Origin of the sequence: Corallibacter sp. (assembly GCF_048381695.1) — a bacterium.
Lineage (GTDB): Bacteria > Bacteroidota > Bacteroidia > Flavobacteriales > Flavobacteriaceae > Corallibacter > Corallibacter vietnamensis.
This window is the reverse complement of sequence record NZ_JBLXHI010000004.1, coordinates 173,014-230,397: the sequence shown is the minus strand read 5'-3', so window position 1 is coordinate 230,397 and position 57,384 is coordinate 173,014. Positions and strand designations below refer to the sequence as shown.

General features: G+C 31.7%; 55 protein-coding genes and 1 pseudogene (1 of these 56 only partly in view). 28 read left to right on the top strand and 28 right to left on the bottom strand.

Going from position 1 to position 57,384, the window contains the following annotated elements:
• Window positions 1-560: pseudogene (locus ACN5J3_RS08505) on the top strand (acyl-CoA dehydrogenase); the annotation flags it as partial.
• Between the two features lie 88 nt (window positions 561-648).
• The gene (locus tag ACN5J3_RS08500) at window positions 649-1,407 is read left to right on the top strand and encodes a sugar-binding protein (protein ID WP_417290044.1); all 759 of its coding nucleotides are present in this window, start codon (window positions 649-651) and stop codon (window positions 1,405-1,407) included.
• Here ACN5J3_RS08500 and ACN5J3_RS08495 read toward each other — a convergent pair whose 3' ends face one another.
• Window positions 1,408-3,210: a glycoside hydrolase family 15 protein gene (locus ACN5J3_RS08495; protein WP_418511452.1), complete on the bottom strand. Its 1,803-nt coding sequence runs from the start codon at window positions 3,208-3,210 to the stop codon at window positions 1,408-1,410.
• 78 nt (window positions 3,211-3,288) lie between these two features.
• Between ACN5J3_RS08495 and ACN5J3_RS08490 the strand changes: the two genes are divergently transcribed.
• From ACN5J3_RS08490 to ACN5J3_RS08480, 3 genes are read left to right on the top strand one after another with little or no spacing between them, the layout of a single operon-like run.
• The gene (locus ACN5J3_RS08490) at window positions 3,289-5,496 is read left to right on the top strand and encodes a bifunctional alpha,alpha-trehalose-phosphate synthase (UDP-forming)/trehalose-phosphatase (protein WP_418511451.1); all 2,208 of its coding nucleotides are present in this window, start codon (window positions 3,289-3,291) and stop codon (window positions 5,494-5,496) included.
• A 21-nt stretch (window positions 5,497-5,517) separates the two neighbouring features.
• Complete coding sequence (locus ACN5J3_RS08485) at window positions 5,518-7,155, top strand: M1 family metallopeptidase (RefSeq protein ID WP_418511450.1); 1,638 nt, start codon at window positions 5,518-5,520, stop codon at window positions 7,153-7,155.
• 6 nt (window positions 7,156-7,161) lie between these two features.
• On the top strand, window positions 7,162-7,734 hold the full coding sequence (locus ACN5J3_RS08480; protein ID WP_418511449.1) for a YdeI/OmpD-associated family protein: 573 nt from the start codon (window positions 7,162-7,164) through the stop codon (window positions 7,732-7,734).
• Here ACN5J3_RS08480 and ACN5J3_RS08475 read toward each other — a convergent pair whose 3' ends face one another.
• Window positions 7,735-8,412, bottom strand: coding sequence for a Crp/Fnr family transcriptional regulator (locus ACN5J3_RS08475; RefSeq protein WP_418509670.1), 678 nt, complete (start codon window positions 8,410-8,412; stop codon window positions 7,735-7,737). It abuts the gene before it with no gap.
• Window positions 8,413-8,517: 105 nt separating this feature from the next.
• Between ACN5J3_RS08475 and ACN5J3_RS08470 the strand changes: the two genes are divergently transcribed.
• The 9 genes from ACN5J3_RS08470 to ACN5J3_RS08430 all read left to right on the top strand — a co-directional run bounded on the left by ACN5J3_RS08470 (window position 8,518) and on the right by ACN5J3_RS08430 (window position 17,973).
• Window positions 8,518-10,884, top strand: coding sequence for a heavy metal translocating P-type ATPase (locus tag ACN5J3_RS08470; RefSeq protein WP_418511448.1), 2,367 nt, complete (start codon window positions 8,518-8,520; stop codon window positions 10,882-10,884).
• An 82-nt stretch (window positions 10,885-10,966) separates the two neighbouring features.
• Window positions 10,967-11,155 (top strand): cbb3-type cytochrome oxidase assembly protein CcoS, encoded by a 189-nt coding sequence (ccoS, locus tag ACN5J3_RS08465; RefSeq protein ID WP_344729804.1) that lies wholly within the window; start codon window positions 10,967-10,969, stop codon window positions 11,153-11,155.
• A gap of 5 nt (window positions 11,156-11,160) precedes the next feature.
• Window positions 11,161-13,365 (top strand): cytochrome-c oxidase, cbb3-type subunit I, encoded by a 2,205-nt coding sequence (ccoN, locus tag ACN5J3_RS08460; protein WP_417290037.1) that lies wholly within the window; start codon window positions 11,161-11,163, stop codon window positions 13,363-13,365.
• A 3-nt stretch (window positions 13,366-13,368) separates the two neighbouring features.
• Window positions 13,369-13,557 carry a CcoQ/FixQ family Cbb3-type cytochrome c oxidase assembly chaperone gene (locus ACN5J3_RS08455; RefSeq protein ID WP_344729800.1) on the top strand — a complete coding sequence of 63 codons (189 nt, stop codon included), beginning with the start codon at window positions 13,369-13,371 and terminating at the stop codon, window positions 13,555-13,557.
• Window positions 13,554-14,501 (top strand): cbb3-type cytochrome c oxidase N-terminal domain-containing protein, encoded by a 948-nt coding sequence (locus tag ACN5J3_RS08450; protein ID WP_417290036.1) that lies wholly within the window; start codon window positions 13,554-13,556, stop codon window positions 14,499-14,501. The genes ACN5J3_RS08455 and ACN5J3_RS08450 overlap by 4 nt, the downstream gene beginning before the upstream one ends.
• A gap of 12 nt (window positions 14,502-14,513) precedes the next feature.
• The gene (gene ccoG / locus ACN5J3_RS08445) at window positions 14,514-15,938 is read left to right on the top strand and encodes a cytochrome c oxidase accessory protein CcoG (protein ID WP_418511447.1); all 1,425 of its coding nucleotides are present in this window, start codon (window positions 14,514-14,516) and stop codon (window positions 15,936-15,938) included.
• A gap of 13 nt (window positions 15,939-15,951) precedes the next feature.
• Window positions 15,952-16,398 (top strand): FixH family protein, encoded by a 447-nt coding sequence (locus ACN5J3_RS08440; protein WP_344729794.1) that lies wholly within the window; start codon window positions 15,952-15,954, stop codon window positions 16,396-16,398.
• A 2-nt stretch (window positions 16,399-16,400) separates the two neighbouring features.
• A complete protein-coding gene (locus ACN5J3_RS08435) occupies window positions 16,401-17,102 on the top strand; it encodes a sulfite exporter TauE/SafE family protein (RefSeq protein ID WP_418511446.1) in 702 nt (233 codons plus the stop codon).
• Between the two features lie 49 nt (window positions 17,103-17,151).
• Window positions 17,152-17,973 (top strand): universal stress protein, encoded by an 822-nt coding sequence (locus ACN5J3_RS08430; protein WP_418511445.1) that lies wholly within the window; start codon window positions 17,152-17,154, stop codon window positions 17,971-17,973.
• 16 nt (window positions 17,974-17,989) lie between these two features.
• Here ACN5J3_RS08430 and ACN5J3_RS08425 read toward each other — a convergent pair whose 3' ends face one another.
• Both ACN5J3_RS08425 and hemN read right to left on the bottom strand, forming a co-directional pair.
• The gene (locus ACN5J3_RS08425) at window positions 17,990-18,823 is read right to left on the bottom strand and encodes a universal stress protein (RefSeq protein WP_418511444.1); all 834 of its coding nucleotides are present in this window, start codon (window positions 18,821-18,823) and stop codon (window positions 17,990-17,992) included.
• Window positions 18,824-18,947: 124 nt separating this feature from the next.
• Window positions 18,948-20,312, bottom strand: coding sequence for an oxygen-independent coproporphyrinogen III oxidase (gene hemN, locus ACN5J3_RS08420; RefSeq protein WP_418511443.1), 1,365 nt, complete (start codon window positions 20,310-20,312; stop codon window positions 18,948-18,950).
• 135 nt (window positions 20,313-20,447) lie between these two features.
• Between hemN and ACN5J3_RS08415 the strand changes: the two genes are divergently transcribed.
• The 4 genes from ACN5J3_RS08415 (at window position 20,448) to ACN5J3_RS08400 (ending at window position 22,751) form a co-directional block, all read left to right on the top strand.
• Complete coding sequence (locus ACN5J3_RS08415; protein WP_417290031.1) at window positions 20,448-21,035, top strand: superoxide dismutase family protein; 588 nt, start codon at window positions 20,448-20,450, stop codon at window positions 21,033-21,035.
• Between the two features lie 95 nt (window positions 21,036-21,130).
• A complete protein-coding gene (locus ACN5J3_RS08410) occupies window positions 21,131-21,664 on the top strand; it encodes an RNA polymerase sigma factor (RefSeq protein ID WP_418511442.1) in 534 nt (177 codons plus the stop codon).
• Entirely contained in the window at window positions 21,665-22,468 is an 804-nt protein-coding gene (locus tag ACN5J3_RS08405; protein WP_418511441.1) for an anti-sigma factor, read from the top strand.
• Window positions 22,469-22,595: 127 nt separating this feature from the next.
• Window positions 22,596-22,751 carry a hypothetical protein gene (locus ACN5J3_RS08400; RefSeq protein WP_418511439.1) on the top strand — a complete coding sequence of 52 codons (156 nt, stop codon included), beginning with the start codon at window positions 22,596-22,598 and terminating at the stop codon, window positions 22,749-22,751.
• Between the two features lie 126 nt (window positions 22,752-22,877).
• Here ACN5J3_RS08400 and ACN5J3_RS08395 read toward each other — a convergent pair whose 3' ends face one another.
• The 4 genes from ACN5J3_RS08395 to ACN5J3_RS08380 form a co-directional block, all read right to left on the bottom strand.
• The gene (locus ACN5J3_RS08395) at window positions 22,878-25,112 is read right to left on the bottom strand and encodes a TonB-dependent receptor (RefSeq protein WP_418511438.1); all 2,235 of its coding nucleotides are present in this window, start codon (window positions 25,110-25,112) and stop codon (window positions 22,878-22,880) included.
• Between the two features lie 39 nt (window positions 25,113-25,151).
• The gene (locus ACN5J3_RS08390) at window positions 25,152-26,450 is read right to left on the bottom strand and encodes a cell surface protein (protein WP_418511437.1); all 1,299 of its coding nucleotides are present in this window, start codon (window positions 26,448-26,450) and stop codon (window positions 25,152-25,154) included.
• Window positions 26,451-26,581: 131 nt separating this feature from the next.
• A complete protein-coding gene (locus ACN5J3_RS08385) occupies window positions 26,582-27,151 on the bottom strand; it encodes a DUF4331 family protein (RefSeq protein ID WP_417290027.1) in 570 nt (189 codons plus the stop codon).
• Between the two features lie 25 nt (window positions 27,152-27,176).
• A complete protein-coding gene (locus tag ACN5J3_RS08380; RefSeq protein WP_344729773.1) occupies window positions 27,177-27,824 on the bottom strand; it encodes a DUF4331 family protein in 648 nt (215 codons plus the stop codon).
• Window positions 27,825-27,981: 157 nt separating this feature from the next.
• On the opposite strand from ACN5J3_RS08380, the gene ACN5J3_RS08375 reads away from it, so the two are divergent.
• Complete coding sequence (locus ACN5J3_RS08375) at window positions 27,982-29,160, top strand: LETM1-related biofilm-associated protein (protein WP_417290026.1); 1,179 nt, start codon at window positions 27,982-27,984, stop codon at window positions 29,158-29,160.
• On the opposite strand, the gene ACN5J3_RS08370 is transcribed toward ACN5J3_RS08375, so the two are convergent.
• The 9 genes from ACN5J3_RS08370 to bshC all read right to left on the bottom strand — a co-directional run bounded on the left by ACN5J3_RS08370 (window position 29,161) and on the right by bshC (window position 39,226).
• A complete protein-coding gene (locus ACN5J3_RS08370; RefSeq protein ID WP_418511436.1) occupies window positions 29,161-29,919 on the bottom strand; it encodes a LytR/AlgR family response regulator transcription factor in 759 nt (252 codons plus the stop codon).
• A gap of 116 nt (window positions 29,920-30,035) precedes the next feature.
• On the bottom strand, window positions 30,036-30,341 hold the full coding sequence (locus tag ACN5J3_RS08365) for a 2TM domain-containing protein (protein ID WP_418511435.1): 306 nt from the start codon (window positions 30,339-30,341) through the stop codon (window positions 30,036-30,038).
• Window positions 30,342-30,343: 2 nt separating this feature from the next.
• A complete protein-coding gene (locus tag ACN5J3_RS08360) occupies window positions 30,344-31,678 on the bottom strand; it encodes a 2TM domain-containing protein (protein ID WP_418511434.1) in 1,335 nt (444 codons plus the stop codon).
• 163 nt (window positions 31,679-31,841) lie between these two features.
• Window positions 31,842-32,081 carry a DUF3820 family protein gene (locus tag ACN5J3_RS08355; RefSeq protein WP_417290023.1) on the bottom strand — a complete coding sequence of 80 codons (240 nt, stop codon included), beginning with the start codon at window positions 32,079-32,081 and terminating at the stop codon, window positions 31,842-31,844.
• Window positions 32,082-32,086: 5 nt separating this feature from the next.
• Window positions 32,087-32,626 carry a DUF922 domain-containing protein gene (locus ACN5J3_RS08350; protein WP_418511433.1) on the bottom strand — a complete coding sequence of 180 codons (540 nt, stop codon included), beginning with the start codon at window positions 32,624-32,626 and terminating at the stop codon, window positions 32,087-32,089.
• A 27-nt stretch (window positions 32,627-32,653) separates the two neighbouring features.
• The gene (locus ACN5J3_RS08345) at window positions 32,654-34,576 is read right to left on the bottom strand and encodes a PBP1 and LysM peptidoglycan-binding domain-containing protein (protein ID WP_418511432.1); all 1,923 of its coding nucleotides are present in this window, start codon (window positions 34,574-34,576) and stop codon (window positions 32,654-32,656) included.
• Between the two features lie 77 nt (window positions 34,577-34,653).
• Window positions 34,654-36,186 carry a glutamine-hydrolyzing GMP synthase gene (gene guaA / locus ACN5J3_RS08340; protein ID WP_418511431.1) on the bottom strand — a complete coding sequence of 511 codons (1,533 nt, stop codon included), beginning with the start codon at window positions 36,184-36,186 and terminating at the stop codon, window positions 34,654-34,656.
• Between the two features lie 61 nt (window positions 36,187-36,247).
• Window positions 36,248-37,618, bottom strand: coding sequence for a pyridoxal phosphate-dependent decarboxylase family protein (locus ACN5J3_RS08335; RefSeq protein WP_418511430.1), 1,371 nt, complete (start codon window positions 37,616-37,618; stop codon window positions 36,248-36,250).
• Between the two features lie 3 nt (window positions 37,619-37,621).
• Entirely contained in the window at window positions 37,622-39,226 is a 1,605-nt protein-coding gene (gene bshC, locus ACN5J3_RS08330; protein ID WP_418511428.1) for a bacillithiol biosynthesis cysteine-adding enzyme BshC, read from the bottom strand.
• Window positions 39,227-39,409: 183 nt separating this feature from the next.
• Between bshC and ACN5J3_RS08325 the strand changes: the two genes are divergently transcribed.
• Window positions 39,410-40,699, top strand: coding sequence for a carboxypeptidase-like regulatory domain-containing protein (locus ACN5J3_RS08325; RefSeq protein WP_418511427.1), 1,290 nt, complete (start codon window positions 39,410-39,412; stop codon window positions 40,697-40,699).
• A gap of 75 nt (window positions 40,700-40,774) precedes the next feature.
• Here ACN5J3_RS08325 and rimO read toward each other — a convergent pair whose 3' ends face one another.
• Window positions 40,775-42,079: a 30S ribosomal protein S12 methylthiotransferase RimO gene (rimO, locus tag ACN5J3_RS08320; protein ID WP_418511426.1), complete on the bottom strand. Its 1,305-nt coding sequence runs from the start codon at window positions 42,077-42,079 to the stop codon at window positions 40,775-40,777.
• Between the two features lie 76 nt (window positions 42,080-42,155).
• Here rimO and ACN5J3_RS08315 point away from each other — a divergent pair, with 76 nt between their 5' ends.
• Together ACN5J3_RS08315 and ACN5J3_RS08310 are read left to right on the top strand one after the other, a co-directional pair.
• Window positions 42,156-43,241, top strand: a complete 1,086-nt coding sequence (locus tag ACN5J3_RS08315; RefSeq protein ID WP_418511425.1) for a serine hydrolase domain-containing protein — start codon at window positions 42,156-42,158, stop codon at window positions 43,239-43,241.
• Window positions 43,242-43,299: 58 nt separating this feature from the next.
• On the top strand, window positions 43,300-43,668 hold the full coding sequence (locus tag ACN5J3_RS08310) for a fibronectin type III domain-containing protein (protein ID WP_417290015.1): 369 nt from the start codon (window positions 43,300-43,302) through the stop codon (window positions 43,666-43,668).
• A 38-nt stretch (window positions 43,669-43,706) separates the two neighbouring features.
• Here the strand turns inward: ACN5J3_RS08310 and ftsY are convergent, their stop codons facing one another.
• From ftsY to ACN5J3_RS08260, 10 genes are all read right to left on the bottom strand, one after another.
• Window positions 43,707-44,660, bottom strand: a complete 954-nt coding sequence (gene ftsY, locus ACN5J3_RS08305) for a signal recognition particle-docking protein FtsY (protein ID WP_344729743.1) — start codon at window positions 44,658-44,660, stop codon at window positions 43,707-43,709.
• Window positions 44,661-44,802: 142 nt separating this feature from the next.
• Entirely contained in the window at window positions 44,803-44,955 is a 153-nt protein-coding gene (locus ACN5J3_RS08300) for a DUF4295 domain-containing protein (protein WP_008271041.1), read from the bottom strand.
• 7 nt (window positions 44,956-44,962) lie between these two features.
• Window positions 44,963-45,145 (bottom strand): 50S ribosomal protein L33, encoded by a 183-nt coding sequence (gene rpmG / locus ACN5J3_RS08295; protein ID WP_007648529.1) that lies wholly within the window; start codon window positions 45,143-45,145, stop codon window positions 44,963-44,965.
• A 25-nt stretch (window positions 45,146-45,170) separates the two neighbouring features.
• Entirely contained in the window at window positions 45,171-45,407 is a 237-nt protein-coding gene (gene rpmB, locus ACN5J3_RS08290) for a 50S ribosomal protein L28 (protein ID WP_344729718.1), read from the bottom strand.
• Window positions 45,408-45,486: 79 nt separating this feature from the next.
• Window positions 45,487-46,737: a CinA family nicotinamide mononucleotide deamidase-related protein gene (locus tag ACN5J3_RS08285; protein ID WP_418511424.1), complete on the bottom strand. Its 1,251-nt coding sequence runs from the start codon at window positions 46,735-46,737 to the stop codon at window positions 45,487-45,489.
• Window positions 46,737-47,078, bottom strand: coding sequence for an Hpt domain-containing protein (locus tag ACN5J3_RS08280; RefSeq protein ID WP_417290013.1), 342 nt, complete (start codon window positions 47,076-47,078; stop codon window positions 46,737-46,739). Before ACN5J3_RS08280 ends, ACN5J3_RS08285 begins: the two co-directional genes overlap by 1 nt.
• Complete coding sequence (locus ACN5J3_RS08275; RefSeq protein ID WP_418509654.1) at window positions 47,079-47,690, bottom strand: fumarylacetoacetate hydrolase family protein; 612 nt, start codon at window positions 47,688-47,690, stop codon at window positions 47,079-47,081. It abuts the gene before it with no gap.
• Between the two features lie 10 nt (window positions 47,691-47,700).
• Window positions 47,701-48,477, bottom strand: a complete 777-nt coding sequence (locus ACN5J3_RS08270; RefSeq protein ID WP_417290011.1) for an exonuclease domain-containing protein — start codon at window positions 48,475-48,477, stop codon at window positions 47,701-47,703.
• Window positions 48,478-48,609: 132 nt separating this feature from the next.
• Window positions 48,610-49,929 carry a dihydrolipoamide acetyltransferase family protein gene (locus ACN5J3_RS08265; RefSeq protein WP_418511423.1) on the bottom strand — a complete coding sequence of 440 codons (1,320 nt, stop codon included), beginning with the start codon at window positions 49,927-49,929 and terminating at the stop codon, window positions 48,610-48,612.
• Between the two features lie 90 nt (window positions 49,930-50,019).
• The gene (locus ACN5J3_RS08260) at window positions 50,020-51,117 is read right to left on the bottom strand and encodes a glycosyltransferase family 2 protein (protein ID WP_418511422.1); all 1,098 of its coding nucleotides are present in this window, start codon (window positions 51,115-51,117) and stop codon (window positions 50,020-50,022) included.
• A gap of 150 nt (window positions 51,118-51,267) precedes the next feature.
• Here ACN5J3_RS08260 and ACN5J3_RS08255 point away from each other — a divergent pair, with 150 nt between their 5' ends.
• The 6 genes in view from ACN5J3_RS08255 to ACN5J3_RS08230 are tightly spaced (at most 38 nt apart) and all read left to right on the top strand, a layout consistent with a single transcriptional unit that may run on beyond the window.
• Window positions 51,268-52,680: an MBOAT family O-acyltransferase gene (locus ACN5J3_RS08255; RefSeq protein ID WP_418509650.1), complete on the top strand. Its 1,413-nt coding sequence runs from the start codon at window positions 51,268-51,270 to the stop codon at window positions 52,678-52,680.
• 16 nt (window positions 52,681-52,696) lie between these two features.
• Complete coding sequence (locus tag ACN5J3_RS08250; protein ID WP_417290007.1) at window positions 52,697-53,770, top strand: alginate O-acetyltransferase AlgX-related protein; 1,074 nt, start codon at window positions 52,697-52,699, stop codon at window positions 53,768-53,770.
• Window positions 53,771-53,808: 38 nt separating this feature from the next.
• Window positions 53,809-54,846, top strand: coding sequence for a glycosyltransferase family 2 protein (locus ACN5J3_RS08245; protein ID WP_418511421.1), 1,038 nt, complete (start codon window positions 53,809-53,811; stop codon window positions 54,844-54,846).
• Window positions 54,847-54,856: 10 nt separating this feature from the next.
• Window positions 54,857-55,750: a glycosyltransferase family 2 protein gene (locus ACN5J3_RS08240; RefSeq protein WP_418511420.1), complete on the top strand. Its 894-nt coding sequence runs from the start codon at window positions 54,857-54,859 to the stop codon at window positions 55,748-55,750.
• A gap of 4 nt (window positions 55,751-55,754) precedes the next feature.
• Window positions 55,755-56,717, top strand: coding sequence for a hypothetical protein (locus ACN5J3_RS08235; protein ID WP_418511419.1), 963 nt, complete (start codon window positions 55,755-55,757; stop codon window positions 56,715-56,717).
• A gap of 2 nt (window positions 56,718-56,719) precedes the next feature.
• On the top strand, window positions 56,720-57,384 hold the 5' portion of the coding sequence (locus ACN5J3_RS08230) for a glycosyltransferase family 2 protein (RefSeq protein ID WP_418511418.1). It continues 118 nt past the right edge of the window; 665 of the gene's 783 nt are visible here — the first part of the coding sequence; the start codon lies at window positions 56,720-56,722; its stop codon lies beyond the right edge, outside the window.

Below are 57,384 nucleotides of genomic sequence, written 5' to 3'. Positions count from 1 at the left end.
GTATGCTTTCTGTAGGTATGTTAGTTAAAAAAGCAATGAAAGGTCACGTAGACTTATTAGGTCCTGCAATGAAAGTTCAAGAAGAATTAATGGGTATTCCTTCTTTTGATACACCAGATTATTCTGAACTATTTTCTGAAGAAAAAGAAATGATTGTAAAACTTAAGAAAACCTTCTTAATGGTTGCTGGTGCTGCGGTGCAAAAATTTGGACCAGATTTAGAACAACACCAACAATTACTAGTTGCTGCTGCAGATATTTTAATTGAAATCTACATGGCAGAATCTGCTATTTTACGTACAGAGAAAAACGCAAAACGATTTGGAGAAGAGTCTCAATCTGCACAAATCGCTATGTCTAAATTATACTTATATCACGCTGTAGAAACTATAGAGAAAAAAGGAAAAGAAAGCATTATTTCTTTTGCTGAAGGTGATGAGCAACGTATGATGCTAATGGGACTTAAGCGTTTTACTAAATATCAGAACTATCCGGATATAGTAGACTTAAGACACGAAATCGCTGAAAAAATAAAGGCTGAAAACAAATACTGTTTTTAGGTTAATTTAAGTTTAGTTAGAAGTGAAAAGCCGTTTCTAGTAATTGAAGCGGCTTTTTTATGTAAATTTGCTGCTTAAAATTCAACAAATGAAGATTAACTTCTCCCTACTATTTTTCTTGATAATATTAACTTCTTGCAAAAACACAAAAGAACCAACCATAACTTTTGAGCCTAAAAAGGAAACACAACTGATTTTAGTAAATAAAACAACTGATTTTATTACTATTGACGGACATGCTGATGAAGTTATTTGGCAAACAGAACCTTGGTTTAATATAGATCAATTATGGTTAGGACAACCTTATGACTCTACAGATTTTAACGGACGCTATAAACTAACTTGGAAAGATGATGCACTTTACGCATTAGTAGAAATTCATGATGACACGCTTTATGATCAATATTCAGACCCTTTAAAACTATGGTGGGACGATGATTGTGTTGAAGTTTTTATAGACGAAGATAATAGCGGCGGAGAACATCAATACAATCATAATGCCTTTGCCTATCACGTGGCTTTGGACGGTAATGTTGTAGATATTGCACCAGGTGAAATACCTACGCTTTATAACGATCATGTTATCTCAAAACGCACAACAGTTGGTAACATTTCTCTTTGGGAAATGAAAATTAAACTATTTGATGACACCTTCATTGATGGGCAACAAAACAAACCAAAAACTTTAAAAGCTAACAAAAAAATAGGTTTTGCTATAGCTTATTGTGACAACGATTCTAGCAAAGAGCGTGAAAACTTTATAGGCTCTATTTTTGTTCCTGGTAAAGATAAAAATCAAGGGTGGATTAATGCCAACATTTTTGGCACCTTACAACTAGTTGATTAATTATCTAATAGTTTCTTTTATCCTTTCTTGATCTGTAACTTTAGATAAATTTATAGCTGTTTCAATAAGAGCTAAATGCGAATACGCTTGAGGGAAATTACCTAATAAGCGTTTTGTTTTAAAGTCAATATCTTCACTAAACAAGCCTAAATGGTTACTGTATGACAATAGTTTATCAAACATACGTTTAGCTTTTTGCACCTCTCCTATTTTGTATAAACTATTTATAAACCAAAATGTACAAATGGTAAATGAAGAAGATGGCAACCCAAAATCGTCTTGGTTTTTATAACGATATAACAGTCCGTCATTGCTTAACTCTCGCTCTATAGCATTTACAGTGCTTACATATTTAGGGTCTCTAGCATCAATAAACCCATAAGGCTCCATTAATAATACAGAGGCATCTAAATCATTAGAACCGTAAGATTGAGTAAATGCTTTAACGTCATTATTCCAAGCATGCTCCATGATATCCTCACGAATTTCACTTTCAATAAGTTTCCACTTGGTAATTTTTGATGTTTTACCTAATAGTTCAGCTACTTTTATAGCTTTATCTACAGCCTCCCAGCATAACACTTTTGAGAACGTGAAATGTCTGTCTTCAGTTCTAAATTCCCAAATACCTTTATCAGGTTCTTTCCAGTGCTTGTTAACAACCCAAACAATGCCTTTTGTAATGGTCCATAACTCTTCAGTATTTTCTATATCTATTGAAAAATTTAAAAACTGCTGATGAATCACATCCATCAAGATGCCATAAATATCATTCTGTCGTTGCTTATATGCAGCATTACCAACGCGCACTGGACTTGAATTATGGTAACCACTTAAATGATCTAATGTTTCTTCGGTGAGTTTCTTTTCTTTATTAATACCATACATTATTTGGAGCTTCTCGTCCTTATCTGGTATTAAATCCATAATGAATTTTAAATAGCGTTTGGCTATATTTTTATGTCCTAATTGCGATACCACTTTTATAACCATTGATGCATCTCGTATCCAACAAAAACGGTAATCCCAGTTTCTAACTTCACCAATAGTTTCTGGTAATGATGTTGTTGCTGCTGCTAAAACGGCTCCTGTTTTGTCATAAGTAAGCAACTTGAGTGTCATAGCACTTCGCGCTATCTCTTTATTATATAAATTGTATGAAGGTGTTCTGTCCATCCAATTTAGCCAATACACTTTGGTTCTTTGATGCTCTAGAAACATACTATCTACAGTTGTTTCAAAAACTTTTTCATTGTAACCTATTAAAAAGTAGCCATCAGAAGTTAATGTCATTTCTTCACCTTTAACTACCTTTTGTTTATCAAAGCTTGTATAAAGAAATAAAGTGTCAAACTTGTCGCCATAAGTTAAACTTGCAATAAAGTGATCCTTCACATACATTTCGGTTTTTCCTTTAGCGTATTCTAATTTTGGGTCGTAAAGCACTTTAAAAGTTGGTTTACCTGAAATGTATTTAAAATATCTAATTATTTCTGGTGGTGCTTGGTAACTTCCGTTTGCTTTATAATACCTAGGCATAAAGTCATGAACCTCAAAAGCATCAATGCCGTTACTAAACTTTGTAACAAGTATGGTTGTGTTATCTATATATTTTTGAGTAATTTGGAAACTATCATCTGTAATAATTTCAAAACTTCCTCCTATTTTTTCATCTAACAGTTTTGCAAAAACTGATGACGAGTCAAATTCTGGCAAACAACACCAATCTAAAGATCCTGTTTTAGATATTAAAGCAGCGCTTCTACAATTTCCTATAATTCCGTAATCTAAATTATTTGTCAAATCAAGTAGTTTATTATAGTTACAAGCTAATTTTTCATTAAATTAACAAAATAATCGTCGTTAAACCAAAACACATTCATGAATAAAACCATAATCGTTTCAAATAGACTACCATTACAAATACAAATAGAAAATAATATACTTAAAACAAAACCTAGTGTTGGTGGTTTGGCTACAGGAATGAAGTCGGTTCATGAAGATGGTAATGGACTTTGGATCGGTTGGTCTGGACTTACCGAAGAAGAACTAAATGAAGACTTAAGTAACAAAGTAAAAAATGCTGTTTCAAAACAAAAGTGTGCTACAGTACCATTAACACAATATGATGTAAATAATTTTTATTTTGGGTTTAGTAATAAAACACTTTGGCCACTTTTTCATTACTTCATGGAGTATACCGAATTTGAAAACAGCCAATGGGAATCATATAAAACAGTTAATCAAAAATTTGCTGATGTTGTTTTAGAAAACATTAATGACGGTGATACTGTTTGGGTTCATGATTATCAATTACTTCTACTACCCAAGCTTATTCGAGATAAAAAACCCAATGTAACTATAGGTTTCTTTTTACACATTCCGTTTCCTTCTTATGAAATTTTCAGAACATTTCCTTGGCGTGAAGAACTACTAAACGGTATGCTAGGATCAGATTTATTAGGGTTTCATACTTATGATTATGAGCGTCATTTTTTAAGTTCTATAAAACGTATTTTAAGACTCGATGTTAAGTTTAATGACATACAATATCATGACAGAATAGTTAAGGTAGATTCTTTTCCTATGGGAATAGATTATGATAAATTTCATGATGCAGCTTTAAAACATGCTAGTCTTAAAAAAGAAGAAAAATCAGAGTTACAGCGTCGTTTAGATGATCATATTCAAGCTGGTTCTAATGCAAAACTCATTTTATCTATAGATAGAATGGATTATACCAAAGGCATACCTAATCGAATTAAAGCCTTTGAATATTTTTTAAACAAATATCCTGAATTTAAAGAAAAAGTACGTTTAGTCATGCTTGCAGTACCATCTAGATCTGATGTGCCGCAATACCAAAAATTAAAAAGAGAAACAGACGAATTGGTAGGCCGAATAAATGGCCAATTTGCAACCGTAAGTTGGACACCTATATGGTATTTCTATAGATCTATGCCTTTTGATAATTTAATTGATTTATACGTTTCTTCTCATGTTGCTATGATTACTCCTATTAGAGATGGAATGAATCTGGTAGCAAAAGAATACATTGCTACAAGAACAAACCAAGATGGCGTGCTTATTTTAAGCGAAATGGCTGGTGCTTCAAAAGAGATGAACGAAGCGCTCCTGATAAACCCAAACAATTTTGAAGAAATTGCAGACACTTTAAAGTTTGCGCTTGAAATGCCCGCTCAAGAACAGCAAAGCCGTATAAAAATACTTCAAAAACGCCTACAGCGATATAGTGTTGAAAAATGGGCAAAAGAGTTTATGAAGTCATTAAATGCTACCAAAAATATTGGTGCTGTTATAGTCGCTAAAAGGATGAATGACGAAAACCAAGACACGATGCTATCGGCCTTTAAAAAAGCAAAAAAACGATTATTACTTCTAGACTACGATGGCACATTGGTTGGTTTTAAAAACAATCCTTTAGATGCTAAACCAGACACAAACTTAATAGCAACATTAGATAAACTTAACAACCAGGAGCAAACGGATGTTGTAATAATAAGTGGCAGAGATAGAGAAACATTTGAAAAATGGTTTGCCAATAAAAACTACAATCTTATTACAGACCATGGTGTTTGGCTAAAGTCAAAAGCCAATGACTGGAACATGCTTGAAAGGCTTAAAACTGATTGGATGGAAAACATCACTCCTATTCTAGAAACGTTTGTAGATAGAACACCAGGAACTTTTATAGAAAAGAAAAAATATTCTTTAGCGTGGCATTACAGAAAAGCAGATCCTGAATTAGCTCAAATACGAACCATAGAGCTTAACACTGTACTTACAAGTTTAATTTCTAATAATGATTTATCTGTTTTAAAAGGCAATAAAGTAATCGAAATAAAAAGTAGCAGTGTAAATAAAGGACGAGCAGCTTCAAGGTGGCTTGCTCAAAAAAACTATGACTTTATTTTTGCTATTGGAGATGACTGGACAGATGAATATATGTTTGAAGAACTTCCTGAAACAGCATTTACTGTAAAAGTTGGCTTTAAAAAGACACAAGCTAAATATTATGTAAAAGGCACAGAAATTGTACGAGATTTATTAAGTAAATTTACAAACTAATAACACTTATATTAAATCATAATGAGATTTGCCAAAATACTTTTAGCTGTTTTCTTTTTATCTGTAACAATGACCAATGCGCAGTCTTTGCTATCTAACAAAGAAAAATTCACACATCAAGACACCTTACGCGGTACTATAACTCCTGAACGTGAGTGGTGGGATTTAACATACTATCATTTAGATATTGAAGTATTTCCTGAAACTAAAACAATAGCGGGAAAAAACACCATTAAATATCGTGTTTTAAAACCACACCAAGTTTTACAAATAGATTTACAGGAGCCAATGAAAATTGAACAAGTAACTCAAAATGGTAAAGCTCTAAAAGTAAAACATGATGGTAATGCTCATTTTATAACGTTACAAGACAATCAAAAAACAAATAGTATAAACACTATTGAAGTCACATATTCTGGTAAACCAAGAGAAGCTGTTAGAGCGCCTTGGGATGGTGGACTTTCTTGGAAAAAAGATAAAAATGGAAAAGACTTTATTGCAACCTCATGTCAAGGTTTAGGCGCTAGTGTTTGGTGGCCTTGCAAAGACCATATGTATGATGAAGTAGATAGTATGGATATTAGTGTTACTGTTCCTAAAGGACTAACTGATGTGTCAAACGGACGATTAAAAAGCATAAAAGAAAACAAAAAAACAACCACCTTTAATTGGACTGTAAAAAACCCAATAAATAATTATGGTGTCAATGTAAATATTGGTGATTATGTAAACTTTTCTGAAATATATAAAGGAGAAAAAGGTCCTTTAGACATGGATTATTACGTGCTTCGAGATAATTTAGATTTGGCAAAAGAACACTTTAAAGATGCTCCTAAAATGATGGAAGCTTTTGAATACTGGTTTGGACCTTACCCTTTTTATGAAGACAGCTTTAAGCTAGTTGAAGTTCCTTATTTAGGCATGGAGCATCAAAGCTCTGTAACATATGGAAACCAATACAAAAAAGGCTATTTAGGTAGTGATTTATCAAGAACTGGTTGGGGATTAAAATTTGATTTTATTATTATTCACGAGGCAGGACATGAATGGTTTGCTAACAACATTACCAATAAAGACATTGCAGATATGTGGATTCATGAAAGCTTTACAGCATATTCTGAAAATCTATTTCTAGATTATTATTACGGTAAAAAAGCTTCAGCAGAATACGTAATAGGAACTAGAGCTTCTATAAGAAATGACAAGCCTATGATAGGCCACTATAATGTAAACAGCGAAGGTTCTGGTGATATGTATTACAAAGGAGCTAATATGCTGCACACCTTACGTCAGCTAATTGAAGATGATGAAAAATGGCGTCAAATTTTACGTGGGTTAAACAAAACATTTTACCATAAAACCGTAACTACAAAACAAATTGAAGATTACATTAGTGAACAATCTGGTATTGATTTAACCGAATTTTTCAATCAATATTTACGCACTACAAAAATTCCTACTTTAGAGTACGAAATAAAAGACAACACCTTAAAATATCGTTGGATAAACATTGTTGATAATTTTGATATGCCTATTCAAGTAACCATTAATGATAAAGAACAATGGCTATTTCCTAAAGCCGACTGGAAAACAATGAAATTACAAGGAAACTCAATTTCTGTAGATGCTGATTTTTATATTAAAACATCAAAAATTTAATTACTGTTGAGCTTTCCTAAACTCTATTTCAAAACCGATAAAGATTGGCGAGACTGGTTACATAATAACCATGACACCTCAAAAGGTGTTTATTTAATTTTTTATAAAGTAGACCACGAAAAAGAAAGTATGCGATGGGAAGAAGCCGTTAAAGTTGCTTTATGCTATGGCTGGATAGATGCTACAGTAAAAAGTTTAGGCAATGGTAAACGCCGACAATATTTTACACCTAGAAATCCTAAAAGTGTTTGGAGCGCTGTAAACAAAACATATATTGACACACTTATTAGCGACAATTTAATGCACGAAAGTGGTTTTAAAACCATTGAAATAGCTAAAGAAAATGGTAGTTGGTCTGCACTAGATGATGTAGAAAATGGTGTTATCCCAGAGGATTTACAAAGTGCTTTTAATAAAAATGCAAATGCTTTTAAAAACTACAAAAACTTTGCGCCTTCTTATAGAAAAGGATATTTATACTGGTTAAATCAAGCTAAAAGAACAGCTACTAGAGAAAAAAGGATTATAGAAATAATAAAGTTTTGTGAAGCCAATGTGAAGTCTCGAGGAAACTGGTAGTTACTCAACATGTTGCAATCCTTTTAAGTCCTTTATTATAATTTGCTTTCCCTTTGTTGCAATAAGGTTTTCTTTTTTAAATTGTGATAAGATTCTTATGGCAGATTCTGTTGCTGTCCCTACAATATTGGCATAATCCTCACGAGATAAAATAACATTCAAAGCGCCTTCATCATCTACACCAAAGTTATCATAAATATACAGTAATGTTTCTGCCAAACGTTGTTTAACAGACTTTTGAGCCATGTTTACTATAACATCGTCTGATGATTTTAAATCATGAGCCATTTGCTGTAAAACATGCATAGAAAAATTACTATTATTCTGTAAGTCTGTAATTATTTCTGCTTTAGGAATAAAACAAACTTCCATATCGTTTAATGCAACGGCACTTAAATTAGCAGATTCATCTCCTAGTAATGAACGTTGACCTAATAAATCTCCTTTTATAACAAGTTTTACTATCTGGTCTCTACCATTAGCACTTAATTTAGATAATTTGCAAATACCATCCTTAATGCAAAAAATACCATTTAGAGTATCACCTTCTTCAAAGATAAGTTCTCCTTTTTTTATATGCTTTGATGTTTTACACCCCGAAATACGTATTAACTCATCTTTAGTTAATGCCTTAAGAGAATTAAACTGCCTTACTATACATTGTTCACATTTACTCATACCTTGTTTTCGTGTTTTGTAAAAATACTTAAAACATGACAAATATCATATTTTTTCTTGGTTCAAAATGTAACCTTTGTTACAGGTATAAATGAGCAAATAATTATGGAACAAACGCATTGTTTCCACTGTGGTGATTTGTGTAAATCAGATCATATAGTTTATCACAACAAAGACTTTTGTTGCAATGGCTGTAAAACAGTCTACGAAATTTTTTCTGAAAATGATTTAACATGCTATTATGACTTGCAGCAAGCACCTGGTGCTACGCCTAAAGTAATAGAAGGCAAGTATGAGTTTTTAAAACAAGAAAATATTATTGAAAAACTCACAGAGTTTAATGATAATAAAACACAAATTGTAACCTTAAGCATTCCTCATATACATTGTAGTTCTTGTATATGGATATTAGAAAACCTTAACAAGCTTTCTTCTCACATTACCGCATCCCAAGTAAATTTTGGTAAGAAAACAGTAAGAGTTACATACCATACAAGTGATTTTTCACTAAAAGAATTGGTCTTACTTTTAAGTCGAATAGGTTACGAGCCTTATATATCGCTAGAAGATTACGATACTGGCAAAAACAAAGTAAACAGACAGCTTATTTATAAATTAGGAATTGCTGGTTTTGCTTTTGGTAATGTTATGTTTTTATCATTCCCAGAATATTTTGAGGTTAATGAATTCTGGCTTGAACAATATAAACCGCTATTTAGATGGTTAATGTTTTCTTTTTCTTTACCGGTTGTTTTTTATGCCGCTCAAGATTATTTTGTATCGGCATATAAAGGTTTAAAATCTGGCTTACTTAACATTGATGTTCCTATTGCGCTAGGTATTGTTGTTTTATTTTTAAGAAGCACCTCCGATATTCTTTTTAATTTAGGATCTGGCTTTTTTGACAGTTTAACAGGTCTAGTCTTCTTTCTGCTTTTGGGGAAGTTTTTTCAACAAAAAACCTATGCCTTTTTATCTTTTGAACGCGATTATAAATCATACTTTCCAATTGCCATAACAAAAATTGAAAACTCTGAAGAGACACCTATTCAAATTTATGATATAAAAAAAGGTGATCGTTTACTTATTAGAAATGAAGAACTAATTCCTGTTGATGGTATTTTAATAAATGGCAAAGCCCGAATAGATTATAGCTTTGTTACAGGAGAATCTGAAACAATAAGCAAAAAATCTGGTGATAAAGTATTTGCTGGAGGCAAACAAACCTCTGGTGTTATTGAAATGGAAGCATTAAAATCTGTTGAGCAAAGTTATCTTACACAACTTTGGAGCAATGATGTTTTTAATAAGAAAAAAGAAGATTCCTTTACAAACATAACCAATACAATAAGTAAACGGTTTACAATTTTTGTTTTAACCATAGCATTTGTATCTACAGCTTATTGGTTGGTTACAGATGCTTCAAAAGCGCTCAATGTTTTTACTGCTGTTCTTATAATTGCTTGTCCTTGTGCTATTGCGCTATCAGCTCCTTTTACTTTTGGTAACCTTTTAAGGTTGTTTGGTAAGTTTAAATTTTACGTAAAAAACGCCTCTGTTATAGAGCAACTAGCATCTATAAACACCATAATATTTGATAAAACAGGAACCATTACCTCAAATAAAAAAAGTACTGTTACTTATGATGGCGATATGCTTTCAATCAACGAAGAAGCGTTACTAAAAAACACCTTGAGAGGCTCAAATCACCCCTTAAGTCGCTCACTGTACAACATCCTTAATGAGCATAATATAATTACTTTAAATCATTTTGAAGAGCATATCGGCAAAGGTATTGAGGCATCTCATCATGCTGATCATATTAAAATTGGGTCGGCAAAATTTGTAGGTATCAACGAAACCACCGCGCTTAACACAACTGTACATATAAGTACTAACAATAATTACAAAGGAAAATATATTTTTTACAACAGCTATAGAAAAGGATTATCTAAACTCTTTAACCAACTAAAAAAAGATTTTGATTTGGTTATTCTCTCTGGTGATAATGAAGGTGAGTATGAGAACTTAAAAAAACTTTTACCTTCAAAAACCAAACTAATATTTAATCAAAAGCCAAACGATAAGTTAGAATATATAAAGTATCACCAAACTGAAGGCGCTAAAATTTTAATGGTTGGTGACGGATTAAACGATGCTGGAGCATTAGCTCAAAGCAATGTTGGTATTGCTATTTCAGAAAACATTAATGTGTTCTCTCCTGCTTGTGACGCCATTCTTGATGCTTCAAAACTTAATAAACTACATCTTTTCATAAAAGCTTCAAAAAGTGCTTTAAAAATTATTAAGTGGAGTTTTGTCTTGTCATTTATATACAATATCATTGGCCTTTACTTTGCTGTTACCGGACAACTATCTCCTGTTATAGCTGCTATTTTAATGCCTTTAAGCTCCATTAGCATTGTGGTTTTCACAACAATATCTACAAATTTTTTAAACAGGAAATTATGATACAAAAAATGCTCAAACATGATAAAAATCATGTTTTAAGAAACCTCATCGCGGTAATTTTGAACTATAACTTCAATTAGGTATGAGTGTTATATATATACTATTAACTATTAGCATCATCGTTGCTATAATTTTTTTCGTAGCCTTCATTTTGGCAGTAAAAAACGGTCAATATGACGATGATTATACGCCATCTGTAAGAATGCTTTTTGAAGATGAATTAGTAAAAGAAAAAACAAAATCAACTATAAAAACCAATAAGACTAATTAATTATTATGGAAGTACAACAATTTTATTACGACAACAAGATTGTTAAAAAATTCTTACTAGCCACTATGGTTTGGGGTGTTGTAGGAATGCTTGTAGGCTTGCTCCTAGCCTTTATGTTCTTGTTTCCAAATTTAACCGATGGAATTCCATGGTTAAGTTTTGGCCGATTAAGACCATTACACACAAACGCTGTTATTTTTGCCTTTGTTGGTAATGCCATTTTTGCTGGTGTTTATTATTCATCACAAAGACTTTTAAAAGCAAGAATGTTTAGCGATGCCTTAAGTAACATAAATTTTTGGGGCTGGCAACTTATTATTGTTGGCGCTGCTATTACATTACCGTTAGGAATAACAACTTCAAAAGAGTATGCTGAACTTGAATGGCCTTTTGATATTGCTATTGCTGTTGTTTGGGTTGCATTTGGCTGGAACTTAATTGGTACAATATTAAGACGTCGCCAACGCCATATGTATGTCGCTATTTGGTTTTACCTAGGTACTTTTGTTACTGTAGCTGTACTTCATATATTCAACAGTTTAGAACTTCCTGTGAGTGCTTTTAAAAGTTACTCGGTTTATGCAGGCGTTCAAGATGCTCTTGTACAATGGTGGTATGGTCATAATGCTGTTGCTTTTTTCTTAACAACTCCTTTTTTAGGACTAATGTATTATTTTGTACCTAAAGCGGCTGATAGACCTATTTATTCATACAGACTTTCAATAGTACACTTTTGGTCATTAATATTTATATACATCTGGGCTGGACCTCATCATTTATTATATACTGCGTTACCTGAATGGGCTCAAAATTTAGGTGTTGCCTTTTCAGTTATGCTACTTATGCCTTCTTGGGGCGGTATGATAAACGGACTTCTAACACTTCGTGGCGCTTGGGATAAAGTACGTACAGACCCTGTTTTAAAATTTATGGTTGTAGCCATTACTGGTTATGGTATGGCAACTTTTGAAGGCCCTATGCTTTCACTTAAAAATGTAAATGCTATTGCTCACTTTACTGATTGGGTTATTGCTCACGTACACGTTGGTGCACTTGCTTGGAATGGCTTTTTAGCATTTGGAATGATCTATTGGCTAATACCTAGATTATTTAAAACCGAACTTTATTCAAAAAAATTAGCCAATGCCCATTTCTGGATTGGAACATTAGGTATTATCATGTATGCATTACCAATGTATGTAGCTGGTTTTGTTCAAGCTAGTATGTGGAAACAATTTAATCCTGACGGAACATTGGTTTATGGAAATTTCCTAGAAACTGTTTCTGAAATCATCCCCATGTACTGGATGCGTGCTATAGGTGGTTCGCTATACATTTTCGGAATGTTTATCCTTGCTTATAACATCATTGCTACTATGAAAAAAGGTAGTGCTGTTACTGACGAATTAGCAGAAGCTCCTGCTCTTAAACGTGTTTCAAAAAGACGTATTGCTGGTGAAGGTTTCCATACATGGCTAGAGCGTAAACCGGTACAGTTAACCATTTTGGCAACCATAACAATATTAATTGGTGGTGTTATTCAAATCATTCCTACCATTATGGTAAAATCTAATATACCAACAATTAGCAGTGTTAAACCATATACACCATTAGAGTTAGAAGGACGTGATATTTACATAAGAGAAGGTTGTGTAAGTTGCCACTCTCAAATGGTACGTCCATTTAGAAGTGAAGTTGAACGTTATGGTGAATATTCAAAAGCTGGCGAGTTTGTATATGACCATCCATTTTTATGGGGAAGTAAACGAACTGGTCCTGACTTACACCGAGTTGGTGGCAAATATTCTGACAACTGGCATTTAAACCATATGTATGACCCACAAAGCACGTCTTCTGGCTCTATCATGCCAGCATACCAATGGTTAGTAAAAAATGAGCTAGACAAATCTAAAACTGAAGATAAAATGCGTGCCATGGTTCAGCTAGGTGTGCCTTATACTGAAGATGATATTGCTAATGCTCAAAACCAAATGCTAGAACAAGGTACACAAATTGAAAAAAACCTTTATACAGATCCTGATTTTGCTCAAACCTATGAAGCCGATAAAAAAGCTGGAGGAACAGCCTTTATAGAAATGAGAAACCGAGAAATAACAGCTTTAATTGCCTATTTACAACGTCTAGGAACCGATGTAAAAGTAAGCGAGTTAGAAGCTCAATTAAGTAACACACAACAACAAAATCAATAAGTCATGCTAAAATTTGTAAAAAACCACATGGAAAGTATTTCTGGTATAGAAATATATCCACTTATATCATTACTCATATTTTTCATCTTTTTTGTAGTCTTATTTTGGTGGGTTGCTACAGCAAAAAAAGAATACATAAAAACGGTAAGCCACTTACCATTAGACAACCATAAAAATCAAATAGAATTATGAGACAGTTTTTTCCTTCATGGATACGCGTACCTGTTGTATTCTTCTTTATTTTCGGATTATCAGAATATCTAATAGATTCAGGAGGTAAACCAGCTTTTATTGAGTATCCTCTTATTAGTTTATTTTTACTATTAGTGCTTTTAATTCTTATTGCTATCGAAGCTATTATTGGTGCTATGGATAATGTTTTATACCAAAGCCTAGATGCTGAAGCCAAGGCTCGTTATGATGCAAAAAGAACACAAACTCCAACATTTATTACTTGGGTTGAAAAAACTTACAAAAAACTACTAGGCTCAAAACCTATTGAGGAAGAGCATGAAATTATTCTTGATCATAATTATGATGGCATTCGCGAGCTAGATAACTCTTTACCGCCATGGTGGTTATATGGGTTTTATGCTTCAATTGTTTTTGCTTGTATTTACTTAATTAGATTTCATGTATTCAATGGTGATAATCAATATGACGAGTTAGAAACAGAATATGCCGAAGCCAAAATAGCTATTGAAGAATACAAGAAAACTGCAAAAGATCTTGTTGACTTTAATACAGTTGAAGTCCTTACAGAAATATCAGACCTAAAAGCAGGTGAAACATTATTTACTGAAAACTGTGTTGCCTGCCATAAAGCAGATGGTGGCGGCGGTATTGGTCCAAACTTAACTGATAATCATTGGATATTAGGAGGTGGCATTAAAAATGTATTCAAAACCATCTCTGAAGGAGGTCGAAACGGTAAAGGTATGATTGCATGGAAACAAAACTTAAAACCTTCAGAAATAGCACAAGTAGCTAGTTATGTACTAACATTTCAAGGAACAACACCGGCCGAACCTAAAGAAGCCGAAGGTAATATTATTTGGCCTGAAAATAATGAGATAACAACTGATACAACAGTAGAAGACTCAACAAAAGTGACAGATTCTGTAACAATCAAATAAGTTAATGCCAACGTGAAATCGCCAGAAAAAGACATATTTAGAGACTCAATAGGTACCATTAATGAAGAAGGTAAACGCGCTTGGATTTTTCCTAAAAAACCAAGTGGCAGATATTATGAGAAACGTAAAATAGTAAGTTATATTTTACTTGCATTTCTCTTCTCTGCTCCTTTTATCAAGGTTAATGGTAATCAGTTTTTAATGTTTAATATTCTGGAAAGACGCTTTAATATTTTTGGATTTCCTTTTTGGCCACAAGACTTTCACCTTATTGTTATTTCTATGATAATTGGTGTAGTTTTTATCACGCTTTTTACCGTTGGTTTTGGTCGCATATTTTGCGGATGGATTTGCCCTCAAACTATTTTTATGGAAATGGTTTTTAGACGCATAGAATATTGGATTGAAGGCGATAGAAATAAACAACGTAAACTAGACAAACAAAAATGGAATGCCGAAAAAATAAAAAAACGCATCTTGAAATGGAGTATTTTTCTAATAATTTCATTTTTAATTGCGAATGTGTTTCTAGCTTATATCATAGGTAGCGACAAACTTATAAGGTATATTACAGAAGGGCCTTCTAGTCATTTATCAACTCTATTTCCATTATTAATTTTTACCGCTGTCTTCTATTTTGTTTTCGCTTGGTTTAGAGAACAAGTTTGCATTATTGCTTGCCCTTATGGCAGACTTCAAGGTGTTTTACTTGATAACAAATCTATAGTAGTTGCTTATGACCATAAGCGCGGAGAAGGTGAAAATGGTAGAAAAAAATTCAGAAAAAATGAAGATAGAAAAGCTCTTGGTCACGGTGATTGTATAGACTGCCTACAATGTGTACATGTTTGTCCAACAGGAATTGACATAAGAAATGGCACACAGTTAGAATGTGTAAACTGTACAGCTTGTATAGATGAATGTGATCACATTATGGAAAGCATTAATCTACCAAAAGGATTAATTAGATATGCCAGCGAAGATAACATTGAAAAGAAAGCTCCATTTAAACTAACAGCAAGGTTAAAGGGATATATCGCCGTACTAACAATTTTAATAGGAGTGCTTTCTGGTATGCTTTTATTAAGAAACGATGTAGAAGCTAGAATTTTACGATTACCTGGGCAACTATATGAACATAAAGCAAATAATATAATAAGTAATGTATTCACCTATAAAGTGGTAAACAAAACAACACATAGTATAGATAATGTAACTTTTAAATTAAGACATACCAAAGGTGTTGTAAAACTTGTATCTACATCAAGTGATTTTGTTATCCCTTCTCAAGGCTTGGCAGAAGGAACCTTGTTTATTGAGATAAACAAAAAAGACATGAAAGGTGATAAAGTAAAACTCACTATTGATGTATATAGTCACGGTGAGTTTATAGAAAGTACTAAAGTAAATTTTTTAGGACCTAGAAGTTATAATTAAAAAACAAAAAACTATGAAGATAAATTGGGGAACAGGAATTGTATTGGCCTTTATTGGGTTTATTGGGTTTATCCTCTATTTTGTTATTACTATGAGTACCAACAAAGAATACAATCACGATCTGGTTACTGAAGATTATTATAAACAAGAACTAGAATTTCAAAACGATATAAACAAACAAAAAAACGCTAAAGACTTATCAAAAAATATAAGTTGGACAAAAAATCAAGATGGACTAATTATAGAATTCCCTGAAAATCTTGATGCAAAAAAAATTTCAGGAAAAGTGTTCCTTTACAGACCATCTAATAAACAACTAGATTTTGAAACTCCTATTTCATTGTCTAAAAATCATTTGCTCATACCTGACAAACGTTTATTGGATGGTCGTTGGAACATTAAAGTAGATTGGAAATATAATGGAAATTTATATCTCTTCAAAGACGAAATAATTTATTAAAAATGCTTTGGTCTGGTTTCATATTAGGATTACTAGGAAGTTTGCACTGTGTTGGCATGTGTGGACCAATAGCTTTTATGTTACCTGTAGATAGAAGTAATTCTTTAAAAAAAATCACTCAAATCACAACATATCATATTGGGAGATTACTTGCTTACTCTATGATAGGAGTTGCCTTTGGAGTTATAGGAAAAGGGCTTTATCTTTTTGGATTTCAGCAACAGTTATCTATTCTTATTGGTATTCTCATGATTCTTCTTGTAATAATACCTAGCAAAACTTTAAATAAATATCGCTTTTCTAAACCCATTTATCATATAATTTCAAAAGTAAAAACACAACTTGGCGCTTCTTTAAAAAAGAAAACAGCAGACACATTTTTAACTATTGGTTTTTTAAACGGGTTTCTTCCTTGTGGGTTAGTTTATATGGCTGTATTTGCCGCTATTGCAAATGCTTCTGTAATAGCAAGTAGTATGTACATGATTCTTTTTGGTTTAGGCACAATACCTTTAATGACAACGGCTATTTATATTGGCAAGTTTTTAAATATTAAAGTCAAACTTCGTATACAAAAAGCCATACCTGTTTTTATTGTAATAATAGGATTGCTTTTTATTGCTAGAGGATTAGGGCTTGGCATACCTTATGTTTCACCTACTCCGGTTACTGAAATGGTAGATGGCCATATTAATTGCCATTAAATCATTATCTTAAACTAGTTTTTATATAACATAAACTGTTTTAAACAAAATGAGACACATCTTACTATTAACAGATTTTTCTGATACCGCCAATAACGCTATAAATTATGCTTTAAATTTTTTCAAAAATCAAACTTGTCATTTTCATATACTTCATGTTCATAAATCTGGAAGTTTTATTTTAGATGATTTGTGGTATCAACCTAGCGAAAACCTATATAATTCCATAATTAAAGATGAGAAAGTAAGTCTAAATACTTTAAAAGATAAACTGTATAAACAAAATACTATTGAAAGCTTTGAGTTTTCTACTATTGTTGACTATGACAATTTCACAAGCGCTATTAAGCAAATTATCAACAAGTATCCTATAGAGCTAATAGTCACTGGGTATAATGGCCCTTCAAACCTAATAGAACATTTTTTTGGTTCTAATACTATTCAAGTTATTAAAAACATTGACAGACCAATGTTGATTATACCTGAAAAGTGTCGTTATAAAAAGCCTGAAAATTTACTTTTAGTGTTAAATAATGAGGAATTTATAAGTGATAATTCCTATAAAAAACTTAACTCAATAATTAAAAATAATCACTTAAATATACACGCTATAAGAGTTTTTGAGCAAGAGAAGCATGCACTTAAAGAAAAAGATGAAATTGTTCTAAAAAACAATAATATTGTACCCATTAAATATTATCAAATACAAGATGTTTCATTAGATAGCGCAATTACAACTTACAAGCAAATCCATGATATTGATATAGTAAGTTTGTTTGTTGATAACAAAAATCGAAAAAACAATACATTAAAAAATGTAACAAAATCAACAATTAGTAAGCGTAAAGAATTACCCTTACTAATTGTATAATAAATGATAGGTATTGTTATAATTTAAACGTAATCACTGGAAGTTTTGAGTGGTTTGCTAAATCTTCAGAAATACTACCTTCAAAGAAATGAGCAATTCCTTTACGACCATGAGTTGAAACAGCTATTAAATCTGCTTTGGCACTTGCTGCATAATTTAATATTCCTTTTTCAACAGTATAATCAGATACATAACGTACTTTGTCTAAATTGTCTGAATTACCATCTGCTGTTTGTAAGAATTGAGATACCTTATGTCTCATTTCTTCAGAGCTTCTAAATCCTTCACCAGGAACATTAACATAAAGCAAATGTATATCTAGGTTTAACTCATTAAATAAAGCTGTTGCATTTATATAAGCTTTTACAGATTCTTCAGAAAAATCACAAGCAAACACAACGTTCTCAAACATTTGTTTTGGTAAGTGATCTTTTACAACTAGCACCGGTACTGTTGCATTTCGGACTACTTTTTCAGTATTAGATCCTACAAACATTTCTGAAAACCCGCTAGCTCCATGAGATCCCATTACAATCATATCAACACTATGTTCTAAAGCAACATCATTAACTTCACTAAAAACTTTAAAATGCTTTACAATTGGTGTTACAGTTACATCTTGTAAATATGGTTTATCTAAAAACTCTTCAAACTTTTTTTCTGCCAATTTAAGGTAAAAAACAGCTTTCATATCTTGTTCAGAATCAGCTTGCGTTAATACAGCATCAGATAACTCTAACATATGTAAGGCCAAGATTTCTCCTCCGTTTTTTTTAACCAGTAAAGCGGCTGCTTCTAAAGCATATTCAGAGTGTTCAGAAAAATCTATTGGCACTATTATTTTTTTCATTTTGATTGAGGTTTTGTTATTTAATTTATAATTTAATTTTGGGTGTTATTACGATAGTTTAAGTTACGTAAAAATTGAATGACTGCAAACAAAAACAAGAACTTTAAAGTTCTCTTAACATCTATTAAACCGTCATAGAGAATAATTGTTTTTCTGGTTGTTTTCTTTGTAATAACAAATCAAAAGCCATACAAACGTTTCTTACAAATGGTTTCCCCTTTGAAGTCATTTTTATACTATTATCATCAATTTTTATAAGCTCATCTTTCTCTAACTCTTCTAGTCTTTGTAAAACATTTGGCAACGCTTTAAAACACATTTCAGACGATTTCCAATCAGTTTTAAAATGACACATTAAATTTAAAATATGTTTTCTAATAATCAGATCTTCGTTAGATAATATATGCCCTTTTTGCACAGGAATAACACCTTCGTTTACAAGACTGTAATATGACTCAATACCCTTTACATTTTGAGAGAACCCATACCAACAATCACTTATTGATGAAGTACCTAATCCAATCATTACTTTAGTTTTTGATGCTGTATAACCCATAAAATTTCTATGCAATGTGTTCTGTATCATTGCTTGATACAATCCATCTGTAGGCAAAGCAAAGTGATCCATACCTATTTCTATGTAACCTGCCTCAAGCAATGCTTTTTTTCCTAGTTCGTATTGTGCTCTTTTGCTTTCTGGAGTTGGTAAATCGGCATCTTTAAAGCCACGCTGTCCATTTCCTTTTATCCATGGTACATGTGCATAACTGTAAAAAGCAATTCTATCAGGATTAAGTATTTTGGTTTTTTCTATAGTCTTTTGTACGTGATTTTCATTTTGAAAAGGCAACCCAAAAATAAGGTCATGACTTACAGATGTAAAGCCTATTTCTCTAGCTAATTCTGTTACATGCTTAACATGCTCATACGGTTGTACACGGTGTATGGCTTTTTGAACAGTTTCGTTATAATCTTGAACTCCAAAGCTAACACGACGAAACCCTAAATTATAAAGCGTACTTAAGTGATTTTTTGTTGTGTTATTAGGATGCCCCTCAAAGCTCATTTCACAATCACTTGCCTTATTTGCTAATCTAAAAATACCTTTGATAAGGTATTCTAAATTTTCAGAAGAAAAAAAAGTAGGTGTTCCACCTCCTAAATGCAACTCTTTAATTATTGGTTTAGCCTCTAATAAATCGCAATATAGTTTCCACTCTTTAAGAACAGCCGCTATATAGGGCGTTTCTACTTCGTGTCTTTTTGTTATACGCTTATGACAACCACAAAACGTACACAAACTCTCACAAAATGGTAAGTGTATATAGATACTTATTCCTTCAGTATCATTACTCTCATCAAAAGCTTGTTTTAATGACCATTTCCATTGTTTTAAAGAAAATGTGTCTACATCCCAATAAGGAACCGTTGGGTAACTAGTATATCTAGGCCCTGCAACATTATACTTGCTTACTAATAAATTATTCATACCTAACATTTTAATAATCAAAAGTAGTTTAGCCAATAAAAATAAAACATGACAATTATCATTTACCGCCTTATAAATTTTAAATTTTCTTAAATAATGCGTAACTTTCGGTTAAATAAAAAACTAAAACTTACAATGAAAAAACTAATATTATTGGCTTGTATTGCTACAATTAGCTTTGCAAGTTCTTGTAAAAACGATAAAAAAGAAACTACTGAAGAAACAACAACGACTGTTGAAGAACCTGTAGTAGAAACTAAAAAAGAAGAAGTAAAAAAAATTAAAATCAAGTTAGACGCTAAAAGTGAGAGCAACGTAAATGGTAGTGCTGTTTTTACTGAACAAAACGGAACTGTAAAAATGGTAGCCGTTATGGACGGTTTAACTCCTGGAGATCATGCTATTCATGTACATGAAAAAGCTGATTGTTCTTCTGCTGATGGAAAATCTACTGGAGGACATTGGAATCCTACAGCACAACCTCATGGAAAATGGGGAGCAACTGAAGGCTACCACAAAGGAGATATAGGAAATTTCAAAGCGGATGAGAACGGAAATGGTACCATTACTTTTGAAACAGACCAATGGTGTATTGGCTGCGGAGATCCTAATAAAGATATTGTTGGAAAAGCTATAATTGTACATCAAGGTATTGATGATTTCACAACACAACCTACTGGAGCTGCTGGTGGTCGTGTAAGTTGTGGCGGCATAATCCAATAAAAAAACCTCAAAAAACTGATTAAAAGCTACCTTCCTAAGGTGGCTTTTTTTATTGGGTAATATTCACTATTTTTCATAAGAACAAAAACTAACCAATGCAATTAGAAGAATTAGTAATCAAATTTCAGGAGAAAGACGAAAAAGCCTTTGAAACATTATACAATATGTATAGTCAAAGCCTACACGGTGTTATATATAACATAGTAAGAGATAACGCCATTGCTGAAGAAGTTATGCAAGACGTATTCATTAAAGCATGGAATAACTCAAGTTCTTATTCTGCCAAAAAAGGACGTTTTTTTACTTGGATTTTAAATATATCAAGAAACGCAGCAATAGATAAAACACGCTCTAAAAGCTTTAAAAGCAAAAAGAAAAACCTTGATGCCGAATTTTTCGTAGATATTTTAGAGACCAACGAAAACCTTAACCAAAAAACCAATGCCATTGGTATTAAAAAATTTGTAGGTAAGCTCGCAAAAAAATGTAAAGACGTTATAGAACTTCTTTATTTTAAAGGATACACTCAAAAAGAAGCTTCTGAAAAATTAGAGATGCCCATTGGCACTATAAAAACGCGAAATAGAAATTGCATAAACGAGTTAAGAAATATACTTCAAGTAAAATAAATGGATACAAAAGAATATATAGAATCTGGAATATTAGAGCTATATGTAGCTGGAACACTTTCTGAAAAAGAAAATGAAGACGTTTACAATGTGTTGTTGAAACATCCTGATGTACTAGATGAAGTTTTAAAAATTGAAGCGGCTGTTATATCATTAACTGCGGCTGTTTCGCCACACAATACACAACATATATTTAAAGCAGTAAAAGAGCAACTAGGTTTAGATAACAATGGACAAGTAATTACCATGAACAAACCTAAACCTAACTGGTTTAAATACAGCGGTTGGGCTGCTGCTATTATACTTGCTGGTGGATTATTATGGACAACAAATCAAAACAACACATTAAAATCTGACATACAAACTGTTGAAACAGGTAAGGAACTTTTAGAAATACAACTTGAAAAGGTTGACACCGAATTATCTGATGCCAAACAATTGATTACTGTTTTAAGAGACAAAGATATTATTGCTATTCCTCTAGCAGGACAAACGGCATATCCTGAAGCTTACGCAAAAGCTTATTGGGATAAAAAAGGTGATGTTGTTTACTTTGATTTACAAGGATTACCAACACCACCTAATGGCAAAGTATATCAAATATGGTCTCTTAAATTATCGCCATTAACTCCTACTAGTTTAGGTACTGTAGATAATTTTACTACAAACGAGTCAAAAATATTTACTATAAATAATGCAAATGAGTCTGAAGCCTTTGGTATTACTTTAGAACCTGCAGGAGGAAGTCAATCTCCTACTCTAGAGCAACTATATACTTTAGGTGCGGTTTCAACATCTTCATAAAAGACGTATTTATTCTAAAAAAATTAAAAACCTCTAAAAAAATTAGAGGTTTTTTTGTGACTTATAGTGTTTTGTTGTGTCTTAATTTATGAAGCCCAAGCTATTAAGTTCAATCAAAAGAATCATTATGTCTACATTAACCTACTTAATCGTAATACAACTGTGTATTTTACTCTTACTTTTACTTTTAAATTTAAAAAGCTGGTTAGAGTACAAGGAAACAAAAAAATCTTACACAAAACTTCTAGATAGATTTTCAGAAACAGAATATCCTCAACAATAAAAAAAGCGCCTACTTAATAAAAAGCAGACGCTTAAACTAACAAAAAACTCCTAACCAACCTCTTAAAAATTATTCATTAATAATCTTTAAAGTTATCTGCTAGTTTTAAAAATTCTCTTTTTCATATTAGAATTTATAGGTAACATTTCCTTTTATAAAAAAAGGCGTTCCTGGTGTAAAGTGTATTTCCTCAACAGGATCAACTTCGTTTTGTAATCGTGATTCTGTTGCAAACTGTGTCTCATTCCAGTCTACATCAAATAAATTTTCTATAGCAACACCTAACGTTAGGTTGTTATTAAATGTATAATTCACATTAAAGTCTGTTACAAAATAGCCCTCTGCAACTATAGAGTTGTCTTCATTTGCTGGTCTATCATCAATAAATCGATATCTTAAACCTCCCGAAAAATTATAAAAATCGTTTATTGATAAGCCTCCTGCTAATGTAAAGTCTGGAGCTAATGGTATGTAATTTTCTCCACTAGGGTCATCAACACTTCTAGCATGAGTTAGCGTAGCATCTGTATCAAAATACAACCAATCATTAAACTGATAACGCAATCCTAAATCAAGACCATAACGTTCAGTTTTTCCACTAGGTTCTACAATGCCTGCATCACCTACATAAACAAACTCTTGTTCTAAAAACAAATACCAAACAGCTGTATTAAACACCATTTTTGGGAAAGGTTTCCAGATAGCTCCCAAATCTGAACCATAGGCTTTTGGCAATATATCACGACCTTGTTGTTGAACAACTACACGTGTATCATTAGAGTGAAACCCTATTCCTGTTTTTAGGAACCATTGTAAGTTTTCATTTTGATTATAAAAGAAATTTAGTTTTGGACTTAAAGCTGTTTTTGTTTCGTCTAGTGTTGAGTATTCAGTAGCCAGAGCGTCATTATACATGAATTTGAAATAATCTAAACGTAATGCTGGTGCTATTGTAAAGTCTCCTATTTCAAAAGCTGCATTAATAAATGCAAACATATTAGTTTGATTTACATCGCCTAATTGAATGTTTTCTAAAGTTTCTTTTCTATTTAAAGTGTGAGATAATTCTATGTCATTTACATCATCGTGTCTTAACCCAACACCCGAAGTATATGTTGCTTCTACACTTCCTAATTGTTTGTTTTTTGTTATTTGTAAATCAAAACCGTAAATATCTCTATCTTCTTTTTGCTTAATTTGATCACCGTTAACAGGATCTTCTAAAAAGAATGTAAAGTTTGAATAAAGCTCAAATTTATATTTAGAGTAATAAGCACTAGCTTTTAACTTGGTATCATCATTTAACACACTAAAATAATTTACATTAAAGTTTGATCTTGACGTGTTTCCACCTTCGGTATCATCAATAGCTCCAAAGCGTGTGATACTACCATTATCTACTGCTCTTTGCGGAATTTGTCCAGATGCATCCCAACGACTTTTAAAGTGTGTAAGTGTAAATGAAAGTTTGTCGTCGCCTTTTAAATAGGTGGTATATTTTCCTATAAGGTTAAGTCTATCAAAGTTTTGTGGTGATTCGTATGGTCCATCAGTTGCTAAATATTCTACACCTACGTAAGCATTTTGAGAGTTTACATTATCTAATAAATTGATTAATGCTAGTGTTCTTAATGAATTAAACTGTCCGTAATCAAAACTTACTAGACTGTTTTTTATGTTGTCTTTTATTTTGAAATCAACATAACCAGCCGTAGCAAAATCGCCTTTGTTTGCATAATATGGTCCTTTTCCAAAATCTATATTATCAATAGTTTCAGGTATTAAAAAATGTAAATCACTATAACCTTGACCATGTGCATGAGATACCATATTTACAGGCATTCCGTCAACAGATAAATTGATATCTGTTCCATGATCTATATCAAATCCTCTTAAAAATATTTGTTCGGCTTTTCCGCCACCTGCATGCTGACCAATTATTAAACCAGGTACTTTACGTAAAATTTCTTGAGAAGAATTTACTGGATCTGATTGCAAATCTAACTTTGCAATGCTATGCATAGCATTAATCTGTTCAGTAAGTACTAACTCATCTAATGAAATTAATTTACTTTTTAATGTAGCCACAAAATTAGAATCAAAATTGTTTTGTGATAATATTAATGTGGTGTCCTTATAACCTAAAAGACCTATTTCTAAAGAATCTCCAACATGTGTTTTATCTATAATAAATTGTCCGTTTACTTGAGAGTGCGCATGAGACGATGTTGTTTTATTATAGATGTATGCGTTTTCTACAGGCTGATTATTCTCATCAACTACTTTTCCTTTCAGGTTTTGAGAATGTGCTACATGCATTACAAGTAGCATCATAAATGGTAATAAGTGTTTTGGTTTCATAAAATATTGGTTAGGTTAAATATTTAGTCACGTTATGTATTAAATAGACAAAACTTCTTTTGTTTTTACTGGTCCAAGTTCAAAAGTACTTTTTAACAAATCTTTTTTAATTTCTTCTGCTTTAGATACTTGACCGTTTGCTTTATAAATCTCGGCTAAATGACACATAACTGCTGGTTCAAAAGTATGACCAACGACATGATCTTGCATAATTTCTAACGCTTTTTTAACATCTCCTTTTTTATAATATGTCCATGCTAATAAATCATAAGATTGCGCTGTTGGTCTATTATCTACTTCCTTTTTTGCTAGTAAAAAGGCTTTATCTATAGTACTTAAATCTTCTGCAAGCAGTTCTACATTGTAAGCATTATACATATCACCATAATTTTCATTTTTGGTTAAAGCCATATATGCGTTTGTATAAGCTTCTTTGGCCTTATTATCTCCTATATGCTGTGCTATTTCAGCTTTAAGTAAATGGTAATCTGGTGAACTATGCGTTTTTGAAATTTCGTTAAGTATACGAAGTGCTTCCTCTGGATTATTCTCATATGAATATACTATCCAAGCAATACCCTTTTTGGCATAAGCATCATCTGGATTAAGTTCTAGAGCTTTCAAATAATGATTATAAGATTTTTCAATCTCTCCTGCATGGCCATAAAAATCAGCTATATTAGTATATGTCCATTGTATTAATCCTTTTACTTTTGATGACTCTGCAATGGCTTTTGCCTGTTCCATATACTTTATTGCTGCATCTAAATTTCCTTGATGGTCACTCCATTTTGATAATCTAATCAAGTAATCAAAATCACGTAGGTTTTTTATGGCATCAAGATTTTTTTTGGCTTCAGCTACATTTCCTAATTCTAGATTTACATCAAAAAGCATTTTTTGAGTGCCTTTTAAGTTTTCTCCATTTATTTCAGCTTTCTTTAAGAGTGCCAACGCATTTTTAAATTTATGCTGTGAAATATAATTTCTTGCTAAAGCTCTTAAATAGCCTGCATTATTATACTTTGTTATTTCATTAACACGTATTAAATTTTGTTCGGCTTTTATTAAATAATCAATATTTCCTGTAACTGAAAATAATTGAGATTGAGACGCTGCAATTTTTGCAATAAATGGATATTGGGTTGGATTTTTGTCTAAATCTTTCTTCCAAAATTCATAATTATTCATTGCCTTCTTCAGCGCCTCGCTCTCTCCCTCAGTATTAAAATATGAGTTATAATCTAATGTGTTTGCTATTGTTTTTGGCTTGTTATGACAGCTTGTTATAAAAACTACTAAAACAAGCATCAGTAGTATGTTGTATTGAGTTTTCATAGGGTAATTTGTTTTGTTTAAAGGTTAATGTTAGGTATTGGGCTATTTTAAATAAATCGTAGGTCGATGATTGTAATTTTGATAATTAAGTATCGAAGTAAGTATTAGCCTTACTTTGATACTTAATTATATTACCATGGTGTTGCTAAATATGGAAATGAGGTCAAAAAAGGCTTATCGTTTGCATCTACATTATCATTAGATAGTGTTGGATTTTCAGTAAAATCTTCGCCACCAAAAATTAAAAGTAGCTCTACAGTAATCACGTCATCTGCTAGTGCGCGTCCTGTTAATACATTAGTTCCATCGTAAAAAGTTGTTGTTCCATCTAGAGACACATTTAATACATCTGTAGCTAATAATCCTGTAAAAGTTGCTGCGTCTAATCCTAGTGCATTTTGATCTCCAGGGTTTGCGTAAGCTGGACTTAATGCTTCTAAATTTGTTTGAAACATACTTTGAAATGCTGCATTCTGATCAGAAGGAACAGTTGTATTAAACATATCTTTACTTGCTGAACTTACAAATACGGTATTTACTGCTGGTCTTCCCATTTGGTCTTGTTGTACATAAGTTCCAGAAAAATCTGGGTTTTGCATGCCTCCATTACCTATTATTGGTGTAAAATCATCATCATTTGAACAGTTTAATGATACGAATGATACAAGTATCATAACTGCTATGTAGTTTATTGTTTTCATAGTTATAGTCTTTATAGTATTTGTATTATTTTCTTTTAGTTTCTACCCAAGTGTTTATAGTTCCTGATCCGCCAACCATAGATTTTGGTACTTCTACAACAATAGACATCACGTTGGTTCCTGCAAATGTGTCACTTCCTGGATCATTAAAACCAGTAGCATTTCCTGCTATAATTTCTCCGTATTGTGCAAAATCCATAAAAAACGGATCATCTCTTGGTCCTGCAAAAAATTTCATCCCGCCATTTTCCTCGATATTTGCAGAAGATCCATAAGGTGTAATTGCTACACTAGATTGTGTTGCAGATGTTAAAATGGTACTATTTAGACCTGTTGCATTTGGTGATGCTGGACCAAAAAAGTACATAGTTCCATCTCTTGGAATGGCTTGGATAACTAAATTTTCAACATTATCACCATCAGTATCAATGTTAAATTCTACTAGCACGTTTTCATCAAAAACAGCATCGCCAGTATCTGTAGGACTTAATAAACCTTGCACATTGGCAGCAAACACAATATTGTCTGTGTCTTCAGCCTGAAATGCATAAAAATCTGTAATATCACTTGTACCACCAGAAACTGCTGGTGCGTCAATGTGGTCTGCTGCAATCATAAAGAAACCGCCAATTGCTATAATCCCGATTCCTAGAATTATTTTTAATTTTTTCATAATAATGATGTTTTTGTTAATTAATTTTTTTTTTTGCTTTCACACATACCTACGAGAAAACTTATAAAGCGGTTTTGTTAAAATTTTGTTAACGAAAAATATTCTGACGTTTTAGATTTAAAATTTATCTTTACAGCTCCTTAATCAAAAGACACCTATGAATCCATCAGCAAATGGCTGGATAAAAAAACTCCTTAAACTTCTTGAGGAAAATCCTTTATGGAATCATGACACTACTAACAATTTTTACAAAGCCTTGAGAGATAGCGGTTTTGTTTACGGTAGTAATATAGGTGTAGTAAATAATTATTTAGAAAGTACTGATTATACTGAAGAAGAAATATGTAAAGTAAACTTTTTACTTGCTTTTCATTTTATATATAAAGAGCACTGTACTACAGATGATAATTTTGTTGAGAGTATTATAAATTTTTACACTGAAATAAACGCACATAAACCCTCTGTTTTTTCAGAGCTGCTTGGTGAGAAAAAAAATACTGCTTTATTAGAAAAAATAATTCACAAACGCATACAAATAGACCATAACCTAATAGATAGAAGTTTTAATTACTTTATAACCAACGCACTTTTATTTACCGATATATTGGCCTACAATGTGTTTTTAAAAAAGCATACCATTTCTGAAAGATTTATACAACACCTTGAAGCTGTCATTGAAACAATAGTTATTGAGGTGCTAAACTCTAAATCTAAAAAAACAAAGTATGATGAGAGTTTAATAGACCTTGTTGAACAATCAAAACGTTACCAAACCAATGTCAGTATCTCGTTTGATGAAGCTCTAACATCTATAAACACAAATTTAGAAACCTACTACATTCTTGACATTGCGTGTATGGCAACTTGGGGTGACTTAAAAATTGATGATAACGAAGAAACCATATTAAAACAGCTAGGTGAAAAGCTTAAGGTAAAAAACACACGTGTTGAAAATTCTATGGCTGCAATTCAACATTTTTATAGCTTACATAAAGATAAAATAGCCTTATTGAGTTCAAAAAATATTGTAAAAACGTTTTATTCTAACTCTAGCCAAATGGTAAGCAAACTTATTTCTAGAAATAGCAAACGTTTACAAAAAGAGCTTAGAGAAAGTAAAGAGCTTATGATACTACTTACACAGTCTACTGTAAGAGATTTAAATGATGATGAACAAAAGAAAGTTCAGGATCAATTGCTAGATATTTTCAAATCAATTCCTAGTTTGGCTATTTTTATGCTTCCTGGTGGTGCTTTACTTTTACCTCTGGTTGTTAAGTTTATTCCTAAATTATTACCATCTTCTTTTGATGATAACCGTATTGAAGAGGATTAATTAATCTTCTAACCAGTTTTTAAAATCCTTTACACGTTCTCTTGCTACAATAACTTCTTGGTCTGAAAATGAGTGTAATTTAATTTGTAATCGAGAATTGGTATAGCTTACCATATCTTTTATAGCATAAATATTTACATAAAATGCGCGATTTACTCTAAAAAACACATTTGGAGGCAACTCGTTTTCCATTTGCTCTAGCGTGAAATCAATGAGATAATTTCTACCATCTTTGGTATGCAAATAAGTACCTTTATTTTCACTAAAGACACATTCTATATCATCTACAGCAATAAGTTTTAAATGCTGCCCTACTTTTACTGAAAATCGTTTTTTGTATTCTCTTTCAATAGGATTTACTAATAGGTTTTTTATGTCGTCAAAATTTAAGGTAACAGCTTTTTGAGGATTAAAATTTGTTTTAAACTTATTTATAGCCTGAACCATTTCATCTTCATCAATAGGTTTTAAAAGATAGTCTATACTATTTAGTTTAAAAGCCTGTAATGCATACTCATCATAAGCTGTAGTAAAAATTATGGATGACTTTATTTTTACAGTTTCAAAAATCTCAAAAGATAATCCGTCGCTTAATTGAATATCTAAAAAAATTAAATCTGGATGTTCATTATCTTGAAACCAAGATACGGCTTCTTCTACAGAGTGCAACATGGTTTGAGCTTGAATATGTAATTTTTCTAACATACGCTGTAAGCGTCTTGCTGATGGTTTTTCGTCTTCTATAATTATGACTTTCATACTGTTGATTAGTGTTTTTTTGGTTTTTATTGCGTTAGCGATTGTAGCTAGCTACCATGTAGCGCGAAAAGCGCGACCCTGATTTTTTTTTCAGGGTAACGCCCAAAATATTATTCTCACTGGTTATTATTTTTCTCCATAAGTTCTCTTATTTTTCGCTCTTCCCATTTGGCTCCAAAAATAAAATTGGGTAAAAACACCGATAATGCATGTACAAAAAGTCCGAAGCCCCAAAAGGTAAGTGTTACAAAATTTTTGAACTGAAAATAACTTTCGTTTGGTTGTAAATTTTGAATATTTATAAACATAATCATTAAGTTAATGACTATAAAAACTAATAAGTGTGAGTAAAACCCTTTTATTCTTTTTACTTGTTTTGTTGCGCGATATACGCGGTCTTGTTCTATAAAATTTGGTTTCATAATTATTGCCATTTACTTTGTTGCTGTTCTTTTTCTAGAATTTCTTGAATTTTACGTTCTTCCCAGTTTTTTGCATATCCAAATACGCCAAAAGCATGAAAAATAAGGCCCATGCCCCAACCTAACATAGGGAACCAAAACCATTGAAAATCCCAATAGGTTTTATAGTTTATGAAAATAATGAAAGGGATAACCACACAGTATGATAACAGGTTGCCATAAAACCCTTTGATCTCCTGCACGTGTTTTTTTGCTTTGTTATAAGCTGCTTGCTTATCTGAAATTTGATAATTTGTTTCCATAATTGAAATTTGTTTGGTAAGCATTGGTATTACTACTACAAAACGTTCTGCTTGTTGATTGATGATTACTTTTTTATTGGTTAATAATTGATATCGCTGCATAATATTACTCAAACCTACTCCACTACTCTTTTTTACTATTTGTTTAGGTTGTAGATTATTTTCTACGACAAGATTGCCTTGATTTTCATAAATTTTGATGTGTAATGGTTTTGTGGCAGTTACCATATTATGTTTTACTGCGTTTTCTAGAAGCAACTGTAATGATAATGGTACAACTTTACTATCTGGGTTTGATGCTTGTTCTGGTATGTTAAACACAATACTATCTTCAAAACGCATTTTTAATAAAGACATATAGGTTTTTGCAAACTTTAGTTCTTCATCTACTGCTACTAAATCTTTATTTTTTTGCTCCAAAACATAACGATATACTTTTGATAATGCTGTGGTGAATTTTTGTGCACTATCTGGGTTTTCTTCTATAAGACTTGTAAGTACATTTAAACTATTAAATAAAAAATGTGGATCTAATTGATTTTTTAGCGCATCAAACTTGGCACTTGCGGTTCCTGCAATTACCTTTTGCTCCTTTATTTTGTTTTGTTGATACCTGTTATAAAAATAAACAAAGTGAAAAATGACAACTATTGAGAGTGTTATCCAAAGCCCGAATGTATAGTTTCTCCAAGATTCATGAGCTATGAAGTCACTAAAATTGTAGCCTTCGTAATATAAAGCGGTAAGTGTTCTGAGTATAAAAAGCCCTAATAACGTAATAATTACAGAACCAACAATACCTACAAGTATGCGTATTACTCTTTGATTTTTTTCCCAATTTATACGTTCTAAAAGTTGAAAATAATACATGTTAGAATATCCTAACAAGAACGCATAACCTTGATAAAACATAAAGTCTATGAGCAAATCATTTACAGAGTCAAAATAAAATTTGTCATACATAACGTTTCCTATTAAGAAAACAACTGTACCAATGACAAAAACAATAATGATATTTTTAAAATGTCTGCTCATATGCTATATGTGTTATAGTTAATAAAGTTAAAATTATTTACATAACTTATAGAAACTAAAACTGTTCGTTTTTTTTGATGGTACAAATATGCTTACTTCTTTTTGGGTTTTAAAAAGATGTATACCGAACTGTTATTTTTTTAAGATGAGCTGTTGAAATGCTTTATTTCTTTTGAGGAAAGTTATTTCGTATGTTTCGCACTAACTCTTCTAAACCGTTTACTTTAAGCTCATAAACCGTTTGAAGCATATCGCCTAGAGCACCTTTTGGGAAACCTTTACTATGATACCAAACAACATAATACTCTGGTAAATCTATTAGATATCGGTCTTTATATTTACCATAAGGCATTTTGGTATGTGCTAATTTTATTAAAAAGTCTTTGTTGGGTTGTAAATTCATTATGCCTAGTGTGAATAAGGTTCTAGCCTATTTAACTCTTCGGCAATAAATAACTGCCACTTGTTTTGTAACGCTCTGTTTATTGAATAATTTGTTTCTGCATCATAGCGCTTTTGCATAGCTGCAAGGTCTTTATTTATACGTTTATGCAAAGTATTAAGTGATTCCTTAATTGTGTTAGACACCTTAAGTCCTGCTATTTCTTTTCTGAATTTACGTGCAAATAATTCGGTAATATTAAAGTGAAACTGTTCATGCGCCAAAACATTTTCATCAACCTGATTAGGTTTGTACCAAGATTTTTCTGGATAAAAATATGTCTTTACCGTTGTTGTAAATCCTTCTACAGACTGCCCTTTCATTTTTAATGAATAACCAAATGTTATTCCTGATGCTGTTGTAGCTACTGCTTCAGAATTTTTATCTATTGGACCTTTAAAATCGTTCCATGATAGCTTATAAGAACTACTCCAAGGAATTGTTACATCTTGTGCTTGTAGCCCTGATATAATAAGGCATATTGTATAAAATAGTATTTTTTTCACCTGTTTTAAGTCATCAAAAAACGTTGATTAATCTTCTATTTCAACGATTTTTAAGTCATTATATTTTACAAGGTAAACGGTGTTATTATAATAACCACCAAACAGTTTCTTTTTGTAAGCAAATTTATTTTCTACATAAGAAGTTAAAGGCGTATCATTTACAGATGTGTATAAATCTTCAGAAGAAGATAAACGTAAAACAACATCCATAGTTAAGTCAAAACCACGAACTGCCAGTTTATTTGGACTTACACCAAAACGATTTTCATAGTTTTTAGCAAAGCTATTGTTATCATCTTCATTATACATTTTTGAAATGGTAGGAAAATGAAACTGCAAGTTTGATAAATGATAGTTAGAAACTTCATCATCCTCAAAGGCATCATTCATATTTGTTGTTGCCAAAATAATTTTCACGTCATCAGTAATATAAGCATTTAGCTTACTAGTTACTGTTGATATAAACCCAGCATGACTCGTTTCTAAAAACACCACGTTTTTTCCTGGTTTTAATAAGTGTCTAATGTCGTTATCTAATATATAGTGAGCATCTTTACCTTCTTTGTCTTTTCTTGAGTAAACCTGTGAAGCTGCGTAAAATTTACTTTTTAAATCGTTACTAACTTTGGTATTATCATGATCTGCAATTATGATGATTTTTGTAATTGTAGAATCTGACTCAACATAATTTACAATTTTTTCTGTTAAAAGATCTTCTGATGGTCTTGATTGAAACACATTTTCTGTAAGTGTTACGTTTTTTGTTATTGGTGAAATAACAGGAATGTTGTAACGTTTTAACTCGGCAGAAACTTTCTCAATATTATTAGGCATAAAAGGTCCTATAACAGCATTAACATTTTCAAAATCATTGTTTCTTAAAATACTTGAAATTTCACTTAATTGATTTTTTGTATCATATACATCTACCTTAAGAGAAACACCCATTTTTTTAAGTGAGTCTAAAGCTACTAACACTCCAGAATGAAAGTCTAATGACTTATTTAAAAAAGGATTGGTATTTATAAGCTTTTTGGTATCTAAAATAGAATCTGTATCAACCAAGTTTAGTTTAAAAGGAAGCATTACTGCTATATGCTTTGTATCAGAATTGGTAATACTTTGCGTTAAGTCTGAACTTGCTTCTGCTTCTACTTCATCTGATGACGCTGCCTGATATGGCACTTTTAGAATCATTCCTACTTTCAATCCTCCTTCTTTAAGTTCTGGATTTAAAGCTTCTAACTCTTCTTGTTCTAATCCTAATTTTAGTTTTAATCTAAAAAAACCTTCTCTAGGTAAAACTTTGTAATACGAATATCTATCGTCAATAGGCTTTTCGGCTTCTTTTTCTAAATTAGGCACTTGTATAACTTCACCTTCTTTTAGCACCTCATTCATGCCTGGGTTTATTGCTTCAAGCTCGGTAACCGTTATTCCATATTTATAAGCTATACGCCATTTTCCTTCTTTTGGTAAAACAGTATAATCTTTTGTTGTTGCCTTTGGCTCGTTTACAGTAAGTACTTTTTTATAAACAGGAATTTTTAGCTCATCGCCTTTTCTTAAATTATTGGCATACAAAAATGTATTATGCTTTTTTATGTCCTCTTGAGCAACATCATACATTTTTGATAAGCTATATAACGTTTCCTTTCGTTTTACTTTGTGCTCTTTAAAACCAACTAATTCTTTCTCTATAACCGCTTGAGGTGCTTCAGTATTTGCTATTTTAGAATTTGGAATTATAAGTATATCATTACGTTTTAATCCGTTTTTTGCATCTGGATTTAATGTATAAATATCAAATGGTGTTACACTATAAATTTTAGCAATACTTTCAATGGTTTCTCCTTGTTTTATTTTGTGTGTCTTATAATTTTGAGCTTGAGAAGCTGTACCACAACTAAATATTAAAAAAAAGAAGATTAGATAAAGAAACTGTTTCATTTATACTGTGTTTTATTTATACAAGTAGCGTTTTATATACGCTATAAATCATCAATTAGATGACAACAATGTCACTTTTATTCCCACTCTATTGTTGCTGGTGGTTTTGAACTAATATCGTATACTACTCTATTAACGCCTTTTACTTTGTTTATTATTTCATTTGAGGTTTTTTGTAAAAACTCATAAGGTAAATTTACCCAATCTGCTGTCATACCATCAGTGCTTTCTACAGCTCTTAAAGCGACACATTTTTCATAGGTACGCTCATCTCCCATAACACCAACACTGTTTACTGGTAAAAGAATAGCGCCTGCTTGCCAAACAGAGTCATATAATCCCCATTTCTTTAAGTTACCAATAAATACAGCATCAACTTCTTGTAAGATACGAACTTTTTCAGCAGTTATATCTCCTAAAATCCTTATTGCCAATCCTGGACCTGGAAATGGATGACGTCCTAATAGGTTTTTATCCATATCCATAGAAGCTCCTACACGACGTACTTCATCTTTAAATAAAGCTTTAAGTGGCTCTACAATTTTAAGTTTCATAAAATCTGGCAAACCACCAACATTATGATGACTTTTTATTGTTGCACTTGGTCCGCCTGTTGCAGAAACACTTTCTATAACATCAGGATAGATTGTGCCTTGAGCTAACCATTTTACATCTGTAATTTCATGAGCTTCATCATCAAACACCTCTATAAATACACGACCAATAGCTTTTCTTTTTTGCTCTGGGTCGCTCAATCCTGCTAATGCATCCAAAAAGCGTGCCGAAGCATCTACACCTTTTACATTTAGGCCCATACCTTTGTATTGTTCTAATACATCAGTAAATTCATTTTTTCGTAGCAAGCCGTTGTTTACAAAAATGCAATATAAGTTTTCACCTATGGCTTTATGTAATAGCATAGCTGCTACAGAAGAGTCTACACCACCAGATAATCCTAGAACAACTTTATCATTACCTAATTGTGCTTGTAAATCTGCTACAGTTTCTTCAACAAAAGATTGCGGTGTCCAATCTTGATTTACTTCTGCTATGTGAACTAAAAAGTTCTCTAACAATTGTTTTCCGTCTGTTGAATGATATACTTCTGGATGAAACTGAATAGCATAAGTTTGTTCACCTTCTATTTTGTAAGCTGCATTTTCTACATCGTGTGTACTAGCTAGTAAAACACCATTTTCTGGTAATTTTTTTATAGTATCACTATGGCTCATCCACACTTGACTTCCTTTAGAAACCCCACTAAAAAAAGCATCTTCCTTTACGTAAGATAAATTTGCTCGACCATATTCTCTTGTGTTTGATGGCGCTACTTCTCCTCCTGAAAAATGAGCAAGATATTGCGCACCATAACATACAGCTAGTAAAGGTTTTTTACCACGTATTTGTGATAAGTCTGGATGTAAAACATCTTCTCCTCTTACCGAGTTTGGACTTCCCGATAAGATCACTGCTTTATAAGTTTCTAAATTGTTTGGAATCTTGTTGAATGGATGAATCTCACAATAAATGTTAAGTTCTCTCACTCTTCGGGCAATAAGCTGTGTGTATTGCGAACCGAAATCTAATATAAGTACGTTGTTGTGTTGCATGCGCAAAAATAGTAATTGATTTTCTATTGACCTTTTTAGTCTCCTATTTTTTTTCTGTTTTTTATGCCATTGAATCTAATATCATGGCTATATCTTTTTCGGTAGTATCAGGATTTATAAAGCAAAATCTAGATACTGTTTCAAAACTATCACCATTTTTCCATTTTGTAGGCGTTACAAGCGCGAAACCTTTTTTGTGGTTTTCGTATGTCCAATTAGTATAATCTTCAGGATTCCATCCTATTCTTCTAAATAATACACATGATAAACTTGGTTCTCTCACGAGTTCAACATGCGGATTATTTTCTATCATACTACCTGCTATTTGTGCTAATTCAAGACCTCTTTCTACAGCTTGTTTATATCTGTCTGTTCCATGAGTTGCTAAAGAAAACCAAAGAGGTAAACCACGAACACGACGCGTTAATTGTATTTGATAGTCGGTTGGATTAAACCCGTGAGCACCTTCATCTTTAAAAATATCAAGGTAAGATCCTTGTTGAGAATGTGCCTCTTTTGCCAGTTCTGGGTTTTTATAAATCACAGCGCCACAGTCATAAGGTGAAAACATCCACTTATGCGGGTCTATGGTTATACTATCTGCTCGCTCAATACCACTAAACAAATGTCTTACAGAGTCTGCTGCTAAAGCGCCACCTCCATAGGCTGCATCTACATGAAACCATAAGTTTTCTTGCTCACATACGTTTGCTATTCCTTCTAAATCATCAATAATACCAGCATTGGTAGTTCCTCCTGTTGCTACAACAGCAAATAACCTTTTACGCTGATGAAAATTAAGTGTATCAATGGTTTTTCTTAAAGCATCGCCTTTTAATTCTTCTTCAGAATCAACCAATAAAATATCAACATCGGCTACTTTTGCCATAGCTTTTATAGAAGAGTGCGCACCTATTGATGTTATAATTAAGCCTTTTTCTCGTTTATAAGTTTCATCTCTTCTCCAATATTCTCTTGCTGTTACTATAGCTGATAAATTAGCTGCTGTTCCACCACTTGTAAATACTCCAAAAGCACCTTCAGGCAAACCTGTTAAAGAAACAATCCAAGACATGGCTTCGTTTTCGCAAAAAATACCTCCAGCACCTTCCATCCAGTAAGCACCATGAATACTTGAGGCTGATGTTACTAAATCAAACATAATTGCTGCTCTTGTTGGAGACGCAGGAACGAATGCTAAATTTCTAGGATGATCTACAGGAACATTGGCTTTTGATAAGTGTTTTTTCCAAAGATTAAAAGCATATTCGCCTCCAACGCCTTTTGCTGTTACCGTTTCGCCAACAATAGCTTTTAGCTCTTCAGCTTTTTTGGGTTTTCCTATATCGTGTTCTGTTGCTGAAATTCTACCAATAGCATATTTCATGACATCTAGTGTCATTTCAATAAGCTCAATATCAATTTTATGCATGAATTATTTTAAGTTTAGTATTGTAAATTTGCCTTTTAGAGGTTGCAAATTTAACACTAACTGCGAAATTAATTGGTCTCCAAACTCTAAATAAAATTCGGAAAAATTAGCTTGACGTTCTTGTAAACTTTGGTTAGGAAATAATTCGTTTTGAAGTTCTGTTACGCGTAGTAAATGATCTTGTAACTTGCGTTTTTGCGCTTTAAGTAATCGTTTTTCCAAATGCTCTAATCCTTTTATTTGTTTACGTTCTTGAGCGCCAACAGCTCCTAAAAAAGAAGCGTCTGTTTTTTCGGCTAGTTTATAAAGGTCTTGAAATTGATTTTTAAGAAGTTCTTTTTGTGGTGAAAAATCAATATCTATTTTAGAAATAGCTTTTGTGACTTTAGTTCTTAATTCTGATTGCTTTAAAAATAAATCGGAAACTGAAAGATTCAGTTTTTCTAACTTTTCTTGCTGTTTTTCAGTTATAAGTAACACCGAGTTTCTTAAAAGTAATATTGGAAAAGTAACTTGTTGTGTTTCAAAATTTGATTTCAACTGAAACCAATATGCTAATTCGCCGCCGCCGCCAATGTAACACAAGTTAGGTAAAATAACTTCTTGATATAGCGGTCGCATAACAACATTAGGGCTAAATCGTTCTGGGTATTGCTCTACCTCTTGCAAAAGCGATGTTTTATCCCATGTAATATTGGTGTCTATAACAGTATATGTATCATCAATTTCTACAATACGTTCACGCACTCCTGAAACAATGTAAAACAGGTTGATTTCTCTTGGATTTACCTGAATTTTGTAACTATCAGACAGTTTATTTAAAGCTTCATTTGTTTGTGTAACATGCTTAAAAGCTGTTTTATTTAACAAATCTTCTTTAATATAAGGCACAAATAATCGCTTTAAAGCTTTATCATTTCCATCTAAAATTATTAGTCCGTATTGAGAAAACAACTTATTAACCAGATAGCGCGTTGCATTGGTTAAATTATCATTATCAAGATAAGCTTCTTTGAAAAGTTCTTGTAATTCTTTTGCGTTTTGACTAGCATTAAGTTCTGATGCAAAGGCACTAAAAACACTATCTAAACCTTCAAGGTTTAACTCTCCAACTGCGCCAGAAGCATTTCTATTCCATTGTACTTTTTTACCTTGAAAATTAAAAAAGTTAATCTCATCAAAATCATGATCTTCACTTGCCATCCAGTAAATAGGAACAAAATTATATTCTGGATATGCTGCTTTTAACTCATTGCAAAGATTTATTGTAGAGATTATTTTATAGAAAAAATATGCCGGTCCTGTAAATAGGTTTAATTGATGTCCAGTCGTTACCGTAAACGTGTTCTCCTGCTTTAGTGCATTAATATTGCTTAAAGTTTCAGCTGATGCTTCTGTATTTTTATACTGATTTTCTAAAGCAGTCACTAATATTTCTCTAACACTTGCTTTGTAGTTAGATGCTTTATCTTCAATTTGAGCTTTAAAATTTTCTAATTCAGGAAAACGGTTATAAAAAGGTTTTAAATTATTGTTTTCATCTAAATAGTCACATATTAAAGTAGAGAAATAATTGGTTTCTCTAAACGGAATACAGTCTGTTGGCATAGTTACTTTTCAATTGAAGTGTAAATATACAGTTATTCCATTTTTTAGATTCTAAAAATTACGTTAAGAGTTTACTGTTATCAATATTAAAGTACTAGACAAATATTAGAATCGTTACTATCTCAAAAAAAATGCGTATATTAACAATAGATTTCAGGTAGACAAACTTAAATCTTTAGTGTCATGAAAACGATACACTTACAAACCAATTCCCCTCAAATCCTGACCTTTATTGCAGTATTTTTATTAATGACTAGCAATTTTAAATCGCATGCTTTTTTTGACTTTCAACAACAGTTAAATTCCTACAAAGCTTTCAAAGGAACTGTTTATGATGCGCAAACAAAAACACCGCTTACTTTTGCTGATATTAGTGTTATTGATACAAATATTAGCACAATAACGAATACTGAAGGCGAGTTTTTGCTTAAAATTCCTGACAACTTACTTAACGCTACGGTTTCATTTTCTTTTTTGGGATATTCTGAACAGAAAATTAAAATTTCTGATTTAACAAATCATCCTAAAATACATTTACAACCTAATGTTACTAGTTTAGCCGAGGTGAATTTAACAGCTCCTGAAAGTGCTCTATCTCTAGTTGAAGCCACATTAAAGCGCAAAGGCGAAAACTATATTAATGAGCAAAAAATCATGACTGGTTTTTATAGAGAAACCATAAAAAAACGTAACAAAAATGCCTCGCTATCTGAAGCTGTTGTAGAGATTTATAAACAGTCTTACCAATCTAGAAAAGGCGACAAAGTAAGATTGATAAAAGCTAGAAAAAATACCGATTACACAAAATTAGACACTATAGCGTTAAAACTTCAAGGAGGACCTTTTAGCACGCTTTATGTAGATATGATTAAATACAATCAGTTTATATTTAATGAAGATAATTTAAGCAATTATGATTTTAGTTTTGAAAACTCTACACAAATAGATAATAGGAAAGTATATGTTGTGAACTTTAAACAAAAACCACAAATACAATCTCCGTTGTACTTTGGGAAATTATATATTGATACTGAAAACTATGCATTAATTAGCGCCATTTACAACTTAAATGTCTCTGATGCTGAAGCAGCTAGTAAACTTTTCATAAAGAAAAAACCTAACAAAGTAAGAGTGCTTCCTACTGAAGCTGCATATCGTGTTGATTACAAAACTCAAAACGGTAAGTGGCATTACCGTTACAGCAACATACAATTAGCTTTTAAGGTTAATTGGAAAGGTAAACTGTTTAATAGTAATTACACCCTAAATAGTGAAATGGCTATAACAGACTGGCAAGATAATAACAGTAAAGTGTTAAGCTATCAAGAAAGTTTTAAACCTTCAATGATTTTAAGCGATGAGGCTTCTGGTTTTTCTGACCCACAATTTTGGGGTGAATACAACATTATAGAACCTGAAAAATCTATAGAATCTGCTATTAAAAAAATTAATAAACAGCTAGCAAAAAATTAATTACAGTATCTTCTTTTTAATAAAAAAAGGCAAGCTAGTTAGCTTGCCTTTTGATATATAAATTATACTATTTTATTAATTTACAACTTCAGCATATAAATCAAAATCTGCTGCATCAACAATAGTAACTGTTGTAAAGTCTCCTGTTTTTAAATATACTTTTGAAGCATCTATCAATACTTCATTATCAACATCAGGTGAGTCAAACTCTGTACGACCTACAAAATAATTTCCTTCTTTTCTATCAATAACAACTTTTAACTCTTGACCTATTTTTTCTTGGTTTAGTTCCCAAGAAATTTGAGACTGAATTTCCATAATCTCATTTGCACGTTCTTGTTTCACGTCTTCAGGCACATCATCTTCTAAATTGAAAGCGTGTGTGTTTTCTTCATGAGAATATGTAAAGCAACCTAAACGCTCAAAACGCATATCTTTTACCCATTGTTTTAATTCCTGAAAATCTTCTTCAGTTTCTCCTGGATAACCAACAATAAGTGTTGTACGAATAGTCATGTTAGGAACAGCTTTTCTAAAGTCTTGTATCAAGTTTGTTGTTTTAGCTTTTGTTGTTCCGCGACGCATACTTTTTAAAATATGATCTGATATGTGTTGTAATGGAATATCTAGGTAATTACATACTTTTGGTTCTCTATTCATAACCTCTAACACATCCATTGGAAATCCTGTTGGGAACGCATAATGCAAACGAATCCATTCAATACCTTCAACCTTTACAAGATTTTCAAGAAGCTCTGCTAGGTTTCTTTTTTTGTATAAATCTAATCCGTAATAGGTTAAGTCTTGAGCAATAAGTATAAGCTCTTTTACACCACTAGCGGCTAATTTTTCGGCTTCAATAACCAATTCTTCAATTGGGGTGCTTTTGTGTTTTCCTCTCATTAAAGGTATGGCACAAAAACTACAAGGTCTATCACAGCCTTCAGCAATTTTTAAATAGGCATAGTTTTTTGGTGTTGTAGTTAAACGCTCACCTATTAATTCATGCTTGTAATCAGCACCTAAAGCTTTTAACAAAAGAGGTAATTCTGTTGTTCCAAAATATTGGTCTACATCAGGAATTTCTTTTTCTAAATCGGGCTTATAACGTTCACTTAAACACCCTGTAACAAAAACCTTATCTACATCTCCAGCTTCTTTCTTTTGCATGAACTCCAAAATGGTATTCACGCTTTCTTCTTTAGCATTGTTTATAAAACCACAAGTATTAATTACTACAACATTACCTTCTTGTTCATGAGCAACATCTTTTCCATTAGCTTTAAGTTGTCCCATTAACACCTCACTGTCGTAAACATTTTTACTACAACCTAATGTTACAACATTGATTTTATTTTTTTTAAGCGATTTTGTTCTCATAACTAAAATTCAGGCAGCAAAGATACAACTTAATTAAACCTTTCCTATATTTAAACATCTAATTAAGAAACTCGTTATGAGAACACTACCTTTTTCTATAATCATTTGTGCTTTGCTTTTATGCAATTGTTCATCAAATGACAATGAAAATATCATAATTAATACTCCTGAAACTTCAAATCCTGAAATATATTTTCCGCCTTTAAATTCTGATGAATGGGAAAGCAAAACTCCAGAATCTTTAAACTGGAATAGTCATGAAATTTCAACTCTTTTAAACTACCTAGAGGAAAAGAACACAAAAGGTTTTATGATACTACACAATGGTAAAATAGTTATTGAAGCGTATATGAACCAACATTCAGAATCTTCTTCATGGTACTGGGCTAGTACAGGTAAAACATTAACCTCTACCATAGCTGGAATTGCTGAAGACGAAGGTTTGATAGCACTAAACAATAAAGTATCTGATTATATTGGAAATGGATGGACTAGCTTATCATTAGAAAAAGAAAACTTAATTACCTGCAAGCATTTATTATCTATGACATCTGGAATAGACAATACTCAAGGCGATAATGTTTCTGCTGAAAACCTACAATATACTGCTGATGCAGGAACACGTTGGGCTTATCATAATGTTTACGTAAAAATGCAAGATGTCATAGCACAATCTAGCGGAGATAGTTGGAATGATTATTTTAATATAAAATTAAAAAATAAAATAGGCATGACTGGTAGTTGGATTGCCATCAATGATTTAAATGTTTTTTGGAGTACAACCCGTAGTATGGCTCGCTTTGGTTTACTAATTTATGCAAACGGTATGTGGAATAATACCCTTATAGTCTCTAACTCTTATTTAAACCAAGCAACAAACACTTCTCAAAACATTAATTTGGCTTATGGATATTTATGGTGGCTTAACGGGAAATCTAGTTATCACTTACCTCAATCTCAATTTGAATTTCCTGGAAAACTTATCCCTAACGCTCCAGACGATATGTTTGCCGCTTTAGGAAAGAATGACCAAAAAATTTATGTTGTTCCTAGTAAAAAACTTGTAATAATTAGAATGGGAGAATCAGCAGATGATGAAAATTTTGCTCTTTCTACTTTTGATAATGATTTATGGGAAAAAATAAATACAGTAATAAACTAAATAAAAACATATTAATTTACGTTATTTACTTATCAATCAATTTTAAAACAAATCAAAGATGAAAAAGTTTTTTTATGTAACACTAGCCTTTTTAACTATGTTAAGCTGTGCTAAAGATGACGATGGAAACATAGTTCCTATTCCTTTTCAAAACTGTTTACAACCTCATAATTTAGACGCAAGCTCAATAACAACTACTTCTGCTGTTATTGAATGGAGTGACCGTAACGATTCTAATTTTTTTAATTTAGAATTTGGATTAAATGGATTTCAACTTGGAACCGGAAGCCGAATTAATGTAAACTCTGATAATGTTCAACTAATCGATTTAGAACCTAACACTCCTTATGATTTTTATGTAAGATCTAATTGTGGAGGAAATGATTATAGTGATTGGTCTGGACCAAGCTCTTTTGTAACAGATTAAAACAAAAAAGGCTCGCAAATTGCGAGCCTTTTTTATTATTATTTAAAAAACGAATCTACAAATTCGTATTTATTAAAAACTTGTAAATCCTCAATACCTTCTCCTACTCCTATATATTTCACCGGAATTTTAAACTGGTCAGAAATTCCTATTACAACACCACCTTTTGCTGTTCCGTCTAATTTAGTTACAGCTAATGAGGTTACTTCGGTTGCAGCTGTAAACTGTTTTGCTTGTTCAAAAGCATTTTGTCCCGTAGAACCATCTAACACTAATAATACATCATGAGGTGCATCTCCAACAACTTTTTGCATAACACGTTTTACTTTAGTAAGCTCATTCATTAAATTCACTTTATTATGTAAACGTCCAGCTGTATCTATAATAATAACGTCTGCATCTTGCTTTACACCAGATTGCAAAGCATCAAAAGCAACAGAAGCTGGGTCACTTCCCATATCTTGACGTACCATTGGCACATCAACGCGGTCTGCCCAAACTTGCAATTGATCTATAGCTGCGGCTCTAAACGTATCTGCAGCTCCTAGTACAACTTTTAATCCTTTCTTTTTAAATTGATATGCAAGTTTACCTATGGTAGTTGTTTTACCAACTCCATTAACACCAACAACCATAAGCACGTATGGCTTTTTGTTTTCAGGAATTGTATATTCAGTTTCTTCGCCTGAATTGGTTTCGCTTAACAAGGCTGCTATTTCTTCTCGAAGAATTTTATTAAGCTCGTCTGTGCCAAGATATTTGTCTTTAGCGACACGACTTTCTATACGCTCTATAACTTTTAGCGTTGTGTTTACACCTACATCACTAGACACAAGTACTTCTTCTAGATTATCTAAAACCTCATCATCAACTTTTGATTTTCCTGCAACTGCTTTACTTAATTTACCAAAAAAACTTGTTTTAGACTTTTCTAGACCTTTGTCTAATGTTTCTTTTTTTTCTGAAGAGAATATTTTTTTAAAAAAACTCATAGGTTTAAAAATTTTATAATCTATAATCAAAAATCTAGCCTAAAAAAAATACTGCTAAACTGTCAGATTATCTGTCAAATATAGATATAAAAAAACTGCTTTCAAATGAAAGCAGTTATAGAATTAAATGTAAGAATTTAATTTATTTTTTGTTTAAAAAATCATTAACAAACTCTGGAGCCATAACTGATTCAACAAACATATAAGCACCAGTTTTAGGTGACTTCACCATTTTGATTGCTTTAGTTAATCTCTTAGATCCTGTTTGTAATGATGCTACTGATTTCTTTGCCATGACTTAATTATTTTATCTCTTTATGAACTGTCATACGCTTAAGAATAGGATTGAATTTTTTAATCTCCATTCTATCTGGCGTATTTTTTTTATTTTTTGTAGTAATGTAACGAGATGTTCCTGGTTGCCCAGACTCTTTATGCTCTGTACATTCTAATATTACCTGTATTCTATTACCTTTCTTTGCCATTGTAACGTATCTTTATGCGTTATGCTTATTTTATAAATCCTTTAGCTTTAGCTTCTTTAAGCGCAGCAGAAATACCAATTTTATTGATAGTTTTTAATGCTGATGTAGAAACTTTTAAAGTTACCCATTTATCTTCTTCAGGAATATAAAAACGTTTTTTGATTAAATTTGCATCAAATTTACGTTTTGTTTTATTCATTGCGTGAGACACATTGTTCCCAACCATTGCTTTTTTCCCAGTAAGTTCACAAACTCTTGACATTTCTTCTAACTTTAATATTGTTATTTTAAAACAGGCTGCAAATTTAGTAAAACTTTACAATATCAGCAAACTAAAATTGTTACTTTTTTAAAATTTCTTTTTGAAGCATTTCAAATGCTTTATTTGACGCCCTATTTATCACTTTTGTTCTGTGGTTTCCAAAATTAAATTTTTCAGAATACACATGTGTTTTTGTTGCTAATGCAATATAAACTGTTCCTACTTCGGCATCAGAATCTCCTTTTTCAGGACCTGCATTTCCGGTAGTAGCTATAGCATAATCAGTTTTGAATAGCTCTAATACATTTTTTGCCATAGTCTCTGCTACTTGAGAGCTTACTACAGAATGTTTGCTTATAAGTGTTTCTGAAACACCTAAAACATCTATTTTTGTTTGTGTTGCATAGCTCACAACCGATCCTTTGTAATATGCTGATGCACCTGCACTTGCCGTAAACATTTCGGCTATTTTTCCGCCTGTACAACTTTCTGCGGTTGCTATTGTTTTTTCTAGAGCTACTAATTGCTTTCCTAAAATAGACTCTATAGTTCCTTCTGACTCAAACCCAACAAATATATCTTGTATTTGCGGTGTTAATAAGCGAATTTGATAGGCTATTTCAGATTCTAAAATATTTTTGTCGGCATGTTTTCCTGATAATCGTAATCGCACTCGCCCTAAATTTGGTAAATATGCTAATTTTATAAAATCAGGTAATGCGTATTCCCATTTTTCTATACGAGCAGCAAGATCGCTCTCGCCTAACCCAGCTGTTAATACTGTAGTATGATATATATATGGAAAATTGAATTTATCACTTAGTCTAGGAATGACTTCGTCTTCCATGAGTGCTTTCATTTCAAAAGGAACTCCTGGAAGTGATACAAATACTTTATTATTTTTTTCAAGCCACATTCCTGGTGCGCTTCCGTTAACATTCATTAAAACGGTGGCTTTTGATGGAACTAATGCTTGATCTAAATTAACTTGAGACGGAAGGACATCTTTTTTAAAACCTTTCCATAACCTATATATATTATTGGTTACTGCTTCATCTCTAATTAATGTATCTTGAAAATAATTGGTGATTGTTTTTTTTGTGATATCGTCTTTTGTTGGACCTAATCCTCCAGTTATAATGATTATATCAGCGTTTTCTTCAGCTTCCTTTAAGGCTTTTAAAATATGAGTTGCATCATCTTGAACAGACGTAATTTGGTATATTGAAACACCTAATTTATTAAGTGTTTTTGATATAAACGTTGAGTTTGTATCTACTATTTGCCCAATAAGAATTTCGTCTCCAATGGTTATAATCTCTGCTTGCATTATAAGCCAAAATCTGATTTAATTTCTTCTGAAGCATTATTTACGGCTGTCATAACTATATCTAATTTTTCAGAAATATCTGTTTCAGTTCTTTCAAATTTCCCCCAGTCTTGTACTTCTATTAAGTCATTTAAAACACCTAACTCAAACAAGTCTATTGTAGGTTTCATTTTATGTGCTGCTTGGTATGCCGAAAAATAGTCTTTGGATGCAACTGCTTCTTTTAATCGTTCTGCATCTTCTGGCACTTCATCTAAAAAGGCTGCTGCTAAAGCTGCAATAAAATCCTCGTCATTATCAGCTAATTCTCTTACTCTAAATAGTTTGTAATGTTGTTCCATTTATTTTACTGTTATTGAAAACATTTCTTTGTTTTCTAAAAACCCTCTTAACTTGTCGTTTGCATCTACTCTTCCAACTCCTGCCGGAGTTCCCGTAAATATAATATCTCCTATCTTTAAAGTAAAATATTTTGAAACATATTCGATAATCTCATCAATTTTCCATAGCATGTGACTGGTATTTCCTGTTTGCACAACTTTTTCGTTCTTTTCTAAAGAAAAATTTAATTGATTTATGTCAGAAAAATCACTTTTAGACACCCATTTACCAACAACAGCTGCGCCGTCAAAAGCTTTTGCTTTTTCCCAAGGTAATCCTTTTTCTTTAAGTTTTGACTGTAAATCTCGTGCCGTAAAATCTATACCCAAACCTACTTCATCATAGTATTTATGAGCAAATTTTTTATCTATATACTTTCCTACTTTATTTATTTTAACTAAAACCTCAACCTCATGGTGCACATCATTTGAAAAGTCCGGTATAAAAAACGGTTGTTTTTTTAGTAAAATAGCTGTGTCTGGTTTTAAAAACACCACTGGATCTGACGGTTTTTCATTTTCCAGCTCTTTAATATGTTCTGTATAGTTTCTTCCTATGCAAATTAATTTCATAACTTGTAAACTACCCTAATTTATTATTAAACGCTCTTAACTTTATAGCTGTTAGCACTTTTTTTGTATACAAAGGAAAATCTGCATTAAGCAGCCAACCAAAATATCCTGGTTCGGTTTCTAAAACTTCGGTAACTAATTTACCTTTATGCTTACCGAACGAGAAACATTCTTCGCCTTTTTTGTTATATGTAATAAAACCTGCAAAATCAGCAAACTTTTTACGAGAACTAAACTCTGCTAAAAAAGCGGTGTTATTTTCTAACTCTTCATATTTATCTACTTGTGCTTTTAGCACTTCATAAGTAGCTAGCGTATCGGCTTCTGCGCTATGAGCATCGTCTAGATTTTTATCACAATAAAACTTATATGCAGCACTTAATGTACGTTGTTCCATTTTATGAAAAATAGTTTGAACATCAACTGCTAAACGATTTTTCATATCAAAATCTACATCTGCTCGCAACATTTCTTCTGCCAATAATGGTATATCAAATCTATTTGAATTGAAACCTCCTAAATCTGAATCTTTTATCATATTATGAATCTCTTTAGCCAACTCTTTAAATGTAGGTTTATCTGCTACATCTGCATCTGATATGCCATGTACTTTTGTTACTTCTGGCGGAATTGGCATTTCAGGGTTTACACGTTGCGTATAAGTTTCTTCTTTTCCGTTTGGGTGCACTTTTAATATAGATATTTCTACAATTCTGTCATTTGAAATATTAATACCTGTGGTTTCTAAATCGAAAAAGCAAATAGGTTTGGTAAGATTGAGATTCATGGAAAATAATTTTTATGCAAAGATAACGAGAATATATAGAACTCCTCGTTTCTAAAATTTTAATAATACACAGTTATAATAATAAAAAAAGCACAGTATTAAACTGTGCTTTTTTACTCTAGAATATTTTTTTTAAATCTCTCTATTAGGATCCCAAGCTTCTAAATAGTCTTTTACTGCTTTTACAAACTGACCTCCTAACGCTCCGTTTACTACACGGTGATCGTAAGAATGAGACATAATCATTTTATAACGAATACCTATAAAATCACCTTCTGGAGTTTCAACAACTGCAGGCATTTTACGTATAGCTCCTAATGCTAATATACCTACTTGTGGTTGATTGATTATTGGTGTTCCCATGATGCTTCCAAATGTACCTACATTTGTTACAGTGTAAGTACCTCCCTGAATATCATCTGGTTTTAATTGATTTTGTCTAGCACGGTTAGCTAAATCATTCACCTTTTTTGTCATACCAACTAGGTTAAGTTGATCTGCATCTTTTATAACAGGAACTATTAAGTTTCCGTCTGGTAAAGCAGCAGCCATCCCTAAATTGATATGTTTTTTCTTAATAATAGTATCTCCTTGAACAGAAATATTCATCATTGGAAAATCACGTAGTGCTTTTGCCACGGCTTCCATAAAGATTGGAGTAAACGTAAGGTTTTCTCCTTCACGCTTCATGAAACTATCTTTTACTTTTTTACGCCAGTTCCAGATTTTTGTAACGTCAGCTTCAATAAAACTTTGAACATGAGCTGAAGTTTGCACTGAATCTACCATGTGATGAGCAATAAGTTTACCCATTCTGGTCATTTGAACAATCTCATCATCTCCTGTTGGTATAGCTGGAGCTGTTTTTACTGGTTCTGAAGCTTGCTTTACTTGAGGTGCTGCCGCTGGTTTTTCTGTTTGTGGCGCTGTTCTATTTTCTAAATACGCTAGTATATCGTTTTTGGTAACACGACCATCTTTTCCAGTTCCTTGAATAGCGTCTAATTCTTCTTGACCAATACCTTCTTTCTTTGCTATATTTTTAACTAAAGGAGAATAAAAACGATCTCCTGAAGAAACTACAGCTGCGGCTGTTTCTTTTGCTGTCTCAACAGTATTTTCTACTTGAGCTAAGGCTACTGTATCAGTTTTTGTTTCTACTTTTTCGACAGGTTGTGATGTAGAATTGTTTGTACTTGACGAAGATTCTCCTTCTGTCTCAATAATAGCTATTGTTTGTCCTACTTGAACAACATCATCAACATTAAATAGTTTTTCTACCAAAACACCATCTACCTCACTAGGAACTTCACTATCTACTTTATCTGTTGCTATTTCTAGAACTGCTTCATCAGCCTCTATGGTATCTCCTACTTCTTTTAACCATGAAGTGATTGTTGCTTCTGCTACACTTTCTCCCATTTTTGGGAGTTTTAATTCGAATTTTGCCATATCTGTAATGGAAACGTGTTTTTTTTTATTTCGCCTGCAAAATTAATGAAAAATCATCTAATCTGTTGCAGTTTCATCAATAAATTCTTGTTAATAAACTATTACTTCTCCTCTTGTTTTAGAGCTATTACTTCCTAAAACAAAATTAGATTGTGCTACTAATATTTTAAAAGTCGTGTTTGACATATTTCTAAAAGCTTCAATATGTGCTATAATTGACTTAAAAGCAAGCATATCTGTATCAAAAATAATTTCTGTATTGGGCTTTACATTTTCAAGGCCTTCTCTTAATTCTATAGGTTTTTTTATTTCTATTTGTAAATGCTCTGGTATTTTATTTGATATCAACACTAAGTGTTTGCTTGTTGTATTAACCGCTTTAGGGTTTGTTCTTATTAAATATGCAGCTTTTATTCCTAACCAAACAACAATATTAAAAGCTAGATTACTTTTAAAATGCTTTTTGTAAAAAATTTGCATAGCGCCATAAAAGCGTTGCGCATACTTTGTATCTTTTAGTGTGCTTTCTCCTTTAAAATGTATAACTGCTGTTTTACCATAATAATAATTGTCGTAGCCTGCTTTAAGAATTTTATAAGATAAGTCTATATCTTCTCCGTACATAAAATAGTCTTCATCAAAGCCATTTACCTGTTCATAAACAGTTTTTTTAAGCAGCATGAATGCTCCGACAAAAATAGGCGCCTTGCCTATATCGTGCTCTTCAAGCTGATTTGCATAATAATCATTTGGATTACCTAACAACTTTTTGAAAGCAACACGCGGTTTGGGAATGTTACGCTTACTTTCTGGCAAATACTTTCCTGTACCATCTATTAACCTGCAGCCAACAATACCTAGATTGGCTTGGTTTTCTGCAAATTCAATAAGTTGAGAAAAAGCATCTTCAGGGACAACTGTATCTGGATTTAAAATACAAACATACTTGCCTTTTGCATGGCTTACGCCTATATTATTCCCTTTTGAAAAACCACTGTTTAATTCATTTTCAATAAGTAAAACTTCAGGAAATTGTTGTTTTACCATCTCGCAACTATCATCTGATGAGTTATTATCTACTACTATAATTTCGGCATCTAAAGTTGAAATGGCCGCTGAAACACTTTTTAAGCATAGCTCTAAAAAATAGCGCACATTGTAATTCAGAATAATTATAGATAACTGCATGTCCTTGATATTTCCTAGTGAAACGCACCAAATATAAGGCAAAATAAATTCTATTTTAGAAAAATACTTCTAACTATATGATATATCTTTTTTTACTAAAAAAATGTTAACGATTATTATTACATTTGCACCCTATTTTAATTAAAATCAATGGTATTTAGCAGCGCATATTTTTTACTTTTATTTTTGCCTTTTGTACTTCTACTCTATTTTATAGTTCCAAAAAAATATAGGAATCTAGTAATTTTAGCAGCCAGTTTATATTTTTATACTTATGGTGAGAAGTTTCTGGTATTGATAATGATATTTTCTACAATTGTAGATTACAAATGTGGTATCATGATAGAGGAAGGAAACAGAAAGCTTGGGCTTCGGTTTTCTTTGTTTACCAATTTATTAACTCTAGGAGTATTTAAATATTTTAATTTTGCTATAGATAACTTAAAAGCTGTTATAAGCGGTTTAGGCATTCAAACAAGTGCTTTTGATGGTATTATAGAGATTGCCTTACCTTTAGGTATTAGCTTTTATGTTTTTCAAACCATGTCATACACCATTGATGTTTACAGAGGTAATGTAAAAGCCAGCAGAAACATTTTAGAGTTTGCTACCTATGTCACTATGTTTCCACAGCTTGTTGCTGGACCAATTGTAAGATATATTGATGTTCAAAAAGAAATTGTAAAGCGTGAGGTAACTTTGGTGTCTTTCTCTAAAGGTTTAGAACGTTTTATTTTAGGTCTTGCTAAAAAAATGATTTTAGCCAACACATTTGCTAGTGTTGCTGATAGTGTTTTTACTGAAAGTGGCGGTGATTTTTCTACAGTAAATGCATGGATTGGTGTATTTGCTTACACATTCCAGATTTACTTTGACTTTTCTGCTTACTCTGATATGGCTATTGGTTTAGGAAAAATGTTTGGTTTCAACTTTCTTGAAAACTTTAATTACCCATATATTTCAAAAAGTATTAAAGAGTTTTGGAGACGTTGGCACATCTCATTATCATCCTGGTTTAGAGATTACTTATACATTTCACTTGGCGGAAACAGAAAAGGTAAATCTAGAACCTATTTAAACTTATTTATTGTATTTTTTATTACAGGACTTTGGCACGGAGCCGCATGGAACTTTGTTATTTGGGGACTTTTTCACGGACTTTTTATTGTAATTGAGCGTGTTGGTTTTGATAAAGTTTTAGAGAAATTATGGGCACCAATTCAGCATATTTACACATTACTTATTGTCTTGGTAGGTTGGGTTTTATTTAGAGCCGAAGACTTAAACCATGCATTAATTTACCTAAAAACAATGTTTGTTTATACAGAAGGAAATCACGCTCCTAATGATTTTATAACCTATTTCAATTACAGTAATGAAGTTGCTATTATATTTATTTTAGGCGTTATTTTTTCTTTCCCAATATATCCTTATCTTGAGAAGAAACTAACCAACCCTATATACCTGCCGTTTAGATATATTTTTGTATTAACATTATTGTTTATAAGCATTGTGTATATAGCCGCAGGTTCTTATAACCCATTTATTTATTTTAGATTCTAATTAGTATAACAACATAATGAAAAATAAGCTTCATAAAATATTCATTACTGTTAGTATAGTAATGATTTCTATCCCTTTAGTTTTAGTATTATTAAAAATAAAGATAGAACCGATGAATCCTGGTGAAAAGAAAATCAGTTTAAACTTTAAACGTAATTTTCCTTTAAAAGCTGATTTGTTTGAATTATACTGCTATGTAAAAGCTAACATTTTTAATGTTAATCCTATTCCAAATTCTGCAATAGACATTCATAATGGTTGGAAATTTTTAGGTAATAAATTCAGTAATGCATTATCTGAATCTAAAGGTATTTTAAACTTTAATGACAACGAATTAAACACAATAAAATATCATATTTTAGAAAAGAAAAAATGGCTTGAAGATAGAAATATAAAGTTTTACATATCTATAGCACCAAACAAACATACTATATATGGTGATATGATTCCTATTGCTAAAAGCGATAAAGAAACAAAGTTTGAACAAATAAAAGCCTTATGTAAAAGTATTGATGTTCCGCTTATAAATTTAGGAGAATATTTTCCTAAAGACAGCATAAGGTTATACCATAAAACTGATTCTCACTGGAATCATCTTGGTGGTTTTTATGCTGCAAAAGCAATTATGAAAAACATCTCGACAGATTTCAACACAACAAAATTTAACATGAATCCATTAAACGACTATGAAATAGAACGTTTTAATTCTCCTATTGGAGATTTAAATGGCATGTTGTTTATAGAGAAAAGTGAAGAGTTTATAAATGTTAAGCCTAAATTTGAATACAGCTGGACAAAACAACCTAACCAATTACCTATACCATCTCCGTATCATTTTAGCTCTAGTAATTACGAACACCGTTATACTAGTGATGTAAACGATTTAAAAATCATAATTATGAGAGATTCCTTTTTTGGAGCTCTAAAAGAAATAGTAGCAAACGACTTTGGTGAAACGCTTTGCATTTGGAGACATAATTTTGACAAAATATTAATAGAAAAAGAAAAACCAGACATCGTTTTATACGAAATTGTTGAAAGAAATATAGACGTTTTACTTAAAGACGATTTTGATCACGCACCTAACTAACAGATTATAATACATAATTTTGTAATCAATCTTAACTTATGGAAAAGGAAAACGCACCATTGGTATCAATTTGTATTCCAACTTATAATGGTGGCGCATTTATTGAAGAAACGCTTCAAAGTGCATTAAATCAAACATATAAAAATATAGAAATTGTTATTACAGACGATAAGTCTTCTGATAATACACTTTCTATATGCAATGCTTTTGCTGAAAAAGATTCTAGAATTAAAGTTTATGAAAACACTACAAATTTAGGTCTGGTTGGTAATTGGTGCGAAAGCGTAGAAAAAGCCTCTTCAAAATGGGTTAAGTTTTTATTTCAAGACGACTTATTAGAGCATGATTGTGTTGAAAAAATGATAAATGCGGCATTATCTTCAAATGTAAATTTTGTAATATGCAACAGAGAGTACATATTTGAAGAAGGTTTTGATCCAAAAATAAAAAAACAATACGCAGAGAAGTTACCTAAAACAGAACTAATCTTTAACGATCCTATTGTTTACACTCCAAAGGAAACAGCAAAACGCATAAGTCCTTATATTTTTAATAATTGCATAGGAGAACCACCAACATTTTTATTTAATAAAGACTATTATTCTAGAGAAGATTATCCTGATACTTATTTTCAGCTTATAGATTACATCTTTATTTTAAATAAAATTTTAGTTCACAACTTTACCTTTGTCAATGAAAAACTTGTAAGATTTAGAGTTCATAACGATTCTGAATCTATGAGAAATACAAGTAAAATTGAAAATGATAAAAAAGCTTTTCATAAATTTATATACATTCAATTTTATGAAAAACTACAGATTTGCTATGAGATTTTACATAACCCATTATTTAAAAACGTAAAAAAATACACCTCTGAAAACCATATTAATTCTATAAAAAATTGGTTTGTTATGGTATCTTATAAGCGTTATGGCTTTAAAAAGGTTTTTGCCTTTTATAAAGCTTCAAAACTTAATGATTTTATTATAGACTCTTATACATCAAGCTATAGCTACCCTAAATACAAACTACTTAAAGTAAGAATGAAAAACATAAGTAAAAAATACAACTTATAATCAGTTAATTATGAAATTAGTTTCTATAATAGTTTGCACATACAACGGTTCAAAATATATTGAAACACAAATACAAAGCCTTTTAGAGCAAACGTATTCTAATATAGAAATTATAATAGCTGATGATTCGTCTACAGACAATACAGTTGCCTTAGTTACTAATCTTGCTAAAAACTATAATAACATAAGCGTACATAGTTTTAAAGAAAATGTAGGCTATATAAAAAACTTTGAAAGAGGTATTTTATTAGCAAAAGGAGACTACATTGCCCTTTGTGATCAAGATGATTGGTGGCACCCTACCAAAATAGAAAAACTAGTTGCAAACATTTCAGATTACGATATAATATATTGCAATTCAGAATTTACCAATGCCCTTTTAGAACCAAACGGAAATAGTTTTTCGAAATCTAAAAATATGGTAACCTCAAAAAATCCATTAAATTTTGTCATAGAGAATTGTGTTTCAGGGCATGCAAGTATTATAAAAAAAGAACTTATAGAAAAATCTTTACCGTTTCCGGACCAAGTACCTCACGATTGGTGGCTTACATTTATAGCTACGCTAAACAATGGTGTTACTTATTATGATGAAGCTCTAGTAAAGTACCGCTTTCATGACAACAATGTTATTGTATCTAAAAAAAATAAAGTAGATAAAGAAGCTAAAAAAATAGAAAGACGACACAGAGTTAAAACATTTTATGAGGTAATTCCTGAAAATAATAAGAATAAAAAAATTCTTAAAACTATAAACAACTCCTTTAAGAGTTTTTCTATTATAAATAATGTAAAGCGTGCTTACATTTTTTTAAAACACAGAGAAGACCTACTTGCTATATTAAAAAAATCAGATTTTAAAAAATTAGTTTTTGCCTATACCATGTTTTTTAAACTTAAATAATGCTATGAAAGTAACAATTATAAGTCTAGACAAATGGGGATATAATGAATTTATAGCTAAAGAGCTTAAACATCGAGGTGTTCAAGTAAAACATATAGATTTTTATAAACTTAAATACAGTTATCCTACATTTTTTCATAAAGCTCTCAACTTTGTTACAAAAACATTATTTAATTATAATTTAAAACGCGAACACCTAAATAACGTTTTAAAAAACGCAATTAATAAAAACGAAAAGCAAGATGCTGTTTTAATAATAAAAGGAGATGACCTGTCTATAAAAACAATTAAATCTATCAAGAAAAACACAAAAACACTTATTACGTTTTTAAATGATAGCATGGCGCGCTACCCAAGAATGAAACGTGTATATCCGTATTTTGATAAAATATATTCTTTTGATCCTGACGATGTTGCAAAGCACAACTTTAATCTTATAACCAATTACATCTATTTTGATTATAAAAATATTGCTAAAACAACACCTGATTTTGGCGTGTTCAACATAAGCTCTCTTGACAAGCGCACCAAAACAATGCCGCAATTTGCAAAATACTTCAAAGCACATAATATAGACTATAAACTTATAGCATTCTCTAGCACTCACCATGAGGAGTTAGAACACTTAAACATTGAACAAACAACAAAAACTTACACGCTTGATGATGTTTTTAACCTAGTAAAAAACAGCACGTATTTGTTAGACTTGCAACGACCTAAACAAAAAGGGTTATCTTTTAGAATATTTGAAGGTTTAGCTTTAGAGAAAAAAATAATCACAACAAATAAAGACATTGTAAACTACGACTTTTACAACCCAAACAATATTGCTGTTGTTGATAGCGATGAAATACGAATCCCTGAAACCTTTTTTTCTACACCATATCAAAAAATTGATGACGAAATAGTAAACAAATACCACATATCGCAATGGGTAAATACTGTTTTTAATCTTGAAAACTCATAATTATGAACACCACCCTACTTATCTCAACATACAATTGGCCCAAAGCGTTAGAACTCGTTTTAATGAGTGTAAAACGTCAAAAAAAACTACCAACTGAAGTTGTTATTGCAGATGATGGCTCTACTGAAGAAACAAAAAAACTCATTGAGTCTTTTCAGGAAAATTTCCCTGTAAAAATTAGGCATATATGGCATGAAGACAAAGGTTTTACAAAAACGGTTATCCTCAATAAAGCCTTAAAAACAATTACTTCAGATTATGTAATACAAATTGATGGTGATATTATATTACATTCTAACTTTATAAAAGACCATATTGCAAATGCAAAAAAAGGCACTTATTTATTTGGGTCTCGTATTTCTATCACAGAACCTTACTCTAAAAAAGCTTTAGAGAAAAAACAAATTAAGTTTTATTGGTTTGGCAGTGGTTTATTAAGAAGAACTCGCGCTATTTACTTACCTTTTTATAACATATTTACAAAGCCAAAATATAAAAACTCTAGCAAATTAAGAGGTTGTAATATGTCTTACTGGCTAGAAGATGCTATAAATATTAATGGTTATAACGAAGACTATATTGGTTGGGGCTATGAAGATTTTGATTTTGCCCAAAGATTAATAAATGCTGGCGTAGCAGCAAAACGTATCAAACATGCTGCAATTCA

What these genes read in the sequence shown, in the direction of transcription:
- ACN5J3_RS08255 (WP_418509650.1), top strand. Translation starts at nt 51,268, where the DNA reads ATGGTATTTAGCAGCGCATATTTTTTACTTTTATTTTTGCCTTTTGTA.
- ACN5J3_RS08285 (WP_418511424.1), bottom strand. Translation starts at nt 46,737, where the DNA reads ATGCAAGCAGAGATTATAACCATTGGAGACGAAATTCTTATTGGGCAA.
- hemN (WP_418511443.1), bottom strand. Translation starts at nt 20,312, where the DNA reads ATGAATAATTTATTAGTAAGCAAGTATAATGTTGCAGGGCCTAGATAT.
- ACN5J3_RS08315 (WP_418511425.1), top strand. Translation starts at nt 42,156, where the DNA reads ATGAGAACACTACCTTTTTCTATAATCATTTGTGCTTTGCTTTTATGC.
- ACN5J3_RS08440 (WP_344729794.1), top strand. Translation starts at nt 15,952, where the DNA reads ATGAAGATAAATTGGGGAACAGGAATTGTATTGGCCTTTATTGGGTTT.
- ACN5J3_RS08415 (WP_417290031.1), top strand. Translation starts at nt 20,448, where the DNA reads ATGAAAAAACTAATATTATTGGCTTGTATTGCTACAATTAGCTTTGCA.
- rimO (WP_418511426.1), bottom strand. Translation starts at nt 42,079, where the DNA reads ATGAGAACAAAATCGCTTAAAAAAAATAAAATCAATGTTGTAACATTA.
- ACN5J3_RS08380 (WP_344729773.1), bottom strand. Translation starts at nt 27,824, where the DNA reads ATGAAAAAATTAAAAATAATTCTAGGAATCGGGATTATAGCAATTGGC.
- ACN5J3_RS08400 (WP_418511439.1), top strand. Translation starts at nt 22,596, where the DNA reads ATGTCTACATTAACCTACTTAATCGTAATACAACTGTGTATTTTACTC.
- ACN5J3_RS08450 (WP_417290036.1), top strand. Translation starts at nt 13,554, where the DNA reads ATGAGACAGTTTTTTCCTTCATGGATACGCGTACCTGTTGTATTCTTC.
- ccoN (WP_417290037.1), top strand. Translation starts at nt 11,161, where the DNA reads ATGGAAGTACAACAATTTTATTACGACAACAAGATTGTTAAAAAATTC.
- ACN5J3_RS08500 (WP_417290044.1), top strand. Translation starts at nt 649, where the DNA reads ATGAAGATTAACTTCTCCCTACTATTTTTCTTGATAATATTAACTTCT.
- ACN5J3_RS08245 (WP_418511421.1), top strand. Translation starts at nt 53,809, where the DNA reads ATGGAAAAGGAAAACGCACCATTGGTATCAATTTGTATTCCAACTTAT.
- ACN5J3_RS08280 (WP_417290013.1), bottom strand. Translation starts at nt 47,078, where the DNA reads ATGGAACAACATTACAAACTATTTAGAGTAAGAGAATTAGCTGATAAT.
- ACN5J3_RS08275 (WP_418509654.1), bottom strand. Translation starts at nt 47,690, where the DNA reads ATGAAATTAATTTGCATAGGAAGAAACTATACAGAACATATTAAAGAG.
- ACN5J3_RS08490 (WP_418511451.1), top strand. Translation starts at nt 3,289, where the DNA reads ATGAATAAAACCATAATCGTTTCAAATAGACTACCATTACAAATACAA.
- ACN5J3_RS08430 (WP_418511445.1), top strand. Translation starts at nt 17,152, where the DNA reads ATGAGACACATCTTACTATTAACAGATTTTTCTGATACCGCCAATAAC.
- guaA (WP_418511431.1), bottom strand. Translation starts at nt 36,186, where the DNA reads ATGCAACACAACAACGTACTTATATTAGATTTCGGTTCGCAATACACA.
- ACN5J3_RS08370 (WP_418511436.1), bottom strand. Translation starts at nt 29,919, where the DNA reads ATGAAAGTCATAATTATAGAAGACGAAAAACCATCAGCAAGACGCTTA.
- ACN5J3_RS08475 (WP_418509670.1), bottom strand. Translation starts at nt 8,412, where the DNA reads ATGAGTAAATGTGAACAATGTATAGTAAGGCAGTTTAATTCTCTTAAG.
- ACN5J3_RS08270 (WP_417290011.1), bottom strand. Translation starts at nt 48,477, where the DNA reads ATGAATCTCAATCTTACCAAACCTATTTGCTTTTTCGATTTAGAAACC.
- ACN5J3_RS08455 (WP_344729800.1), top strand. Translation starts at nt 13,369, where the DNA reads ATGCTAAAATTTGTAAAAAACCACATGGAAAGTATTTCTGGTATAGAA.
- ACN5J3_RS08240 (WP_418511420.1), top strand. Translation starts at nt 54,857, where the DNA reads ATGAAATTAGTTTCTATAATAGTTTGCACATACAACGGTTCAAAATAT.
- ACN5J3_RS08325 (WP_418511427.1), top strand. Translation starts at nt 39,410, where the DNA reads ATGAAAACGATACACTTACAAACCAATTCCCCTCAAATCCTGACCTTT.
- ACN5J3_RS08355 (WP_417290023.1), bottom strand. Translation starts at nt 32,081, where the DNA reads ATGAATTTACAACCCAACAAAGACTTTTTAATAAAATTAGCACATACC.
- rpmG (WP_007648529.1), bottom strand. Translation starts at nt 45,145, where the DNA reads ATGGCAAAGAAAGGTAATAGAATACAGGTAATATTAGAATGTACAGAG.
- ACN5J3_RS08410 (WP_418511442.1), top strand. Translation starts at nt 21,131, where the DNA reads ATGCAATTAGAAGAATTAGTAATCAAATTTCAGGAGAAAGACGAAAAA.
- ACN5J3_RS08345 (WP_418511432.1), bottom strand. Translation starts at nt 34,576, where the DNA reads ATGAAACAGTTTCTTTATCTAATCTTCTTTTTTTTAATATTTAGTTGT.
- ACN5J3_RS08235 (WP_418511419.1), top strand. Translation starts at nt 55,755, where the DNA reads ATGAAAGTAACAATTATAAGTCTAGACAAATGGGGATATAATGAATTT.
- ACN5J3_RS08310 (WP_417290015.1), top strand. Translation starts at nt 43,300, where the DNA reads ATGAAAAAGTTTTTTTATGTAACACTAGCCTTTTTAACTATGTTAAGC.
- ACN5J3_RS08265 (WP_418511423.1), bottom strand. Translation starts at nt 49,929, where the DNA reads ATGGCAAAATTCGAATTAAAACTCCCAAAAATGGGAGAAAGTGTAGCA.
- ftsY (WP_344729743.1), bottom strand. Translation starts at nt 44,660, where the DNA reads ATGAGTTTTTTTAAAAAAATATTCTCTTCAGAAAAAAAAGAAACATTA.
- ACN5J3_RS08435 (WP_418511446.1), top strand. Translation starts at nt 16,401, where the DNA reads ATGCTTTGGTCTGGTTTCATATTAGGATTACTAGGAAGTTTGCACTGT.
- ACN5J3_RS08390 (WP_418511437.1), bottom strand. Translation starts at nt 26,450, where the DNA reads ATGAAAACTCAATACAACATACTACTGATGCTTGTTTTAGTAGTTTTT.
- bshC (WP_418511428.1), bottom strand. Translation starts at nt 39,226, where the DNA reads ATGCCAACAGACTGTATTCCGTTTAGAGAAACCAATTATTTCTCTACT.
- ACN5J3_RS08335 (WP_418511430.1), bottom strand. Translation starts at nt 37,618, where the DNA reads ATGCATAAAATTGATATTGAGCTTATTGAAATGACACTAGATGTCATG.
- ACN5J3_RS08425 (WP_418511444.1), bottom strand. Translation starts at nt 18,823, where the DNA reads ATGAAAAAAATAATAGTGCCAATAGATTTTTCTGAACACTCTGAATAT.
- ACN5J3_RS08405 (WP_418511441.1), top strand. Translation starts at nt 21,665, where the DNA reads ATGGATACAAAAGAATATATAGAATCTGGAATATTAGAGCTATATGTA.
- rpmB (WP_344729718.1), bottom strand. Translation starts at nt 45,407, where the DNA reads ATGTCAAGAGTTTGTGAACTTACTGGGAAAAAAGCAATGGTTGGGAAC.
- ACN5J3_RS08300 (WP_008271041.1), bottom strand. Translation starts at nt 44,955, where the DNA reads ATGGCAAAGAAATCAGTAGCATCATTACAAACAGGATCTAAGAGATTA.
- ACN5J3_RS08260 (WP_418511422.1), bottom strand. Translation starts at nt 51,117, where the DNA reads ATGCAGTTATCTATAATTATTCTGAATTACAATGTGCGCTATTTTTTA.
- ACN5J3_RS08470 (WP_418511448.1), top strand. Translation starts at nt 8,518, where the DNA reads ATGGAACAAACGCATTGTTTCCACTGTGGTGATTTGTGTAAATCAGAT.
- ACN5J3_RS08250 (WP_417290007.1), top strand. Translation starts at nt 52,697, where the DNA reads ATGAAAAATAAGCTTCATAAAATATTCATTACTGTTAGTATAGTAATG.
- ACN5J3_RS08395 (WP_418511438.1), bottom strand. Translation starts at nt 25,112, where the DNA reads ATGAAACCAAAACACTTATTACCATTTATGATGCTACTTGTAATGCAT.
- ACN5J3_RS08360 (WP_418511434.1), bottom strand. Translation starts at nt 31,678, where the DNA reads ATGAGCAGACATTTTAAAAATATCATTATTGTTTTTGTCATTGGTACA.
- ACN5J3_RS08485 (WP_418511450.1), top strand. Translation starts at nt 5,518, where the DNA reads ATGAGATTTGCCAAAATACTTTTAGCTGTTTTCTTTTTATCTGTAACA.
- ACN5J3_RS08365 (WP_418511435.1), bottom strand. Translation starts at nt 30,341, where the DNA reads ATGAAACCAAATTTTATAGAACAAGACCGCGTATATCGCGCAACAAAA.
- ACN5J3_RS08375 (WP_417290026.1), top strand. Translation starts at nt 27,982, where the DNA reads ATGAATCCATCAGCAAATGGCTGGATAAAAAAACTCCTTAAACTTCTT.
- ccoS (WP_344729804.1), top strand. Translation starts at nt 10,967, where the DNA reads ATGAGTGTTATATATATACTATTAACTATTAGCATCATCGTTGCTATA.
- ACN5J3_RS08385 (WP_417290027.1), bottom strand. Translation starts at nt 27,151, where the DNA reads ATGAAAACAATAAACTACATAGCAGTTATGATACTTGTATCATTCGTA.